The organism is Bacillus sp. ISL-7 (assembly GCF_018613065.1).
On record NZ_JAGGQW010000085.1, the window covers coordinates 1 to 53767 of the forward strand.

General features: G+C 35.3%; 61 protein-coding genes and 7 pseudogenes. 16 read left to right on the plus strand and 52 right to left on the minus strand.

Annotated elements, in window-relative coordinates; all coding sequences use genetic code 11:
- From J7E66_RS28470 to J7E66_RS28490, 5 genes are all read right to left on the minus strand, one after another.
- Positions 1 to 556 (minus strand): aldehyde dehydrogenase family protein (locus J7E66_RS28470; RefSeq protein ID WP_215006535.1); only part of this gene is annotated, 556 nt, incomplete at its 3' end.
- 711 nt (positions 557 to 1267) lie between these two features.
- Positions 1268 to 2962, minus strand: coding sequence for a sigma-54 interaction domain-containing protein (locus tag J7E66_RS28475; protein WP_215006538.1), 1695 nt, complete (start codon positions 2960 to 2962; stop codon positions 1268 to 1270).
- Between the two features lie 240 nt (positions 2963 to 3202).
- Positions 3203 to 4681: a sodium/proline symporter PutP gene (putP, locus tag J7E66_RS28480; protein WP_374103897.1), complete on the minus strand. Its 1479-nt coding sequence runs from the start codon at positions 4679 to 4681 to the stop codon at positions 3203 to 3205.
- 110 nt (positions 4682 to 4791) lie between these two features.
- A complete protein-coding gene (gene pruA, locus J7E66_RS28485) occupies positions 4792 to 6360 on the minus strand; it encodes an L-glutamate gamma-semialdehyde dehydrogenase (RefSeq protein WP_215006544.1) in 1569 nt (522 codons plus the stop codon).
- A gap of 30 nt (positions 6361 to 6390) precedes the next feature.
- Positions 6391 to 7305, minus strand: coding sequence for a proline dehydrogenase family protein (locus J7E66_RS28490; protein WP_215006547.1), 915 nt, complete (start codon positions 7303 to 7305; stop codon positions 6391 to 6393).
- Between the two features lie 375 nt (positions 7306 to 7680).
- On the opposite strand from J7E66_RS28490, the gene J7E66_RS28495 reads away from it, so the two are divergent.
- Both J7E66_RS28495 and J7E66_RS28500 read left to right on the plus strand, forming a co-directional pair.
- Positions 7681 to 8109, plus strand: coding sequence for a hypothetical protein (locus J7E66_RS28495; protein ID WP_215006550.1), 429 nt, complete (start codon positions 7681 to 7683; stop codon positions 8107 to 8109).
- 29 nt (positions 8110 to 8138) lie between these two features.
- Positions 8139 to 9014 (plus strand): nuclease-related domain-containing protein, encoded by an 876-nt coding sequence (locus J7E66_RS28500; protein ID WP_215006553.1) that lies wholly within the window; start codon positions 8139 to 8141, stop codon positions 9012 to 9014.
- Between the two features lie 447 nt (positions 9015 to 9461).
- Here J7E66_RS28500 and J7E66_RS33005 read toward each other — a convergent pair.
- The 4 genes and pseudogenes from J7E66_RS33005 to J7E66_RS28515 all read right to left on the minus strand — a co-directional run.
- Positions 9462 to 9608, minus strand: a pseudogene (locus J7E66_RS33005) (hypothetical protein); the annotation flags it as partial.
- Positions 9587 to 9715 carry a hypothetical protein gene (locus J7E66_RS32495; protein WP_285289267.1) on the minus strand — a complete coding sequence of 43 codons (129 nt, stop codon included), beginning with the start codon at positions 9713 to 9715 and terminating at the stop codon, positions 9587 to 9589. The pseudogene J7E66_RS33005 and the gene J7E66_RS32495, both read right to left, overlap by 22 nt.
- Positions 9716 to 9772: 57 nt before the next feature.
- Entirely contained in the window at positions 9773 to 10150 is a 378-nt protein-coding gene (locus tag J7E66_RS28510) for a hypothetical protein (protein ID WP_215006556.1), read from the minus strand.
- Positions 10151 to 10307: 157 nt separating this feature from the next.
- The gene (locus J7E66_RS28515; RefSeq protein ID WP_215006559.1) at positions 10308 to 11459 is read right to left on the minus strand and encodes a cation:proton antiporter; all 1152 of its coding nucleotides are present in this window, start codon (positions 11457 to 11459) and stop codon (positions 10308 to 10310) included.
- Positions 11460 to 12077: 618 nt separating this feature from the next.
- On the opposite strand from J7E66_RS28515, the gene J7E66_RS28520 reads away from it, so the two are divergent.
- On the plus strand, positions 12078 to 12398 hold the full coding sequence (locus tag J7E66_RS28520) for a hypothetical protein (protein ID WP_215006562.1): 321 nt from the start codon (positions 12078 to 12080) through the stop codon (positions 12396 to 12398).
- A 99-nt stretch (positions 12399 to 12497) separates the two neighbouring features.
- Here the strand turns inward: J7E66_RS28520 and J7E66_RS28525 are convergent.
- Both J7E66_RS28525 and J7E66_RS28530 read right to left on the minus strand, forming a co-directional pair.
- Positions 12498 to 12662, minus strand: a pseudogene (locus tag J7E66_RS28525) (DUF2935 domain-containing protein); the annotation flags it as partial.
- 271 nt (positions 12663 to 12933) lie between these two features.
- Complete coding sequence (locus J7E66_RS28530; RefSeq protein WP_215006565.1) at positions 12934 to 13272, minus strand: YmaF family protein; 339 nt, start codon at positions 13270 to 13272, stop codon at positions 12934 to 12936.
- 646 nt (positions 13273 to 13918) lie between these two features.
- On the opposite strand from J7E66_RS28530, the gene J7E66_RS28535 reads away from it, so the two are divergent.
- Entirely contained in the window at positions 13919 to 14215 is a 297-nt protein-coding gene (locus J7E66_RS28535) for a hypothetical protein (protein ID WP_215006568.1), read from the plus strand.
- Positions 14216 to 14524: 309 nt separating this feature from the next.
- On the opposite strand, the pseudogene J7E66_RS28540 reads toward J7E66_RS28535, so the two are convergent.
- Both J7E66_RS28540 and J7E66_RS28545 read right to left on the minus strand, forming a co-directional pair.
- Positions 14525 to 14914, minus strand: a pseudogene (locus J7E66_RS28540) (cell wall hydrolase).
- Positions 14912 to 15145, minus strand: a pseudogene (locus tag J7E66_RS28545) (IS110 family transposase); the annotation flags it as partial. The pseudogenes J7E66_RS28540 and J7E66_RS28545, both read right to left, overlap by 3 nt.
- Before the next feature lie 360 nt (positions 15146 to 15505).
- Between J7E66_RS28545 and J7E66_RS28550 the strand changes: the two are divergent.
- On the plus strand, positions 15506 to 15688 hold the full coding sequence (locus tag J7E66_RS28550; RefSeq protein WP_215006571.1) for a hypothetical protein: 183 nt from the start codon (positions 15506 to 15508) through the stop codon (positions 15686 to 15688).
- 78 nt (positions 15689 to 15766) lie between these two features.
- Here the strand turns inward: J7E66_RS28550 and J7E66_RS28555 are convergent, their stop codons facing one another.
- Complete coding sequence (locus J7E66_RS28555) at positions 15767 to 15934, minus strand: hypothetical protein (protein ID WP_215006574.1); 168 nt, start codon at positions 15932 to 15934, stop codon at positions 15767 to 15769.
- A gap of 201 nt (positions 15935 to 16135) precedes the next feature.
- A complete protein-coding gene (locus tag J7E66_RS28560) occupies positions 16136 to 16567 on the minus strand; it encodes a DUF192 domain-containing protein (protein ID WP_215006577.1) in 432 nt (143 codons plus the stop codon).
- Positions 16568 to 16727: 160 nt separating this feature from the next.
- Between J7E66_RS28560 and J7E66_RS28565 the strand changes: the two are divergent.
- Positions 16728 to 17290, plus strand: a pseudogene (locus tag J7E66_RS28565) (tyrosine-type recombinase/integrase); the annotation flags it as partial.
- A 286-nt stretch (positions 17291 to 17576) separates the two neighbouring features.
- On the opposite strand, the gene J7E66_RS28570 reads toward J7E66_RS28565, so the two are convergent.
- Both J7E66_RS28570 and J7E66_RS28575 read right to left on the minus strand, forming a co-directional pair.
- Entirely contained in the window at positions 17577 to 18020 is a 444-nt protein-coding gene (locus J7E66_RS28570; RefSeq protein WP_215006580.1) for a carboxymuconolactone decarboxylase family protein, read from the minus strand.
- A 255-nt stretch (positions 18021 to 18275) separates the two neighbouring features.
- Positions 18276 to 19256, minus strand: a complete 981-nt coding sequence (locus J7E66_RS28575) for an NADPH:quinone reductase (protein WP_215006583.1) — start codon at positions 19254 to 19256, stop codon at positions 18276 to 18278.
- A gap of 607 nt (positions 19257 to 19863) precedes the next feature.
- Between J7E66_RS28575 and J7E66_RS28580 the strand changes: the two genes are divergently transcribed.
- Positions 19864 to 20328, plus strand: a complete 465-nt coding sequence (locus tag J7E66_RS28580) for a low molecular weight protein-tyrosine-phosphatase (RefSeq protein ID WP_215006587.1) — start codon at positions 19864 to 19866, stop codon at positions 20326 to 20328.
- Positions 20329 to 20967: 639 nt separating this feature from the next.
- Here J7E66_RS28580 and J7E66_RS28585 read toward each other — a convergent pair.
- Positions 20968 to 21528 (minus strand): HPP family protein, encoded by a 561-nt coding sequence (locus J7E66_RS28585; protein ID WP_215006590.1) that lies wholly within the window; start codon positions 21526 to 21528, stop codon positions 20968 to 20970.
- Between the two features lie 468 nt (positions 21529 to 21996).
- On the opposite strand from J7E66_RS28585, the gene J7E66_RS32155 reads away from it, so the two are divergent.
- Genes J7E66_RS32155 through J7E66_RS32165 form a run of 3 tightly spaced genes read left to right on the plus strand, consistent with a single transcriptional unit; the run spans position 21997 to position 22621 of the window.
- Positions 21997 to 22140 carry a hypothetical protein gene (locus J7E66_RS32155; protein ID WP_251033183.1) on the plus strand — a complete coding sequence of 48 codons (144 nt, stop codon included), beginning with the start codon at positions 21997 to 21999 and terminating at the stop codon, positions 22138 to 22140.
- An 8-nt stretch (positions 22141 to 22148) separates the two neighbouring features.
- On the plus strand, positions 22149 to 22472 hold the full coding sequence (locus J7E66_RS32160) for an isochorismatase family protein (protein WP_251033184.1): 324 nt from the start codon (positions 22149 to 22151) through the stop codon (positions 22470 to 22472).
- Complete coding sequence (locus tag J7E66_RS32165; protein WP_251033185.1) at positions 22469 to 22621, plus strand: cysteine hydrolase family protein; 153 nt, start codon at positions 22469 to 22471, stop codon at positions 22619 to 22621. Before J7E66_RS32160 ends, J7E66_RS32165 begins: the two co-directional genes overlap by 4 nt.
- Before the next feature lie 104 nt (positions 22622 to 22725).
- Here J7E66_RS32165 and J7E66_RS28595 read toward each other — a convergent pair.
- The 17 genes and pseudogenes from J7E66_RS28595 to J7E66_RS28675 form a co-directional block, all read right to left on the minus strand.
- Positions 22726 to 23424 (minus strand): annotated as a pseudogene (locus J7E66_RS28595) (alpha/beta fold hydrolase); the annotation flags it as partial.
- Between the two features lie 140 nt (positions 23425 to 23564).
- Positions 23565 to 24005 (minus strand): hypothetical protein, encoded by a 441-nt coding sequence (locus J7E66_RS28600; protein WP_215006593.1) that lies wholly within the window; start codon positions 24003 to 24005, stop codon positions 23565 to 23567.
- A 178-nt stretch (positions 24006 to 24183) separates the two neighbouring features.
- A complete protein-coding gene (locus J7E66_RS28605; RefSeq protein ID WP_215006598.1) occupies positions 24184 to 24573 on the minus strand; it encodes a hypothetical protein in 390 nt (129 codons plus the stop codon).
- A 218-nt stretch (positions 24574 to 24791) separates the two neighbouring features.
- Complete coding sequence (locus J7E66_RS28610) at positions 24792 to 25085, minus strand: hypothetical protein (RefSeq protein ID WP_215006601.1); 294 nt, start codon at positions 25083 to 25085, stop codon at positions 24792 to 24794.
- A gap of 45 nt (positions 25086 to 25130) precedes the next feature.
- On the minus strand, positions 25131 to 25631 hold the full coding sequence (locus tag J7E66_RS28615; RefSeq protein WP_215006604.1) for an Imm26 family immunity protein: 501 nt from the start codon (positions 25629 to 25631) through the stop codon (positions 25131 to 25133).
- Positions 25632 to 25982: 351 nt separating this feature from the next.
- Positions 25983 to 26246, minus strand: a complete 264-nt coding sequence (locus J7E66_RS28620) for a hypothetical protein (RefSeq protein ID WP_215006607.1) — start codon at positions 26244 to 26246, stop codon at positions 25983 to 25985.
- Positions 26247 to 26520: 274 nt separating this feature from the next.
- A complete protein-coding gene (locus tag J7E66_RS28625; RefSeq protein WP_215006680.1) occupies positions 26521 to 26952 on the minus strand; it encodes a DUF4395 domain-containing protein in 432 nt (143 codons plus the stop codon).
- A gap of 649 nt (positions 26953 to 27601) precedes the next feature.
- The gene (locus J7E66_RS28630) at positions 27602 to 28105 is read right to left on the minus strand and encodes a DUF2716 domain-containing protein (RefSeq protein WP_215006684.1); all 504 of its coding nucleotides are present in this window, start codon (positions 28103 to 28105) and stop codon (positions 27602 to 27604) included.
- Positions 28106 to 28239: 134 nt separating this feature from the next.
- Entirely contained in the window at positions 28240 to 29103 is an 864-nt protein-coding gene (locus J7E66_RS28635) for a hypothetical protein (RefSeq protein WP_215006609.1), read from the minus strand.
- A 192-nt stretch (positions 29104 to 29295) separates the two neighbouring features.
- Positions 29296 to 29661, minus strand: a complete 366-nt coding sequence (locus J7E66_RS28640; protein WP_215006611.1) for a CPCC family cysteine-rich protein — start codon at positions 29659 to 29661, stop codon at positions 29296 to 29298.
- Positions 29662 to 29781: 120 nt separating this feature from the next.
- Positions 29782 to 30189: a DUF4304 domain-containing protein gene (locus tag J7E66_RS28645; protein WP_215006613.1), complete on the minus strand. Its 408-nt coding sequence runs from the start codon at positions 30187 to 30189 to the stop codon at positions 29782 to 29784.
- A 243-nt stretch (positions 30190 to 30432) separates the two neighbouring features.
- On the minus strand, positions 30433 to 30888 hold the full coding sequence (locus tag J7E66_RS28650) for a DUF2019 domain-containing protein (RefSeq protein WP_215006615.1): 456 nt from the start codon (positions 30886 to 30888) through the stop codon (positions 30433 to 30435).
- Between the two features lie 55 nt (positions 30889 to 30943).
- Positions 30944 to 31456, minus strand: a complete 513-nt coding sequence (locus J7E66_RS28655; protein ID WP_215006617.1) for a GNAT family N-acetyltransferase — start codon at positions 31454 to 31456, stop codon at positions 30944 to 30946.
- A gap of 573 nt (positions 31457 to 32029) precedes the next feature.
- The gene (locus tag J7E66_RS28660) at positions 32030 to 32227 is read right to left on the minus strand and encodes a DUF6366 family protein (protein WP_215006619.1); all 198 of its coding nucleotides are present in this window, start codon (positions 32225 to 32227) and stop codon (positions 32030 to 32032) included.
- A gap of 147 nt (positions 32228 to 32374) precedes the next feature.
- Positions 32375 to 32644: a DUF2333 family protein gene (locus tag J7E66_RS28665; protein WP_215006621.1), complete on the minus strand. Its 270-nt coding sequence runs from the start codon at positions 32642 to 32644 to the stop codon at positions 32375 to 32377.
- Positions 32645 to 32754: 110 nt separating this feature from the next.
- Entirely contained in the window at positions 32755 to 33003 is a 249-nt protein-coding gene (locus tag J7E66_RS28670) for a hypothetical protein (RefSeq protein WP_215006624.1), read from the minus strand.
- A gap of 450 nt (positions 33004 to 33453) precedes the next feature.
- A complete protein-coding gene (locus J7E66_RS28675) occupies positions 33454 to 35652 on the minus strand; it encodes an MMPL family transporter (RefSeq protein ID WP_215006627.1) in 2199 nt (732 codons plus the stop codon).
- Between the two features lie 515 nt (positions 35653 to 36167).
- Between J7E66_RS28675 and J7E66_RS28680 the strand changes: the two genes are divergently transcribed.
- Positions 36168 to 37049, plus strand: a complete 882-nt coding sequence (locus J7E66_RS28680) for a processed acidic surface protein (RefSeq protein WP_215006630.1) — start codon at positions 36168 to 36170, stop codon at positions 37047 to 37049.
- Here the strand turns inward: J7E66_RS28680 and J7E66_RS28685 are convergent.
- From J7E66_RS28685 to J7E66_RS28705, 6 genes are all read right to left on the minus strand, one after another.
- Positions 37041 to 37190, minus strand: a complete 150-nt coding sequence (locus J7E66_RS28685) for a hypothetical protein (protein ID WP_215006632.1) — start codon at positions 37188 to 37190, stop codon at positions 37041 to 37043. The genes J7E66_RS28680 and J7E66_RS28685 overlap by 9 nt on opposite strands.
- A gap of 483 nt (positions 37191 to 37673) precedes the next feature.
- Positions 37674 to 38096, minus strand: coding sequence for a VOC family protein (locus J7E66_RS28690; RefSeq protein WP_215006634.1), 423 nt, complete (start codon positions 38094 to 38096; stop codon positions 37674 to 37676).
- A gap of 221 nt (positions 38097 to 38317) precedes the next feature.
- Positions 38318 to 38497, minus strand: a complete 180-nt coding sequence (locus J7E66_RS32695) for a hypothetical protein (RefSeq protein WP_308162621.1) — start codon at positions 38495 to 38497, stop codon at positions 38318 to 38320.
- A 29-nt stretch (positions 38498 to 38526) separates the two neighbouring features.
- A complete protein-coding gene (locus tag J7E66_RS32700; RefSeq protein WP_308162622.1) occupies positions 38527 to 38685 on the minus strand; it encodes a hypothetical protein in 159 nt (52 codons plus the stop codon).
- A 121-nt stretch (positions 38686 to 38806) separates the two neighbouring features.
- Positions 38807 to 39280: a hypothetical protein gene (locus tag J7E66_RS28700; RefSeq protein WP_215006635.1), complete on the minus strand. Its 474-nt coding sequence runs from the start codon at positions 39278 to 39280 to the stop codon at positions 38807 to 38809.
- Positions 39281 to 40063 carry a hypothetical protein gene (locus J7E66_RS28705; RefSeq protein WP_215006636.1) on the minus strand — a complete coding sequence of 261 codons (783 nt, stop codon included), beginning with the start codon at positions 40061 to 40063 and terminating at the stop codon, positions 39281 to 39283. It lies immediately after the preceding gene.
- Between the two features lie 499 nt (positions 40064 to 40562).
- Between J7E66_RS28705 and J7E66_RS28710 the strand changes: the two genes are divergently transcribed.
- A complete protein-coding gene (locus tag J7E66_RS28710) occupies positions 40563 to 41360 on the plus strand; it encodes an HAD family hydrolase (protein ID WP_215006637.1) in 798 nt (265 codons plus the stop codon).
- A 464-nt stretch (positions 41361 to 41824) separates the two neighbouring features.
- On the plus strand, positions 41825 to 42457 hold the full coding sequence (locus J7E66_RS28715) for a LysE family translocator (RefSeq protein WP_215006638.1): 633 nt from the start codon (positions 41825 to 41827) through the stop codon (positions 42455 to 42457).
- Between the two features lie 274 nt (positions 42458 to 42731).
- Here J7E66_RS28715 and J7E66_RS28720 read toward each other — a convergent pair whose 3' ends face one another.
- The 3 genes from J7E66_RS28720 to J7E66_RS28730 all read right to left on the minus strand — a co-directional run bounded on the left by J7E66_RS28720 (position 42732) and on the right by J7E66_RS28730 (position 44087).
- Entirely contained in the window at positions 42732 to 42962 is a 231-nt protein-coding gene (locus J7E66_RS28720) for a DUF3986 family protein (protein WP_215006641.1), read from the minus strand.
- Between the two features lie 158 nt (positions 42963 to 43120).
- On the minus strand, positions 43121 to 43627 hold the full coding sequence (locus J7E66_RS28725; protein WP_215006644.1) for a hypothetical protein: 507 nt from the start codon (positions 43625 to 43627) through the stop codon (positions 43121 to 43123).
- 226 nt (positions 43628 to 43853) lie between these two features.
- Positions 43854 to 44087 (minus strand): hypothetical protein, encoded by a 234-nt coding sequence (locus tag J7E66_RS28730; protein ID WP_215006647.1) that lies wholly within the window; start codon positions 44085 to 44087, stop codon positions 43854 to 43856.
- A 660-nt stretch (positions 44088 to 44747) separates the two neighbouring features.
- Here J7E66_RS28730 and J7E66_RS28735 point away from each other — a divergent pair.
- Both J7E66_RS28735 and J7E66_RS28740 read left to right on the plus strand, forming a co-directional pair.
- The gene (locus J7E66_RS28735; RefSeq protein WP_215006650.1) at positions 44748 to 44930 is read left to right on the plus strand and encodes a hypothetical protein; all 183 of its coding nucleotides are present in this window, start codon (positions 44748 to 44750) and stop codon (positions 44928 to 44930) included.
- A gap of 141 nt (positions 44931 to 45071) precedes the next feature.
- Positions 45072 to 45281 carry a hypothetical protein gene (locus J7E66_RS28740; protein ID WP_215006653.1) on the plus strand — a complete coding sequence of 70 codons (210 nt, stop codon included), beginning with the start codon at positions 45072 to 45074 and terminating at the stop codon, positions 45279 to 45281.
- A 179-nt stretch (positions 45282 to 45460) separates the two neighbouring features.
- Here J7E66_RS28740 and J7E66_RS28745 read toward each other — a convergent pair whose 3' ends face one another.
- From J7E66_RS28745 to J7E66_RS28765, 5 genes and pseudogenes are all read right to left on the minus strand, one after another.
- On the minus strand, positions 45461 to 46054 hold the full coding sequence (locus J7E66_RS28745) for a hypothetical protein (protein ID WP_215006656.1): 594 nt from the start codon (positions 46052 to 46054) through the stop codon (positions 45461 to 45463).
- A gap of 213 nt (positions 46055 to 46267) precedes the next feature.
- Positions 46268 to 47260 (minus strand): annotated as a pseudogene (locus J7E66_RS28750) (zinc-dependent alcohol dehydrogenase family protein).
- A gap of 122 nt (positions 47261 to 47382) precedes the next feature.
- The gene (locus tag J7E66_RS28755; RefSeq protein WP_215006658.1) at positions 47383 to 48087 is read right to left on the minus strand and encodes a class I SAM-dependent methyltransferase; all 705 of its coding nucleotides are present in this window, start codon (positions 48085 to 48087) and stop codon (positions 47383 to 47385) included.
- 167 nt (positions 48088 to 48254) lie between these two features.
- A complete protein-coding gene (locus J7E66_RS28760; RefSeq protein ID WP_215006661.1) occupies positions 48255 to 48707 on the minus strand; it encodes a GNAT family N-acetyltransferase in 453 nt (150 codons plus the stop codon).
- 148 nt (positions 48708 to 48855) lie between these two features.
- Positions 48856 to 49743, minus strand: coding sequence for a LysR family transcriptional regulator (locus J7E66_RS28765; protein WP_215006664.1), 888 nt, complete (start codon positions 49741 to 49743; stop codon positions 48856 to 48858).
- Between the two features lie 162 nt (positions 49744 to 49905).
- Between J7E66_RS28765 and J7E66_RS28770 the strand changes: the two genes are divergently transcribed.
- Complete coding sequence (locus tag J7E66_RS28770) at positions 49906 to 50592, plus strand: class I SAM-dependent methyltransferase (protein WP_215006667.1); 687 nt, start codon at positions 49906 to 49908, stop codon at positions 50590 to 50592.
- Positions 50593 to 50841: 249 nt separating this feature from the next.
- On the opposite strand, the gene J7E66_RS28775 is transcribed toward J7E66_RS28770, so the two are convergent.
- The 3 genes from J7E66_RS28775 to J7E66_RS28785 form a co-directional block, all read right to left on the minus strand.
- Positions 50842 to 51192, minus strand: coding sequence for a VOC family protein (locus J7E66_RS28775; protein WP_215006670.1), 351 nt, complete (start codon positions 51190 to 51192; stop codon positions 50842 to 50844).
- 223 nt (positions 51193 to 51415) lie between these two features.
- Entirely contained in the window at positions 51416 to 51697 is a 282-nt protein-coding gene (locus J7E66_RS28780) for a hypothetical protein (RefSeq protein ID WP_251033186.1), read from the minus strand.
- A gap of 354 nt (positions 51698 to 52051) precedes the next feature.
- The gene (locus tag J7E66_RS28785) at positions 52052 to 53248 is read right to left on the minus strand and encodes an FAD-dependent monooxygenase (RefSeq protein WP_215006677.1); all 1197 of its coding nucleotides are present in this window, start codon (positions 53246 to 53248) and stop codon (positions 52052 to 52054) included.
- Positions 53249 to 53767: the final 519 nt, after the last annotated feature.

The window sequence follows — 53767 nt, forward strand, 5'->3', positions numbered from 1 at the left end:
GTTTAAAGATGACTGCATTCCCAGAAATAAGTGCAGGTGCCAGTTTAGCAGCAGCTAAATTGACCGGATAGTTAAATGGAGGGATGGCTAGGACTACTCCCAGTGGAACACGATCAACAATCGCAATCTTAGACTTAGAACCGCCCGGGAAGCTATCTCCCTTCAAACTCTCTCCATTCATATGCATCGCTTCTTCTACCGTGTATCGAATGAAACCGGCAGTACGTACGACTTCACTCTTTGCATCTTTAAAACTTTTCCCAACTTCTTTCATAATGATTTCAGCAATTTCCTCTTGCATGTTTTCTAATTCATCTGCCCATTGATACAAAAACTTTGCCCGTTCTTGAAGCGAAGTTTCTGCCCAATTTTTTTGGGCTATATGAGCATAATCAATTGCCTCATCTACCTCTTCAGTTGTAATCGCCTGTACTTCTCCAATCACTTCATAAAGATAAGGTGACGTGATTTTAATTGTTTCACCAGACTTACTTTCTCTCCATTCCCCATTTATATAAAAAGGATGAGCTGTTAAGGATAATACGTTTGTTGGCATAATAAATCCTCCTTGAATTTTTTAATATATTTTGAATATATTGCAACATAATGGATTGGGACTTGAACTGTCCTGCATAGACATAAAATGTCCCGATTTGAGTAAAAAAAATTTTTCTTGTTACTTTTTTATTCTTTCAAGATCCGTCACTCCTTCATTGGGACCACTTTAGATTATATTTTTTAATTCCACAAAAAATATTATGGATCATATTAAGAAAAATAAACATAGTTTCTACAAAAGATATCAAAACATTACAAAAATAGACAAAATTCATTCATTATAAATCCTAACCATTCATAGATCCTTAATTCATAAATATTCTTTCCCCTTTATCTCAGATAATTTATCTATGGTACGAATTTATATCGAAACGTAGCCATGTTTCTCAAAGTAGGGGGCCTTCAGGGTAGCGTCAGGAAAATGCGGATTTACAACGTTATGGGAATTCCGATATTAAAAAGCCCAATTCCTTTGCACTAAAATTGAGGAATTCTTCCAGTTAATGGCCTTTAGTGGAGTATCATACTGGAGTATTGCAACATCGACAAGAACATAAAAAGAAAAATCCTGTTTAAATTAATACAGGATTTTAATCAAACATATTTTAAATTCACACCACACTATTAGACATATCTAAAATGTGTGGTCCTATTAATTTCAAGTGGTTTACTTAATAACCTAAATATAATTTTTGGGTGTATTTTCCGTTTAATTTAATCCAAATTCTTTTATTTTGTTATATAATGTCCCTCTTGAAATCCCTAAAAGGTTGGCAGCTGCACTTTTATTTCCATACGTTTTTCGTAATGCTTCTTCAATCTCTAACACTTCAGAGTTTATTACAACATCTTCCTGTTGATTGCTTTCCCCTATTGGGCTGTTCGTTTGTTTCACTATCAACTTACTCTTCATAGTATCAGGCAAATGTTCATCGGTAATAACGGATTTGTCATTAAGGAGAACCAACCGTTCCATCGTGTTTCTAAGCTCACGGATGTTTCCTGGCCAATCATAGTTCACTAACTGGTTCATCGTTTCAGAAGTGATCTCCGGTACCGGCTTTTTATACTTAGAGCTGAATTCTTGTATATAATTCTGGGCATGAGCAATGATATCCTCTTTTCTGGTTCTTAATGGCGGGATATCGATGGTAATAACGGATAAATGAAAATACAGCTGCTCGTTAAAATTTCCTTGTTTCACGAGAACCTCAATCGATTCTGAGGTGGAGGTAATGATTCGTGTGGGCGAGGTAATTTTCTCAACCCCACCCACCCGGTAAAAACCTTGATCAACCATATAATTTAATAGTTTCCCTTGGACCTGAAGCGGCATCTTATCAATATCTTCTATGAATAACGTACCTTCTAATGCTTGCTCGATCCGGCCGATTTGTAAGGTTTGTTGTTCCGCTGTAAAGGTTTCCTTTTGAAATCCGAAAAGTTCCATTTCCAACAAGGCAGGAGGGATGACCGAACAATTGAGGGTGATAAAAGGACCTTCGGCTTTTGTGCCCCCATAATGAATCGCTTGTGCCAGCATTTCCTTTCCAGACCCAGGTTCCCCTGTTAAATGAATGGGGATATCGGCATGGGCGACCTTTTGCGCAATCTTCAAGGTTTCCTGAAATTTAGGACTCCCGCTTACCAGGGTTGAAAAGGGATTGGACTTTTGCACAAGTAAGGTTGAGTTTGAATCCAATTCTTCGTTAAGCCGGATAATATTCGTGATATTATGTTCGGTCGCGACGCCGCCAATAATCTTATTTTCGATCATGATGGGTGAAGCGTTAATGAGAACATGTGTATCCTTATCAGGCCGATGATATTGTCCTCTTACCGGGCGTCCTTCATTTAAAATTCGGTGAAGGACAATCGATTCATCACGAAAGTGTTCCCCTATTTTTTTTCCGAGAATGTACTCTTTTTTAATCTTGTAGGTTTCTTCCGCTGTCGTATTCCAATAGACGACATGTCCAGCATGATCGACTGCTGTAACCGATTCATTAATCGTCTCCGCTAATGTCTGAAAATAAGCTGAAACTTGGCGGTTTTCAACCTCTAGCATTTCAATCCGCTTTTCAGCTGAAAGAACACCGATCATTCCCTTTTCGTTTTTAACAAGAACCGGTCTGCGCCAATCAACAGCGGTATCGATTTCATTGACATCAGAAATGACAGTGGATTTCTGCCAATGGAGCTGTTCAAGCCAATCAATAATGGGTATGGAGTCGTCGCCTAAGGCCATCAAACTGTTTTCATCATGAGTAATGATAAAGTAGGTTCCACCAGACACAATAACAAAATTGTACTCGTTAAGTTTCTTTTTTATTTCTAGTAAGGGTATATGATAATTTACTATTGTAAAGGAGTCATCCAGTATAAATGATGCACTTTTGAACATACTAAAATCCTTTCATGCTTTTTCTTCACTTTAACATAAATTTAACGGCTATTCTAGCGAACCAGCCCTTTTAGGTGTGATATCGTAATAGCCCAACATTAGGACTAACCTAATATGAATGAACATTAATAAAAAAAGCTGAACCCGTATGATTATTCGGGTATCAGCATTTTCACAAAAATATTCTATAAACCTACTCTTTTGGTTCAACCACCTGTTTCAGGGTCAACAGGATTATGGTCATGCCGAGTGTTTATACTGATCAAATTCTTTTTGTAATTGCGCACTCGGTTCGGGTGTCATTAAGCTGACAATCCAGATGGCAGTCAAGCCTACGATGAATCCTGGAATGATTTCGTATAAACTATTTTTTAATACCGGTACACTAGCCCAAATGATGACCGTGACGGCACCGCCAGCCATTCCGGCAAGAGCGCCCCATCTGTTCATCCGTTTCCAGTAAAGGCTCAGCAGAATGACAGGCCCAAAAGAGGCTCCAAAGCCAGCCCACGCGTATCCGACCAGCGATAAAATGGTTCCATTTTTATCAAAGGCAATCACAACTGAAATAATGGCAACTACTAACACCGATAGTCTGCTGATAAACAGTAGTTCTTTATCTGATGCTGAGCGGCGGAAGAACGTCTTATACACATCTTCAGTCAGTGAGCTTGCTGTCACAAGCAGCTGGGAAGAGATCGTACTCATCACCGCTGCTAATAAAGCTGCCAGTAAAAATCCAGTAATTAATGGATGAAATAAAATTCTACTTAGTTCAATAAAGACAGTCTCAGGATCAGATAGTGTGAGACCTTGTTTCGAATAGAAGGCCAATCCGATGAAACCAGTAAACATCGCACCACAGACAGAAAAAATCATCCAGCCCATACCAATTTGTCTTGCTTTTTTAATTTCTTTAACGGACGAAATAGCCATAAAGCGGACAATGATATGCGGCTGGCCAAAGTACCCCAAGCCCCATGCCATCAACGAAACAATTCCTAAAAAAGTGGTCCCTTTAAAAATATCAAATAACTTAGGATCGATCCCCTTTATTTCTTGAAATGCGGACCCAAATCCACCTATTTCCATAATGGTCACAGCTGGAACTAATATAAGTGCAGTTACCATAATTATACCTTGTACAAAATCGGTCCAGCTCACCGCTAGAAATCCGCCAAATAAGGTATAGGCAATCACAACTGCAGCGATAATCCAAAGTCCTGCCTGGTAATGAAGATTAAAGGTGGTTTCAAAAAGGACCCCTCCTGAAACCATTCCCGACGAGACATAGAACGTAAAAAAGACAATAATAATGAGTCCAGAAGTCAAGCGCAGCATATTCGAACGATCACCAAAACGGTTCTCAAGGAACGCTGGAATGGTCATCGAATTGTTGGCGTTCTCTGTATAAGTTCTTAACTGCGGTGCTACATAAAGCCAGTTTAAATAGGCCCCTATGGTTAAACCAATCGCAATCCATGAGGCACTCACACCTTGAGAAAACATCGCCCCGGGAAGACCCATGAGCAGCCAGCCGCTCATATCAGATGCCCCAGCACTAAGTGCTGTCACAGCAGGTCCCAGCCCTCTTCCGCCTAACATATAATCTTCTAGATTAGACGTTCGCTTGTAAGCAAAATAACCAATGATCAGCATACCCACCATATAAATACCGATAGAAATAAGAATCTGTGTATTCAAAAGCACATCCCCCATTCTGTTTTTGATTCTAAAAATCATATGAAGCGCTTACAATAAAAGTTTAAACACAGTTGTTTTTTGGGGAATCCCCCCCCTGTAGAGGGGGTTCCCTGTTTAGGATGTGATTAACGTTTTCTAGATTTCAGTTTCGCTTGCGTAAACAACAGCAGGTAATCGTATCCGCCAGCTTTTGAATCGGTGCCTGACATGTTGAATCCGCCAAATGGATGAGCACCAACTAATGCACCCGTACACTTTTTATTAATATAAAGATTTCCGCAATACATGTTTTCTAGGGCATACTGAATGCGTTCTTCATCCTGGGAATGATAAGCGCCCGTCAAACCATAGTCCGTATCATTATAGATTTCAATCGCTTCCTGCCAGTCAGCTGCTTTTGCTAGGGCAAGGACCGGGCCAAAGATTTCCTCCTGCATGATCCGGGCTTTTGGTTGAACATCCGCAATCACGGTTGGCTCAATATAGAAGCCGTTCCCATCTGCTCTTGAGCCGCCTGTAAGCAATCGACCTTCTGTTTTGCCAATTTCGATATAGCCGATGATTTTATCCACTGATTTTTGGTCGATTACCGGTCCAATCGGATAATTCTCTTCAGGAAGACCAACCGTTAAATTTTTCGTTAACTCCGTTACTTTCTCAACCACTTCATCATAAACCGATTCCACAATAATCGCTCTAGAGCCCGCGGAACACTTTTGTCCTTGGAAGCCAAAAGCGGAAGCGACAATCGCCGCTGCTGCTGCATCTAAGTCGGCTGTTTCATCGACAACAACCCCGTCCTTGCCGCCCATCTCAGCAATGACACGCTTTAACCACAATTGGCCAGGCTGTACCTTTGATGCTCGTTCATAAATACGGCATCCTACTGCCCGTGAGCCTGTAAAAGAGATAAACCGAGTGCTTGGATGCTCGACCAAATACTCACCCACATCGATTCCATCCCCTGGCAAATAGTTGAGGACGCCTGAAGGAAGACCGACCTCTTCCATTAATTCCACAAATTTGGCGGCAACCACAGGAGTAGCATCAGCTGGTTTCAAAATAACCGTATTCCCTGAGACAATCGCTGCGACAGTGGTTCCTGCCATGATCGCTAGTGGGAAGTTAAACGGAGAAATGATAATCCCAACACCAAGAGGAATATAAGAAATTTGATTGTCTTCCCCTTCAATTTTTACAAGCGGCTGATGAATGCTTGTCTCGCTAAGGCGTATCATTTCTCTTGCATAGAATTCCATAAAATCGATGGCTTCTGCTGTATCAGCGTCAGCTTCAGCCCAGTTTTTCCCAGATTCATAGACAAGGTAAGAAGAAAACTCGTGCTTACGCTGTCTCATTAAATCTGCTGCTTTGAATAGATATTCCGCACGCTCAGCCGGAGCAACCTTTTTCCAGGTTTCAAAGGTTTTCAAGGCTTCCTGCATGGCTTTTTCAGCTAATTCCTTGTTCCCTTTACTAACGGACCCGATGACTTCATCTACATTTCCTGGATTAATGGAAATGGTTTGTTCTTCTGTAAATAACTTTTCATTGCCGATCACGAGCGGATACTTCCTGCCTAGCTCCGTTTTCACTTTTGCAAGAGCTGCAACCATCGATTGCATATTTTCTTCCAGAGAAAAATTTGTAAAAGGCTCATTTTTAAATGGTGTTTGTTGTGTTGCAGTTATCATAATCTTCCGACTCCTTTTTATGTGAAGTTGCTATTTTAATAGATTTTTTAGAACAAACCATACATTGGCTGGTCTTTCAGCCAACCGTCTCATAAAATAACCAAACCAGTCTACCCCGTAAGGCACATACACACGGACATTAAACCCTTCTTTTACTAGTTTTGCTTGAATATCCTCACAAATTCCATAGAGCATTTGAAACTCAAATTGTTCCTTTGGGATTCGGTGCTCCCTGACTAGCGTTTTTGTATAGTCAATCATCGCTGCATCATGGGTGGCCACCGCTGTATAGTTTCCGTTTAATAGATGCTGCTTAATAATTTTTTTAAAATTTTCATCTACATCCTTTTTCTCCGGAAAAGCAACGGTGGGAGACTCTTTGTATGCCCCTTTAACGAGACGCAGGTTTGCATTCAGTTGATTTAAGTCGTCGATATCCTGTTCTGTTCTAAAAAGGTAGGCTTGAATAACAAGTCCTACATTGTCATATTCCTTCCGAAGCTCTTTATAGATATCCAATGATACTTGACAGTGATCATAATCTTCCATATCGATTCTGACAAAATTCTGATGGAGTTTAGCCCGGTTAAGAATTTTACGCATATTCTTCATACATAACTCTCTGCTAATATCTAGGCCAAGCGAAGTCATTTTAAGAGAAAGATTGGAATTGACCCCTGCTTCGGCAATAGCATCGAGGGTTTGAACGCACATGGACGTTGATTCCTGTGCTTCTTCTTCTGTATAAACAAATTCCCCCAGGTGGTCTAAGGTGACCATTTTCCCATCACGATTCAATTTTTTCACGGAATCAATCGCTGTTTGGATGGATTCCCCTGCTACAAATCGCCCCGCTCCAAAACGCAAGCCGTATTTTTTTGCTAGTTTGTTAGCTGAGGTATTCTTCCCAAGCGATTGAAACATATTTCTCATTAATAATTCCATTGCCATCAAACCTCCTTCATAGAATGAACATTATTGTTTATTATGTAATGCCTTTACCCAATCTTATAACAGATTATACATAAGTGTCTATATATTTTTAAAATTTAAACATATTTGTTAACTTGTTAACCTGAATATACTCCTTGTTCAGTGAATTTTGAACACTATTGTAAGAAAATCAGACATAGTTTTTTATGAATGGTTTTACCTGCTATATATCAATTAGGACAATCTATGAAAAAGGCCCTGTAAGCGGCGATATCCCGCCACTCCATGCGATAGGAATAAAGTCTAAAGGAAAATAGATGGATTTACTTTCTCCTATCATTTCTTAAAAATAAGAGTAGTAGATTTTGAAAGGTAGCGATTGATAAAATGCTTTATATAAGAGATATTGAGGAAATAATTGAAAATACTTTGCAAGAGCACCAATTAACTATTGATTATGAAATGAACAATAAACTACTTTCACCTATGAGCTTTAATGTATCGACGAATACGATTAAGTTTAACTATTTACAAATTAATGGATATATTGCAAATATTAACTTTAAAATTAAAGAGACGGATGAAGATTGTGTTAAAATTATCCTATATCGCCAACTCGGTTATTACTTAGAATTTAAGAATAACAAACATGATTTAAGGGTATTAAAATATTTCGAGGATGAAGAAAAAGCACAGCTTCTAGCTAAAATAGAAACGAATGCTTGGGATTCTGGCAGAACATTGGTACCTGAAAAATTAGTAGATTCCTATGATAAAGTCCGAGAATTAGATAAAATGCTATTAAAAAACTATTAAATCTGATCTGGTAGACAAGGAGAAATGAAATGACCTGGTTAATTATTTCTACAGTACTAGCTGCATCTGTCGCTTGGCTTATTTTTATCGTAAAAAAGGAAAAGGCGAAACAAAAAGAAATGAGAAGCAACCATTTCCAAGAGGTAACAGCCATTAAAGAATGGCAAAAGGCTTCGATGGAAACAGCAGCAACTAAATTCGATGAGAAGGTCATGCTTTTGAACGAATCATTCCAACGTGAAATAGAAAAACTGTTGATCGAAAATGAAGTGATTCGGAAAAATTATCGAAATGGTGAGGAAATCATTACCCATCAGTTCCTTGAAAATTTCAAATCAGATCTAGTTAGAAAAACACTCATTTCACCAGATGAAATGATCATTATGCCGAACATTTTTATTCCTGAGATTAACGGTAATACGCGGCAGATCGATCACATCGTCCTTTTATCAACCGGTATATATGTAATAGAAACAAAACACTGGAAAGGCCACATCGTTTTGGGATTAAAAAGAATGGGCAGCCACAAGTTTTCGTTCTTAACAGAGATAGTAGACAGTGAAAAAGAGGAAACGCTCGTATTTGATAAGGATGAGTCAGGAGCATTAACTGTGAAGACGTATGAAAATCCAATTAGTCAGGTTCAGGAGACAGCCGTCATCCTATCCAATTATTTACAAGGTCAAGATATTACAACATGGATCAACACCTTGGTATTCTTTAATTACGATGAAAAAGAAAAAGAGGTTCACGATTGGTCGGATAACAGCATCGTAAAACGGGTTACTGATAAAGAACAGTTACAACAGTATTTTATCCATGAGCTTACCTCCAAAGATAGAATCTATGGGGCTTTTCAGCTTCAAAATATTAAACATCTGATCGAAAACGCTAATTACATTTAAGTTTGCAAGAATTTAAGAGGAGTCCAAGTGAGGAAATATAGTAATGGGGGTCAGACCCCCATTACTTTAAAATATTAAACCACTAAAATAACCTCCACTCCTTAGGTAATTCTAATTTGTGTAAGAGTAAGGGACACTGTCCCATACCCTTGCCAACTCAAATAATGGAATTTAATTTATCAGAGTACAATACTTGAAAATCTCAAACTTTTAATCACCCTTGTAATCTAAAATTGATATCTCATTAAACGAAGTCATTTTAATGTAGTGCAATTTTCATTGACTTCGCCACATGGACAAATCCAGGGGATTCTTTTTTAACCTTCATCAAAGTCGCCTTTCGGCCGGGGCTTCCAGGACTTACTACTTCTCCAGTTCATTACGACATGTAGTAAAAACCACATACCGCAGCCCAATCATAGGCACTACGCCACTGCCCTTTTAGCCTCATTGTGCGAGACAATGGGAGCTAAAAGGACTCGGCGATACTTTGTATCTTCTATTTTTTGGTAGTTCCCGATTTTTCGTTAGCTGTTTATTGACAGACTTGTCCAAAATATTCATGGCACCTACTACATCCCGATGTCCTTTCGCGCCACAATGACAGTCGAAGTTTCGATTCCTTTGTTTGCGGTATTCTCAACATGATGGGCACGTGCCTGAAGTATAGGACTCTTCCAAAAGTTGGACTTTGACTCCATTGTTTTTTTCCATTGCTAAACCTGAGCTTTTTACCAGTTAATTTAATCGCTGCTTTTTTATATTTGAAGGAAAAGATTTTTTGTATTTCCAAGGATAACGCCACTGTTTCTCACCTTTTGAGCGTAACTCCCTTGTTCTTTTGCATGTTCTTCATGTAACTCGATGATCGATTGAATCGTTTGCGAGTGTAATTTATGTGTGGTGGCATTGTACCATTGCTTTTTTTCAGATGCACTTGTCCAAACCTTATATGCATCATATAGCCACCAATGGAGATCTAAGCAGTCATTCCACAGATTTGCTGCTTCCAAACGTAGAGTATCGACTAATCTTCTCTCCTCCCCGGTTAAACGGAGCGGAAATTTCTGAATGACAATATCTCCTTTCGATTCTTTTTTCTTCTGTTCTTTCATGTTCTTTTTATGGGGCTCCATTTCTTATTTCACCTTATAGCAGAACATTCGTTCTGTATTGAATAAACTTATTTTCATGGTAGCTTAAGTACAATATTTCACAATCTGTAACGATTAATCAATCAAAAAAAGCCAATGCCCATTTCAAGAACTGTACCTTTTTTAGGAAATTAAATAGTCAATTTGTATTTGTTTGTTGTTGAGTATTTGATTTAAAAAATAATTTCATCATCGGAGGAGTAACGATAGTTGTCACAAGTACCACTACAACTATAACAGCGAATATATCTTGGCTAAGCAGATTGGATTCTAAACCAATAGCAGCAATAATTAATGCAACTTCACCACGAGAAACCATTGCTGAACCTATCCCTAACGAACTATTCCAACCAAAACCAGCAGCTTTTGCACCAATAGCAGAACCAATTAATTTAGTTAAAATTGCTAAAACACTAAGAATAGCTATAAGAACTATATTTTCAGTAATACCAGCGAACTCCGAAGTTACACCAATCGAGGTAAAGAATACAGGTACAAATATAGAATAGCTAATCGTTTCAACCTTCTCAAAAACTTCGTGTTTGAAGTCTGTTACGCTAATTACTACGCCCGCAATATAGGCACCAATGATTGCTGCAACCCCTGTATATTCTGCTAAGTAAGCATACACAAAACAAATAATTAGAGCAGAGGAAATAACTGTTTCTGTTACTCTTAATGATGAGAACTTCTTCAAAAACCAAGGAATTACCTTCCATCCAACAAGAATAGCGCCCGCAAAGAAAATCACTTTCTTTAAAATAACAGTGGTTAAATTTACATCTCCACCTGCAAAACTCATTAAGAATGCTAATGCAATGATTACTACCACATCATCGATTACGGCTGCTCCTAATATCGTGGATCCTTCAGGTGTTTTTAATCGGTTCATCTCTTTGAGTGCTTGAACCGATATACTTACACTTGTTGCAGAAAGTAGTAGTCCCAAAAACCAAGATTCCATCGAAGTTAAGTTTAATACGATCCCAGTAAAGTAACCTAATACAAGCGGAACAATAATGCCTCCAAAACCAACTAAGGTTGAGGCCTTACCCGTTCGTTTGAATTCATCTATATCTGTTTCCAATCCAGCAACAAACATTAATAATATAACTCCGATTTGACTAAATTCAGCTAATGTTTCTGTTTCATTCACTAATCCAAGAACCGATGGTCCAAGTACAATTCCAATGAGAAGTTTCCCAAGAACAGAAGGCTGACCTAATCTAACACTAAGGCTTCCTGCTATTTTTGATGCAATTAGAATAATGGCTAATTGTAGTATTAACATTTAAATTACCACCTTTCGTTATTATCATTTGACATTGTTTATTAAAAATACAAAAAGAGCCTATTACCAAAGGACATAATTATCCCTTGGTGACAGAATCCTCCAAATACACTCAGTTTTTTATTAGTTTTTCTATAACATAAATAGTATTAGAAATTTATTTTTTTATGTTTTTATTATTTAAACTATTCAATTCTTATTAAAATAAACTGATCCATTAGTAAAAAAGAGAATGCTTTATTGAATAATACTGCCCCGTTAGCCGTCTATGAAGCGCAAAAATCAGCGCTTCACCACAGAGAATGAAAATGGTTAGGAAGTGTCAATACTGATACTGACCTTAATCCAGTCAACCCTAATCCATAGACTTATTAATCATCGCTCTTCTCTTTTTTTTAACGATTGAGCAGGGTCTTCGTATTGTCATTTTTCTAAACTTGAAGAAACTTATTTTAATGGTAGTTTAAGTACAATGTTTCACAAACTTACTTTGAATTAAGAAAAAGGCTTTCGGAACAGTATTAACTAATTCGTTTGCGCTTTGTGACAGGCGAACTTGCACTTTCGTATAATGAAAATAGATGGAATACCGATAAAAAATAAGATGGTGAAGCTGGTATGAGAATAAATTTATCAGAGAAACAAATGGCGGAAATAAAACGAATAGTTCAAAAAGAACTTTTCATAAAAGGAATAGAACCAACAGATGAATATCTATTTATCCACTGTTTTTCGAAAATACAGAAAGAAACCGTCTATTATCATTTGTTAAGAGAAAATGATACGTTGATAATCCGCTGCTATGCACGCGTGTTTGACAACTTAGGTCTGAGCGTAATGATCAGAAGCGCAGCAAAAAATGTATTTGAATATCTGGTAAACCAAACTGGATTACAAAACACAATCTATATAGAAAACGGGATAGAGTTTAAATTTTAAAAAAGAAGGACCCTAAAGTTAAAAATATATGGACAATTAAAATTTGATAGATAAAGCCTGTATCAGTGATTACCAAGTAATCATTAATACAGGCTTTGATCGGTAAAATTGATTCGCCTCTTGAATTAGTTGAGTTTCCTCTGCTCTAAAACCCAATCGAAGAAATAAAGAATGTTCTTTCATGATCCTAGCCCAAAAACGTATTTCATTTAAAGAGCGTTCAACAAACAATCCAGATGTAACACCTGTATTAGCATGAAATATGGTTTTATCCCCGTTCTTTTGGAAGCCCCCTAATTACTGCACTTGTTCTATTCTTAGTAACAAAGTCATTTAAATATACTTAGAGCAAAAGCTCAGTTAAATTGTGCAATTTTTCATAATCTAAAAAAAACGATCTTCATCTGACATTGATATTACTGTTTAGAAAAATGAAGCCCGCCTACTTATTTTGTTAAGTAAAAATAAATAACCAACCTATCAAAGTTTAGGTTGGTTTACTGTTTTTTTGCTAAATATAGAATTATTTTATTTTCTACTTATTACCTGGAGCTGCCTGGTCAACACCTTTAATATGGTGTCTATGTCCATCGTCTTCCGTTGTATAAAAATCATAATAATGAACATGCATTCCATTTCCCACTGGAATAGCAGGTCCTGAATGAGCCTTATAATGATGGGTATGCCCGTTTTCAAAGACCACATATCCCTCCGTATAATGAATATGGCTACCGTCCTGAGTTGGAATCGCAGGAGAAGTAACATCTAAACACTGATGAACATGCCCTGCCTCCATCGAAGTATAATCAACAGAGCCATGATTATGGTGAGGTACCATCCCTTTTACAAAATCATCTTTTCCTACCTTAACCATTGCCTCCACCCCTTCTTTTCTACAACTATATTACTAAGGATATTTATTAATTAAACAAAATATGTTCGTGAAACAAGTTAAAATATTTGAATGATCTTATGTAGCTCTTTCTAAACCTCTAAAGAAATTTTGATTTCCGTCTTTATCAAGTTCTCTTCTGAACACTTAAACCATCTCCTTGTCCAATTTTCGTCGTTAACCTATTCCTGTCTAACCTCTCCGAAAAAACTATCTAATGATATTGGAACACCTATCAGGTATTCCTCAACGGTCCATTCTAAGTGATACTTCTTTTTTTAGTCGTACTCTAGGTCATAGATTTATTATTTCTGAAAAGGCAAAACCCCATTCTCGTTAATCTTTTTCCGCTCCTGAGCTTCTATATCTAAAACTAGCTGTGTGATGTCATTACCTCCATTCACAATAACTTGTTCCATTTCTAGGTCATAGGGCATTTCTATTTATTTGCTTCCACCACTGGTAAGCAACAAATTCAGACCGTTTACCTCTTGGTGGAAGGTTGTATATACACATTAGTGTCATACTGTTCATTTAAATATTTTGATTGGAATTAATGTACACTTGTCCAAAACTTGTCCCTCTTTTAAACTAAATATATTCAGAACCATTAAAGGGAGAAAACAACGTGAACAAAATACTTGCATTTTTAGCAACCTTTTCGATTCTTATGGCTCTAAATTTCGGTGCAGCATATCTTTTTCAAGTAAATATTGTTGATTTAACATTTCCAGTTGGAATACTTGGAATCCTAATTACCGCACAGAATAATCCAATGACCGACTTATTTAACAGCCAAACCTACATGGAGGTTGAGCGAAAAAGAGGAGCTAAATTTGGTAGAATTCCAATCTTAGCTTCCGTTGCTTATACTTTATTTTCGATTATCATTACATTCTTTTATTACAAAAGCTATTTCATTTAGTTTGAAATAAACCGTTCGTGTTGCCAACTGTTGGCAGCACTTTTGTTTAAGTATGCATTTTAGGTGAACTCCTTCTTAATTAACCTGCATCCGTTAACACAATAAAACAATGAGTAGCCAAAGCAACTCATTGTTTAACTCATGAACCCTTTAGTTTAAGTACAATATTTCACAATCTTGCTTTCTAGGATAAATACTATTACTCAATGTTTGATATATATATAAAGGGAATACCTGCTAACCAGGAAGCTCCCTTTTTATTTCGTGAGATAAAAATACACCAAAACAACGATTGAAAAAAGAGTAAGCTTAACTTCCGATATAAACACTAGCACAAGTACCAGCAATCGGTTCATAAAAACAATGTTCTTTATACTGACCAGCAAAAGGTTGATTATATTATGTTGGAGGACATGGACCTTCACCAACTGGATTAAAATACCAAAGAGAATACTTAGCTGGATTTACTCTCCAATAATTTAAATTTTGTTTTGCTAATCTTTTTTCAGAAGTTCTAGCTCTTTGATAAAAAACATTTCCTTTTTGTACTGCTTCAAAAGAATAATTTCCTCCTTGTATTTGAAATATTACATCATGAATGGTTCTTACATCTTTAAAATCTAAACAATCTGCTTTAGCACGATTTACAATTACATTCCCAACATATAACATTCCTTGTTTTCCTTCACCTTCTGCTATCCAGTTGTGAACCTGCGCTTGGACAGTTTGAAGATCATCAGTTAAAAGATTGCGAATTTTCTTTGCCACTCGGAGCTCGGCATAAACTCCTTGTGGGACAGTAGGTTCGGCGTATCTTCCGTCTTTGACCAGCTGAGCTATTACTTTGGCGTCCTTTACATCGTTTTTAGTTGGCGAATTATCATCGAGTTCCTTGCTTTTCTTAACGTGCAATGGGTTTACTGCCACAAACTTAATCCTCAATATAAAAAGTCATTTATAGTATCGGATAAACCAATTAAAGATTTATTAGTCGTATCCTCAATAAGAAAAGAAAAATAACGGTACATATTATGATTTCGTTGAAGAAGTGGTCAGTTTTTCGAATTACAAACATGATGATATAGTGGATGGTATGTCGCAAGCCTTGTTCCGTTTCGAAAAGACAGGGACAAGTACTTTTATTGGTCGTGCGTAAACTAGATTTATACTTCAATCCCTTATGGATCAAGGGTTCTCCTAATTTCCGCGAATGTAACCTTATATCTAGATTGTTACATTCATAATAGAAAATAATTTAAAAGTGCAAACTATTTTACAGGAGGTGAAAACATGCCAGACATGAAAAATATAACAGGTTTAAAAACAGCAGCTCAACCGACTAAAAACGGGGAAGGTATGCCATCTTTTGCAGGCTCCATTTCAGGCGGTGGTGAATCACCAGGAGCAACCGCTCGTGTTTCAACAAACTCAAATGCCCCCAATAACCCGGTTATTGCTCCACCAGAACATTAAGACAAAACAGAAGAAGCGATTGAATGATGTCCTCTAAGTCTTAAAAAAACGCCATTATTTGGCGTTTTAGTTTAAATATTAACGATTGTTGTTATTGTTACGACCTTTTTGTTGATTATTTTGACTATCACCAGTAACTGCGTCAACAACATTTTCAATTGCCTTGCCAATATTGTTCATAACTCCGCCGTTGTTATTGTTATTTTCACGATTATTATTTCCTTGACGATTATTTTGGTTTTCCATTTTGCTCACCTCCGATTTATAGAGTGTGCAAATTTTTAAAAAATTAACCCCTTAGACTTAAATAACATAAAAAATCCATTCTAACGAAGGGTCCTAGGGAGGGTTATCTCGAAAGAATGGACTAGCTAATCCTTAGGGGGAATTAGCCTCCATAAAAAAATCATCTCACCTCTACGAACTCATAGAGGTGAGATGATTTTTTTAAAACTTTACAAAATCCCCTTCTTTGATTTGATTCTTTTCAAACCATCCAAGATTGACTTCGAGAGCATAATGATAAGAAAGTTTCGGATCATAATTAGGACAATCATCCTCTTTACAAGGCACCATATCTAGTATTTTTAGAATTTTCCCATCTAAATCAAGAAATGCAATTGATAAAGGAATTAAGGTGTTTTTCATCCAAAAACCGCCATATGTTTTTCCTGAAAACACAAATAGCATCCCCTCGTTTTTGGGTAATTTTTCAACAAACATTAAGCCCTTATCTCTTTTTTCTTGAGTATCTGCAACTTGAACGGTTAATTTGGTTGTCCTTTCTCCACTAGATACTTTAATCATTTTTGTTTGAAGACCTCTTTCTTTTTCTTGACCAAAAAGAAAACCGATTAATTTTATTCTTTTTTTCAACATAGTCACTCACCTTGTATTTTCCCTTTATAATAAAAAGGAAGAAAGTTGGAGATAAAACGAAAACAAGAAGAAAAAAACCGAGAAAAACTCCTTTTCATTTCCAATACTTATAAAATGGTTTTACATTTAATACTTTATTTTCAATAACCACATCTACAATGCTAAAATAAAAGAACCTAAACCCGGGAAACGAATCCCTAAATTTTTGACCGAAGTGGAAATTGAGCATTTACGGGAAGCCTGCTGCTTCCCAATGGAAAAGGCTCTTTTTGAATTCATGTTCTCCACCAGGATACCTATTAGGAGAAATTGTTTCCTTAGATAGAAGCAGAATTAATGGGTCAAAACGTTCCGCTGTTATAAGAAGTAAAGGCGATAAGGAACGGGAGGTCTATTTTAATATCCGCTGTGAAATTTGGTTAAAACGATATGTGGATAATCGTGAAGACAGAGAATCCTTCTATTTTTGTCACAGAACGCGATCCTCATCGAATGAGCATTGTCCAGATGCGATACATTATTAAGAGGATTTCCAACCGCGCCGGCATCAACAAAGACATTCATCCACACCAACTAAGGCGCAGCTATGCAACTCTCCTATTGAATAATGGAGCACCTTTAGATGTTTTTCAAAGCTTATTAGGTCATGAAAAGAGTGAAACCACCTGGATATATGCCCAGCTAAGCGGAAGCATTAGACAGGGATTTTATAGGAGTTATTTTAACAATAAAAACAGCAACGCATCTCTACTGCGTTGCTGTTTTCACTATTGCCCCCGCAAGTTTAATTTCAATATTTCACAATCTTTCCTGTGTAATAAGAATAAAGGCGACCATCATACTGGAAAACTATAAAAAATTTTGAAATGGCATAAGGAAGACCAAGTAAGGGGGGATTTTTATACTCTATATAAGTATAAAGTGAAAAAATGCTTCCAACTTGGTTCATTTGGATGCCCTTTGTCTACATCCTGTAACGAACACCCAAATGATGATCGCCCGAGAATAATTATTTTTCAGTTGCTGTATTCCCCATTGCAATAGAAATTCTATTCCAACTATTAATTTGATTAATAATTAGAACAAGGTCAACATACTGTTTCTCGTCATAGTGTTCACGTACTCGTTGATAAAGCTCATCTGGAACACGTTTTGTCGGTATTAATGTCACATGTTCAGTTAACTCTAAAGCTACTTTTTCTTCATCTGTGTAAAATGTGCACTCTTTCCAAGCACTAATACAATATAAACGTTGTTCCGTTTCTCCCATTTTTCTAGCATCTGCTGTGTGCATATTCAAACAATATGCACACCCATTTATTTGGGAAGCCCGAATTTTTATAAGTTCACGAAGTTTACGGTCTATACCTGTAGTTTTTGTAAACTTCTCCATTTCCATCATTATATTAAGTGCCTCTGGTGCTACCTTGTAATAATCAATTCGTTGTTCCAATTTAATTACCTCCTAAAAAAGTTTATTCAATAAATAATTGAATTAAAAATAGAACTTTTAACTTAAATTTGATTAATAGCTATTTCATCAGTTGTTCCTCTTCAATTAAACTGCCCCGATAGCACAATAAGAAAACGGGATCGCCGCAGCCATCCCATCTTTAACATATGCACCCTTTAAATTTTTCACAATGTTTCAAAATAGTTGCCTTTTAATAAAAATTATTGAGTGAGTACTTTTAATTATGTAGAATAATTAGTCAATTATCAAAACAAGTTTACCATTCCCTATACCTTTTGCTAGCTGTTCAAAGCCCTGCGACGCTTGCTGGAGCGGAAAAGTTGTGCCAATAATTGGACGAAGTGCACCACTTGTTAGCATGCCAATTACACCATGAATGCTTTGTTCATATTCATCTTTTGGTGCGTTCCAAAGAGATGTTGCTAAAATATCACATTCCTTTTGCATTGCAAGTCGTGGATTTATTTCTATTGAACCACGATTTCCAATAATTACTATTTTACCAAATGGTGCAATCAGCTTAAAATCTGTTTCTAAATTCTTATTTGCTAAAAACTCAATAATTACATCAGGTCTATTGCCATCTGTTAAGTCTAGCACATCTTCAATCGTTGCTTCTGTCACATGATCAATGACAAAATCTGCACCAGCTTGCTGAACCATTTTTTTACCCTCTGGCTTACTTGCTGTTCCAATTACTTTAGCACCGTGAGATTTCGCCATTTGCACAACCTGTAATCCAACCCCACCACTGGCTCCATGAATAAACACGGTTTGACCAGGCTTCAGACAGGCACGTTGAAATAGTGCACGATATGCTGTTAATGCAGGTACCCCTAATGCTGCACCTTGTTCAAAAGATAGATGGTCTGGTAATGGATGAACCAATGTTGCATCACATACTACTTTTTGTGCAAATGTGCCTGTACTATAACTTCGCATTAAGGACGCAATAAATACACGATCACCAACATGAACATTTGTGACTTCTTCTCCAATTGCCTCCACAATCCCAGCACCGTCTAAGCCTGGGGTATAAGGCAACTGAGGTATACAAAACGCATATGTACCTGTTAATGTGTAAGTATCACTCGGATTGAAGCCCGCCGCATATAATCGAACACATACCTCTCCCTTTCCTGCTACTACATCCCCAACTTCTGTATAAACTAATTTCTCAGGTCCTCCAAATTGTGTAACTTGAATTGCTTTCATGTTACCAACCTCCTCGTAGTTATTATATATCGAAAGATTAGAATTCACAGTAATATATAGGTTTGAATTATTAGTTCCCACAAATTCGTACATTAAATTACTACTTCCTACTCTTAAAAAACGATAACTTATTCAGCTAACCTGCCACTTTAGTTCATTAAGAAAAGGCTGCCGTAATTAGCAGCCAGATTTTAAGGAAAGCCCCCTTCATCTTAAGTGAAGTTCTTAGCAATTCAGCTGTTACACAAAAAAGAGTTATTTTAACACTAAATAAATAAAGACAAAACACAAGGATTTCTTGGGAAACAGTCTCTAAAAATAGCACTAGCGCCGTTCCATTTTTCTGTTTTGTACATACTTTGTGATTACGAACGAAAAGAAGGCCCTGTACATGGCAGATGGTGCTTATGAAGCTGGTTTGCTCTAATCTTTGTATGTTTATATTTCTTATCATCGCTGGAGCAGCTTGGTATTAAAAGACCTCAATAACGGCTGGAGGTGTGCAAAACAACACACCTGTCCAATCCACTATTTTGTAAATACATAATTCATTTCAAAAAAGACTATTAAAATGAAAAAAATAAGATCAATTAAAGGGGTTAAGTACATGATCAACGTTTTATTTGTATGCCTGGGGAATATTTGCCGTTCACCGATGGCTGAAGCTTTGTTTCGCAACTTAGTCAAAAAAGAAAATTTGACAAACAAAATCGCAGTTGATTCCGCTGCAACCAGTTCATGGCAAATCGGCTTCCCTCCGCACGAAGGAACTCTTGATATTCTGAAGAAATACAATATCTCTTCTAATGGGCTTGTTGGACGCCGACTAAAGAAAGAAGACTTTTGGAAATTCGACTATATTATCGGTATGGACGAAAGCAACATAAAAAATATTTACAGGATAACCGGCAAGCCTAATCATCCAAAGATCATTAGGCTGCTCGACTTGACCAAATACAGGAAAGATGTCCCCGATCCATTTTATACAGGTGATTTTGATGAAACCTATCGTCTTGTTTCAGCTGGCTGCCAGGTATTACTCAATAAAATACGCAGCGAACAAAACTTATAACAACAAGGCATCCATCTTAATCAGACGATCAAAACAATTTCTATTTCACTGAACCAATTTTTTGAAATTGTAAATTCAGTTTACTTAACAAAAATTCCAACACAACACCGGCTTCGAGCCGAATATTGTTTGTAAATGCTTTAATGTTCGATCATTATCGCGTTAGTAGTCCCGGGGATGGGAGCTACTATTCTGCCAAAGTCAGTGATGTCTTCCTTTCCTAATTCGGAGATTAATATTAGTTATACTTGATGCAACTTTTCAATCTGTTATTGGTATAGTATGGCTAAGGGAACGTCATCTTCCCAAGAGTGCAAGGGCTTTATCGATACTTTTAAGGAAGATCATCATTTATATTGTAGTTTATAACCATGTTGGCTGAACGGTGACTTAATCAATTTATTCACCACTATTGAAGTAAACTGCCCTGTTAGTGGAACAAGAAAAAGCTGCCTAAATGACAGCTATGTTCTTAAACTCTAGCACCCGTTATCTTAAGGAAAAAGAGCTACCTAGTATTCCTTTCTTTATCAAGGTTTCACAATTCCTTTTTTTTTGCAGACTTTGTCTCATTTAACAAACTATTTTAATGATCAAGGAGACTAATCCGAAACTCATTAGATATTTCATTTCCTAATGCTATAACCAGTGCTTTGGATATTGCCTTGTTTGAAATAAGTTATTAAAGATGGTTGATAAAAGAACTAACAGTACAGTACAAATCACAACTGAAATAAGGAGTCCCCATCCTGCTTGAGAATTGACAGCAACAAAAGCACTAGCTGCTGCGGGAGGATGAACAGTTTTTGTAATGGTCATTATAATTAATACAATAGCTAATACAAGACCAATAGTGAATAAACTATTACCTAGTAAACTCCAAATTATAAGTGCTGAAGTGGTAGAGAATAAATGTCCTCCAATCACAGGTCGAGGCTGGGACAAGGGTCCTTTATGGGCGCCAAATACAAGTACACAACTTGCACCAAGAGGAGCTAGTACCATGGGATATCCTGAATAAACAGCTACAAAACCAATCGCAATAATAGCAATGAGTCCACCTAAAGCTGAAATAATAGAATCAATATAATCAATGTTTGATTCTTTTCTAGCCTCCCCCTTCATTTTCTTCAAATACGCAGCTATACCTATCATTATTGGATTATTCCAATTTTTCCTAAGACTTCTTTCAAGAACCATAACTAATTCTTTCCTCCAGCTTTCTAACTATTTGACAAGGAATGTCAGGATTTCTACCATACCAAATTATTTTATAGGAAAATCATGAAAATTTAAAGATATATCCGAATTTTCATTAAATAATTTCGATTCAACTCAACAAATTTCTTTGGCGTGTCTGTAGACTTTGAAGAGACTCATACTCCACTAACCTACTTCTTTAGTTCAATAAGAAAAAGCCTCCAAATGGCAGCTGGATCTTCAACATTAGCACCCTTTAGTTGAACAAGCGTTTCACTTACTATTGCATATATTTACGAACTTTACGTTATGCCTAGACCGATCATTGAAGGGAACTGTATTAATATAATACCAAAGCTACATTAAAACCAGAATGTGTCCAAGCCTCCATCAATATATATTCATGAAAGAACAATAGTTGAATATAAAAGACAGGATATTTACTTATGTGAATTGGAGGAAAAAAGAATGTTTATACCTAATCCCGGTAATACAGCAATTGTCATAACGGACCCACAAAATGACTTTCTGTCCCCTGGAGGTAAAGGATACCATTTAACAAAAAAAATTATTGAGCAGTACAACACACTTGGTAACCTTGAACTTCTATAAGTACAGCTATGAGTAAAGGATATCAACTTTTTATTTCCCCCCATTATATTTATCCGCATGATTATAGTTGGCAATTTACTGGAACTGAACAAAAAATGTTATTAAAGCTTCAGGTATATCAAAAACAAAATGCTTATACTCCTCCTACTGTAGGAGCTGACTGGGTTCCATCACTTAAGCCTTACATTTTAGATAAGCGAACAATCATTTCGACCGCCCATAAAATTGCTAGCCCACAGACAAATGATTTAGTTTACCAATTACGTCAGCAAAGGAAAGAAAAGGTTATTTTGGCAGGCACCCTATCAAACGTTTGTGTGGAATCGATATGAGAGACTTAATCGAAAATGGATTCCAAACAGCTGTTGTTTATGATGCCACCGCTACTATAAGTGATAAAGACTTTCAAGCAGCAATTACAAATTATCAGGCATTTAGCAGTGCTATGTGGTCCACTCAACATGCGATCTCTCAATTATAATTCTATCCAGTAACTCTTCCGAGGAAATTTTATATTTTCCTTGAATGAAAAAGAGGAGCCAAAATGGCTCCTCAACTTTTGAATCCCTTTAAAGCTAAGTTGAGCTATAAGCCAATAAATTGTGTCAAAAGCAGGTTAAAATTGTCACGTTCTTCCCAGAAAGAGCCATGGCCACTATATTGAAACGGGACGAGCTGTGAATTTCTTATTTTTTGATTTAATTCCTGAGCTTGTAGAAATGGTATAACTTTGTCATGAATGCCGTGAATAATTAAAGTGGGGGCAACTATTTTTGGAAGATCTTCATGTAACTTCTCATCTCTTAATAAAACAATAACTGCCGCAGTCGACCAACCTGCAGCCTGTAATCCCATTTGGAAAAACCAGTCCGAAAAGGGACGAGTTATATACTGAAAGAAAAATCTATCTGTTACTTCCTGCATCATCTTAGGGCGGTCATTAAACGTTTCCTTAAGGAATTTATTAGCCGTTTCTGTTGAAAAGCCTGTGGTAGCTACAGCATCAATAAGGACAAGTTTGGATACCCCGTAACCGTTGTATCTAGCCATATATCGAATCGCAATCGCTCCACCCGTAGAGTGACCCGCGAGCGTAAAATTGTCTAATTGAAGTGTACCAACTAGAGTGCGGATATCATCTGCCAGTCTGTTAAAGGTTTAGCCACTCAATGGTATATCTGAATTACCAAAGCCCCTCCAGTCTATGCCGATACAACGGTAACCCATTGCAGGAAGAACATCAAACTGATATTCGAACTGTTTATGGCTCAACGGCCAGCCATTAGTACCTATCCCAGTTGTGGGTCAGATGAGTGTAAAAGGATATGGCTTTTTGAACTATCCTGCCACGTTAGCTGAATAAGAAACAGGCTGACCCTTTGCCAGCCTGTTCTTCAAGGAAAGCACCCGTTAGCTGAATAAGATTATTCCTCATATAACCAATCAAAATCATCATGAAGGACATACTCTTGTTCCTCTAAAGTTAAATAATAGTTCGAACAAACAATATCTAATTCTTTATAATCAACACCGTAGTCAATGCCTAAGAATATATGCTTTAAAGATTTATTTTCCTTTGCTATTTTAGGTATCCTATCAATCACTTTCGAACTATCTAATACGGCTGAACGATAAAATTCACTCCATTCTTCCCACTCAAAACTATAAGGAAAGTTTGCATGAATAACATTTTCAAACTTCAAAATGCCTTTCTTAACACGATAGGTAAACCCGCCCGTCCTATCTGTGCGAGATATAGGCTTTAAAATTTGAAAAGAAATGCTTTTTTCTCGGTGACTAATAACTAATTCTTCAATTACGGTATCGTATAATTCTAGGTCATCTTTATCCTTATAATCTTCCATCGGTATCACCATTTTCGTTCTTTTTATCCCTTATTCGATAAAGAAATTAATTATTCCTTCTTTCACTAAACTGCCCCTTTAGTTAAATAAGAGTAATGAAAAAGGACTGGTCAAAACAGTCCAGTTGTTGTCAAAATAAAAATAATCCGTTGAATAAAGGAAAGCGAGTAAATGAAGATCAATGAAGTATCTTCTCATTATTTTTTAAATTTACGGTTTCAGTTTTATCATTCCAAGTTATGGTTGCTGATATTTTTTCATTTTCTTGGGTAATTGAACAACCACTGCAAGAATCTTCACCTGTTACCAATACCCCATTCTCGATAGTAGTTTCACCGCCCGTTTTTCCAGTAGCAGTTTCAACAGTATATTTTATCTTTTTAGGAACTGGCTTTTCCCCGATATATCTTATTGTAACTTTTGATGATTCACTTTTCTCGTCAAACACATTTACTGAATATTTAACTTGCCAATTTTTACTTACTCCAACGAAATTCATCAATTTATCCTCTGAACAAGCAGTTAATAAAACGGAAATAAGAGAAAACATTAAAAGCTTTTTTATCATACAAAACCCCCTCCCTGTTATTAATTATATATGAAGGAAATGGATTTTTCTTCCTTTTTCTTATTCAACTAACCTGACCGTTAGCACAAGAAGAAAAAGGACCCCAAAGCGAGATCCCCCATTCAACTCTTGCACCCGTTAGTCTAAGTACAATGTTTCACAAACTTTCATAAAAAACCTCATTAGTATTGTTTCTGAACTCCCTATCTCTCGTTAGTTTAGTATAATTTCTTTTGTTCTTTTGTCAGGAGAATAGCATTACCAGGTCGGACCACATTTGGCAAAAGAAGTGAATCCATAAAGCTATCTTTAAATGTTAAATGGTTCCACGGTTTTATTGCAAAATATCCTTCAATAAAACTTTCTAAAATATATTCTTGGTAAATCTTTGAACCTACTCCAGGCTTACCACTATGTTCCAAAGGAACATTTGATTCTTCAATTACAAATGAATGCTTACCTATTACTTTCCATTTGCCATTTTTTAAATCGTATAAATTTTTTACTGTCATAACCGATAAAACGGTTGATTGAACTATATCCTCTATTGGTTTAAGTTACCTGCTGCGGCAATCAAATATAGCACAAGTAACAGATGATTTTTTATTTTGATGCCATAATACCTGTCCATATCCAAATGTCCTATCCGATAACGGAATAGCAAAAATATCACCTTCTTGCCATTTTTGTGGTTTAGGACGTTTCCAGGTTGTCAAAACTTTTCTTGCTTCTTCAATATAATCAGAAGTTAGTTCTTGCCGAATTGGTTGTACGGCTAATTCATTTATAATAATAGCCACTTCAAGTATACTATTACCCTGTTTTGAATTTGCATTTATAAAAACACAGCCACCTTCAGCGTCGATATTTACTTTTTTATAGGTGTCTTTATCTTTGCTTTTTAAAGTATTACGTAATTTTTCTTCAGCTTCATAATTAGTTTCTAGACCGAATTCCTCACCTAGACTTTGTGTAATCATAAAACAGGGATTAATTGCGTCAGGAAGATGAATTTTAACTATTCCAATATCTAAAGACAAATTTTCATTATCAACCATATTAAGCCTCCCAACACACATATACATTAAATTCTAAACATAAATAAGATGTCAAACAACAGTAGTGGTTGTTAAACTAACCTTCTTCGTTAGTGCAATAAAAAAAGGATTGCCGCAGCTATCCCAAACTTTAACTCTTGCACCAATTACTTTAAGTAAATTATTTCGCATTAAGAATTTATTCACAGTTTCTTTTCCGCTTAAAATTATAATAAAAACGTAAAAAGCTTATTAATAATAAACCTATTCCGAAATAAATTATTTTTTCTTGGAAAAGACCTAAAGCTAAAAAAACTATGAAGACAACCATTTCAATTAACTTTTCCTTCTTCGGTTTTTTCATATTAATAATCACCATTCACCGTGCTCAGTAATAATAGGAATCTTAATCGTTTTAATATTAAAATCTATTTTGGGATTTAAGTCATATGAAGTTTTTTTAAATTCAATTATCCCTACATTGGTAATGCTAAAACGAGCTATATATTCATCATTATTATCAATAATTACAAATTCATCTTTGTTTGTAAATAAGGCAAAATTGAATTGCATTATGAGCTTCCAATCGTGGATTAAATTGTAGTTTTTATAAGGATTTATTTGTTCTTCCCCCATTTTGTTTCCTACTTAAATAAACAGAACCTACGGTATCTGGCATTAAATCTTTGTATTAGTTTACCATATATGCTTGTTCAGCAAACTGCTCCGTTAGTGTAAAAAAAAAGGGATAGACAAAGCCATCCCAATCTTTAACTCTTGCACCCGTTAGTTGAAAAACAAAAAAACTGCAAGCACCTAGTGATCTTTAACAATTGCACCTTTTTGTATTTCTAATTATTAAAAAAGACAGAAAATGAACAATATTTCCTGCCTCAACCATAACATTTATTTATTGTTTATTTAAAGATTTTCTGTATTGGTATTGTTTCCAATGAAATCTTATATAACAACCAACACAAAAACCTAAAATTGCAATAAATGCGGCTGCAGCAACCATAATGGTGAAGACATAACCTAAAATGGTCCAATTCATTAGAAAACTTATTAATCCCCCTGCTAGACAAATGACCGCAATTGTCTGATTGACTTGCTGCTGATCCCATTCCTCAGGAATATATTGTGAAGGGTGCTTTCTAAAAAACAGCTTAGCTAAACGCATTACAGGATTAAATTCAAAAAATAAGCCCATTAAACCTGCTAAGATAGGAATAGCAAGGATCCATTCTTGCTTAGTTATCCATGTAAACAATACAGACCCCACTATAAACCACTGATTTGTTCGCACAAGCGGACGAGGAACTGAACGTACTTGACTTCCCATCAAATCCAACCTTCCTTATCGATTTTTTTAATTTACTTTGATTTTTCTCTTTTTTCTATTTTATTATGAAAAAAAGAAAAAATGATTGAACTCCAACTGGTTTCTTCATTTTTAAGACCTCCAACAGGGTAAAATTTAACCTTATTTTAGCACTACTTCTTCGATTAACCTGCCCCGTTAGCACAATAAGAAAAGGCCGCCGCAATGACAGCCCTGATCTTTAACTCTTGCACCCGTTAATGGAACAAGTCCTTTTTTATAAAACAATAACTACTCCCAGCACTATAAAGGTAACACCAGTTAATATTACAAAACTTTTATATACTCTTGGTGGAAGTCTACTTAATAATTTAAATAATAAATCCCATTCTATATATCCACTTATACCAATGTCTTTGTAATCCTTACTTTTTATTCTGAATAAAGTGGAAAAGAGAATAAATCCCCCCCCATACAATAAGCGTTAATCCTATGAATAATGCCACTATGTTTCACCTAACCTTTTTCTTTTATCTCTATGGTTAGTTCTTTCTTGAATAAGTAAATTCCTTCTTGTTACACTTACCAGCCCGTCAGCTTAACAAGAAAAGTTCCTCCTGATTTAGTTGGATCTTCAACTCTTGCAGCCGTTATTTCAATAAGGTAAAGATTAACCTATCCGTAAAATAGTATTAAACATTTTAGGATTGTATTTTTCAAATGCTTGGATTAGTTCCTTACCGAATACAGTAATAGTCTCTTCCCAAGGATGACCTAAAAATCCCCAGTCAAATTCCTCTTGTATAAAGAAGTAATAATCCCCATCAGGGAAAATAGGTATTATCCACTCATTAAATTCGTCCTTGGGAAACTCTAAAAAGGGATTAGCCCAATAACAAGGATGTTGCCAATCTAAAGCATAAAAATATTCATTCTCATTCATTATTTCTTGAAAAGCAAACAATGATTTCTTTTCAAGGTCTTTATAAATTTCTTCATATTCCTCTAAATCTCCTGACCAATTTCGATAAGTTGAAATATCATATGTAATTAATGGGCTTGGTACAACAAACGACGGAAATTTTGAGATGCTTGGTTTAAATTTAAATTCTTTATAAACCTTTTTCCATACGGTTTTTTCTTCAGGTTTTGTAAGTTCAATCCAATTATTAATTGTTATATCCCCCCAATAAAACTCGTTCTATATAAGATTAATTATATATTATATTCTTCAACTATCCTGCTTCGTTAGTGCAATAAGAAACGCCACAAAGCTTTCTTCAAAGAATGTCCTTTATTTTCTGAAAGCTAAATATCTTGTTCCGATTTTTCTCCAAAAATATAAATTGCTCTGACACTGTCATCTGCAATATTAACCAAAAGTACCATTTGTTCAGCAATTTTCCAAAAAGAACGAATAGTGATGGAATTTTTTAAGTTATCTTGTAATTTCCAGCCAACAGGCTCTAGAACCAATGGTTTATTATTTTGAAAACTAGATTTCTGAATGAATTGATGAATACGATTGTCCTCATTTAGTACCAACGGGTCAACAAAATCCTTATTGATTGAATATAACTTAAGACTCCCTGTTGTTAATTCGGTGGTAGTCTTCACCCTATATAAATCAGATACAACAGGATAAAGCCCTTTGGAAAGCAAATCATTTATTAATTCTTTTGATTCTTCTTTTAGCTCGGATAATTGTATTTCCCTAAGTTTCCCCTTATCCAAAAATTGTTTTACAACCATATAGTGGGGTACCATTTCCTTCATTATCACTTCAAGTACCCACGGGTTTACATCTTGAAACACAAGAACACGATTATGCTCCAATATCATATCAGGGGCGGCATAAAAGAAACAGATTTCGCTTATTTCATTTAAACACTCTTCTGACTTAATGTATCTCACACTCTGGATTCTAATCCGACTTTCAAAATCCTCCTCATCGTCCTCATTCTCAAAAAGACTATCAAAGTACCCTTCATCTATCTCTTTGATCCAATCAAAAGAATACTCCTTTTGTTCGCCTTCATAGACTTCCTCCACCGAGGCATATAATGTCCAACCAGATTGCCCTCGCCTTTTATAACGATTAAATTTGTTTAATAGGGAAATACCAAATCTGCCTGTTATTGATATGAAAAGGTCAATCCATTTCTCAGCCATAAAATATCACCATTTTTCGCATTTTAGTTTTTGCTTAAGCAAATGTAACGATTTAATGATACTAAAAATAGCCACAAATTCCTTAAGGAATATTATTGAATTTTTACTAAGCCTAATTTTTTACCTGTCCCTTTAGCACAAGAAAAAAGGATTGCCAAGCAATCCCACTGTTCAACTCTTGCACCCGTTAGCTCAATAAGAGGTTTCTGATAAAATCTTCTCGTAAGACCTTATTTTGTTCCAAATTGCCTTATATTCCAACGAATCAGCTTCACGTTTTCTTAATTCATCGAATGTACTTATTAAAGCTTTTTTTGTTTCGATTTCTTTATCGGTTTGGCTAAGTATATTTCTTTTATCTCCATACATAATGAGATTTTCTTTGAAATTTTTTCTTGCCTCTGTTAGAGAGTAATCCCCGTTTGGTCCGCCCCAAACTTCGTCTGCATATGGGTCATCTTGTCCATCATCTTCCCAATGACAAAGTATACATATCTCAAACATCCCACGTTCTTCTAATGTTGGATAACCACAGCTCGGACATTTTTCACGTTGCACGTAAATCCCACCCTAATTGTTTTAATCAACTTCAGCTATATAGAAATCCTCGATTACAGGTTAAACATTCTTATTGAACTATTCTCCCCGTTAGCTGAAGAAGAAACTATGCGTTTCACCTTAATCATTCCACCAATTCGGATATTCTTTCCACCAATCCTCAGCTTCATCTAAAGACTTTTGAATATTTTTTGCGACCTCATCAGTATTACTAATACTGAATTCGAAGCCTAAGTCTGGTCCAATACGATTCCTATCATTAAAAGAATTACCTACAACCTGGTACACCTTTATTTTATTTACAGGGATTTGTTGTTCTTGAAAACCTGTACTGCCGTTTAGTGGACACTTCGAGATTTCAACGTAAAGTGTACCTCCCCACTGACTAAATTGAAACATTAACAAGTCCGTTTGATTTTCCAATTTTCTATAAAAGTGAGGAAATGAACCTTTAAAGCCTCCTTCTTTTAATGTCGGGATAACTAATTTTTTCAATGAATTAACCATTGTTTCTCGTTCTGCTGACAAGTACATAACCTCCGAATATTAATGCTTTAAATACACAAATTTGAAGTAGTTACACCAATTCCTTCTTTCACTAAACTGCACCGTTAGCTCAATAAGAAAATAGATGCTGCCGCAGCAACACCTTTATTTAACACAAGCACCCGTTAGCCATCCATGCAGCAGAGCTACACCACAGAGAATGGGATTTAATCTCGTTCTCCCATGGTAGTTCAATAACACCTAGCTAAGATAATCCTTTAAATTTCATTTATCCCACTCAATTATTAACATTTCAACATCAAAGCCAAAAAGTTGAGGTTTACTGACTAATCGTTTTAGTACATCTTTCGCCTTTACTTCTTTTACCGAAAGTAAATGTGTGGCAGAACAATATTTAACATAGTCATTTGAGTGTTCAAGCAACTTTTCTAATTCAACAATCCCATTGCTTCCAAGACTTTTTAATGTTTTAAAGGTTTTGAAATTCTTATCGTATAAACGATTTGTCTTTCTTGAATTTTCGACAACCTCAAATGCAGCTACACCATATTCAATTGCTGATTTTATACATTTTTCTACCAAGGTATTAATTTCCACAGATACACTCTCCAACGAACTTAATTCTATTTTCTTTTTACCTAATTCACTATCCTTATTAAACAATCCTGCCACGTTAGTGGAACAAGAAAAAGGACCGCCGCAGCAATCCCCGTAGTTCAACTCAAGCACCCATTAGCTTAAGTACATTTCTTCACAAACTTTTTTGAAAAATCAGCTATTGTCCAATTAAGTTATAACGCCAATTATTGCACCGCATAAAGCTTCCTGGGGGATATTCAAATTCGTAATCAGAGATAAACTGAAAATCAAGCTTCCGACAAATTGCATTAGAGGAAGGATTATCAATTGATGGGAATGCGTGAATGTATTTATATTTGTTCTCACTAGATGCTTCTTCTATTGCTAACTTTACTGCTTTTGTAGCTATTCCTTTCCCTTGATATGAGGGTAGAACGCTCCATCCAGTTTCATATACACCTTCATTATTCCAAGTAGTTTGCCAATAACCCACAGAACCTACTGGTTCTAATTCTGGTAACAATATAATGCCGAACATACGTCCTCTATTACCAAGCTCAAGATATTGTTTATGTCGTTTTAAAATCTGCTCTTTACTCTCTGGACCACCAAGATGCTGCATCATTTCTGGAGCGTTTATACGAAAAAGTAAATCAAGGTTATTATCCTCCCAAGGTTTTATCTGAATGATATGGTTACTTGCTTCCAAATTTTTTTCATCCCCTCACCAAGGGTTATTTACTAGCACCAAGTTATCAATAAGAACCCTCTAATTTGTTTCTTTTTAATCCCCAAATGATTCTTTATCTAATTCCTTTACCAGCTGCGTTATTCCTCACAAGCAGAATATATCAAATTTCGACATTTTGACACAGACAAATGTAATCGATTCCATTATAATTATGGTAAAAAAGTAGGATGTGGTTATCCTGGGTAAAATTTCTGTAATTTTTGAAGGAAAAGTTCATATGATTCTTCACCAATATGCATCTGGTTACTGTGAAATTATTGAAGAAGGTTCACCTTATCAAGAAATTAAACTTGTTCATTTCTCCGAATTGGCTGTTAAAAATTAAGGTGAATAAATTCTGTTTCTTTGGAGACATAAAATAAATACCCTGTATTACCCGTTTCGCTCCACAACAAAAGCCCTTCTCAATCTGGGTGAGGGGCTTTTTCAAATTCCTTCACTAGCTGCACTATTTCCTCACCATCACAAAATAACTACCATCGTTTGAAGAACAAAAAGGTTTTTCTTCTTGAAGTTAAGCACCTTGTTAGATTAATTAGAACATCTTGAAAGGATAAGTAGCCCTCCAATAATGATAACTACAGTGATAATCTTAGTAAGACACCCTCCATTTGCTAAAGCCCCCAAGTTTCCGACCATTGAACGGTTTATAGCTTCCCCTAAATTACCCATTGGATTTTCTTTATTAACTTGGTTTTGATTTTTCTCTTGTTCGTCTTCCGTATTCATCCATTTACCCCCTATAATTTTCCATAAGGGATTTTATTCTCCAAGATTCAAAATTAATCCTTCTTACACTAAACTGACCGTTAGCACAATAAGAAAATGAGTCGCTACCGCAACTCATTTTAATCTTGAACTCTTGCACCCGTTAGTTTAGGAACTCTTTTTCTTTAAACTCCAGTAAATCACAAGAACTAATGGAATAATAAGCGGAATAACAATAAAAAATGAAAATGTCCAAGCTGTATTCAAAAAAAATACTGCATCACTACAACCCTGCGTCCCACATTCCGTAACTCGTAGCCCTCTTTCATTTATGGCTGAAAAATAACCGATTAGTCGTACTCCAAATAAAAAAAACCATACTACCACAATTATTATTGAAATTAAAATTAATTTAGACCAAGCTCCTACTCGATCCATTTAAAATCCTCCCAAACTACTCAGTAACATAATCCCCCAATGAAAAGAATTATATCATTTTGAAATGGTTTCTTCTTAAACTAAACTGCCACTTTAGTTGAAGAAACAATTTAAAAAATCAGAACTCCGATAATCAGAAAAGCAAGACCAACAATAATGACAAATCCTTTTACAATCCACCAAGGAAAGAAAGTTACCAAACTAAATAGAATTTCAAATATTGAAGATACCGCAGAACCGTCCCCAGCCCCCAAAAAATCAAACTTTTCTTTAAAATTCTCTCTTTTTAATTTGAAAATGGAGTTAAATATAACGAAAATTCCCCAAAGAATACATAATACTGAAAAGAATAAATTCATATCCTTTCACCCCATTTAATTAATAAGCAATGCATTAGTATTCTATGGATGATAGTAGTATTCCTTCTTCCACTAACCTGCTCCGTTAGTTTAAGTACAGTCCTTCACAATACTGCTATGTTATCATAATAAAAGGATGAAACCATTTCGATTCCATCCTGATATTTTTTTAATTCCATTGTACAAATGAAGGGATCCGGAGGAACCCAGCTTTAGTTAGGTTCCTATACTTTACACGGCACTTAATGGGTTCATAAATATGAATTTATCATCCTCTGAAAACGACTTTCTTCATTCGGTAGAGGTTTTTACGTTCAGCAGGAGGCATAAATTCAATAAGTCCTGCCGCAAAAGGTTGCGTACCGATACGAAGCTAACCTTTGTATCGCTTAGTTCGTTACCTGAATGCTCAGCGATATAATAAATCTACTTTTTTAACTACTCCAAAAATCATTTTCCTAGAATCCATCTAGGAACCCACCAGTTCGCAGGACCGAGCAGTTTCATTAATGCGGGAACCACGATAATTCTAATCAGGGTAGCATCAATAAAAATAGCACAAAATAAACCAACACCAAGTGCTTTTGTAATCTCAATATTGGTAAAAATGAATGAACCAACAACTACTAGTAAAATTAATGCAGCACTACTGATAAGACGACCCGTTTTCTGGAGTCCTGCGGCTGTGCTTTTTTCATTATCACCTGACCTATCGTATTCTTCCTTTATCCTTGATATTAAAAAGACTTCATAATCCATTGAAATACCAAACACAATACAAAAGATTGTAACAGGCATAATGATACTAACATAGCCAGTAGATGTAATATTTAGTAAATTAGTGAGCCATCCATACTGAAAAATAATTACCACTATTCCTAGACTTGCTCCAAGGCTTAAGACATTCATCATGACCGCTTTAAGCGGAATTAGAACCGACTTAAAAGCATACAACAATATCAAGTAAGTCACAGATATAATAAATAACATCATCAACGGTAAACCTGAATTTATTCGATCCACCATATCCACAAGCAAAGCGGTTTGCCCAGTAACATACGTTTCCAATTCATTTGTTGATACATTTCTTATCTGGTGAACAAGATTGGAAGCTTCGACCGAATCTGGCGTTGACCGTGGTACAACTGTAAGCAAAGCAAAATTCCCTTTCAATAAACTTTCATTTAACATTCGGTCATATGTACCCTTTAACTTAAGTAGTTGAAAGGTTTCTTCTGGTGTACGGTTTCCAAGAACATCGATAAAACTTTGAACCGAAAGCACACCAGGTAATTGGTGAATCTTATCCTCATATTTCTTTATGCTCCTAGTGGATGATACTTCTGTGACATTTTCCTTTGCCTTCACAATAATAAAAATCGGGCTTGATTTCCGTACGTCATAATTTTTTTTTAGCAATTCCGCCCCTATCCTTGATTCATAGGACGGAGGCAATACTTCCGCAGTAGGAACCCCTACTTTCATACGAACGATAGGGAGCATAAGAGATATTAACAAGGTGCTTATTAAAATGGCAAATATCGCTGGCCGTTTCATTACGGACAGTGCGATTCGCTCCCACATGATTGAATTCTCCATTCTCTTTTGAGTGCCCGCAAAAACCTTAAGAGAATTGATACGGTGGCCCAAAATACCTAGTAATGAGGGTAAAAGTGTGCATGATAGGATCATTGCTGAAAAGACCACCAGCACACCACCTAAACAAAGAGAGTAAATAATAGGGAGTTTTATAAACAGCATGCCGAACATACCAATTAAAACAGCAAATCCAGAAAAGAAAACAGATTGTCCTGCTGTTTGTGTAGCCATGGCCACAGCTTCCTTTACTGATTCCTGTCTCTTTAATTCCTCTCGAAAACGGCTGACAAGAAACAGTGCATAATCAACTCCGATCGCAAGACCCAGCATCATAACTATATTTGGAAGAAAATTTGAGAACGAGTAATAATCAGTAAGATAATAAATTATTCCAAGTGCCAGTGATACACTCATTATCCCAACTAATAGTGGCAGAATGGCTGCCCACACTGTCCCAAAAATAAATAATAGGACAAGTAATGCAATTGGAAGGCCAATCTTTTCAGAATGTGCCATGTCTTGTTTTGTTGCCTGCTGTACTTCATGAGTTGTCGCAATTTCCCCATCAACATATGTATCCATTCCCTGAGGCTTCCCTATTAGCCTTTTCATCTCTGGAAAATGGTTAAGAGCCTCTTGATTCTTTAGTTTTAGTTCAACAACAACAGACTGAATTCCCTTATCCTCTATTAAACGAGGTGTTGAATTGATGTGAATTTTTTCAACATAGTTTCGTTTTTTTAATTTATCTAATGAATGCAGTATGTCCTTCTTCGCTTGTTCACTTGTTAAGTCAGTATCATGACTTGTATAAACAATAGTGACTGTAGAAGGTGACGTCCCAAGTTCCTTTTTCATTAATGAAAATCCGAGGTCCGATTCGCTTCCCTTCGAATTGAATCCACTTTCCTTAAGCCTATCAGGTAGTTTTTGGACAAAATATGCAGAAACTATAAATAACAATATCCAAAAAAGTGTTACTGCCCAGCGCAATCTGTACATCCTTATTCCCCAATGCCAGAATAGACCTTTTTCTTGAATCTCTCTCATTTATAACATCCTCCATTTTGTTCCAGTGATAATAGGATTTCACATTACACACGTTTTTATGAAAGTGAACGATTGGAAGAATAGCGATGAAATTTTTCCTATCCTCTACGTCAGGAACTATTAAATGGTTTTAGAGTTTATCCTATAAGAGGGCATACACTTTCTTGTAAGACACCTTGTGCCCTTTGAAAGTCTTTACATTTATTTTAGGTTCCAATAATTATGCTAACGATTTTTTAGGAGAAATTCTATAAAAATAAAAAATAAAATATTGCTTAAGGACATATTTTCCACATTTATTTGGCCCTATTAGTGAGTTTATAACAAAATTCCTTGGCTAATCATATTCACTAAAAAAAGCGAGCTCGTCCACTACGGTATGTATAACTTTCCATTCATCTGCCTCAGTTCTGTGTAATCTTGGTGTTACTTCCAATAGAATTAGGTAAGTTTATACTTCTAAGTATCCCTTATCAGGGTAAATTATAATTGCATCAAATTAAAGGAGGGTACCAATGGTCCGTATTAAGGTTTTGTTAGTGCTCATGCTCATGCTGCCATTCCTATTGAATGTTCCTTCAGCGAATGCTGCTCCACCAGAAAATGAATTGAACCAATATTTAGCGGAAATAGGATGGACTAAACAAGAGTTATTTGACTATCTTTCCTACTATGAAATTCCATTAGATGATTTTAACACAGTGGAAGAACTTAAAGATGTTATGGGTACCCCAATTAACTCGAAAAATTTTCAGGAGTTATTAACTAAATATGGTCTTACCGAGAAAGAATTTAATGATTTAATGGACCATTTTGGTGATAACTTGAATGACTATAAATTTATAGAGGATTTGGATGCATCAGTTGAATTCTATGTAAACAACGATGAGTATATGGCGGAAACCGAAAAAGCATTAGGGGAATTTGGCATTACTGAAGAAGAAGCAGAAAGATTTTTTAACTACTTAGCTGAAGTAGAAGAAAAAAATAAAGATCAACTTGACCAAATAGCAACAAACGATACCCTTTGGGAAAAATTCACTAATGTAGAAGATCCTAGTCAATTAAGCGATGAAGAACTTAATGAAATGGTTCAAATTTTAGAACAAACAATTGCGTTGTATGAAATTAAAATGAACTTTAAGGTTAACGGCCAACCAGTAACCTTAAATGATTTATTAAAAATGCAAGAACCTCCAAAAGGTAGTTTATCTGGCAGTGTTTACAGTACTTCAGGGGAACTTCTGATTGACTTTAATATACCTCAAGAGTTTTTTGAATCACTGGAAGTTGTAGAAAACGGGGAGGATTTACTTCATTTAGGTGAAATATCAGATGATTATGTTGATCATATGCATGAGGAGAAATATGAACAAGGACGAAAAAATTTAAAATAAAACAATAGCCCTTCTCCATTGGGGAAGGGCCTTTGTAAAAGGCACCGATATGATTGGAACAGGATTTAGAAATGAACGTGATTCTTCAAACTGTATTTCCATTTGCTCAATAATATATTTCAATTTGACTTGTATACTCATTATTAGATCACCTTTCGATATTTTTACTAATGCACCCATTAGATTAAGTACATTCCTTCACAAAAGGATTATATTCCAAAGTGTATCATATATTTATTTTCCTCTTTAGCCTTAATTATTAATAATTGTCTGTACAAAGAATTTTCTTACCGAATTCGGTACCTTTGAAGTACCACCAAAGAATTTATGGAAGTTAAGTCCAAGATGTGAACCACCTATGGTAATCAAAGATTCTGTATGTTCATAAATATATCTCGAAAAGGTACGGCATCTTCTTCTTAAACCTCTAGCTTTCTGTTTTGAATAGTTATAAACATTCCATTATTTCATCTTAAAAATTCCTCCAGGGGATTTGGAAATGGTTTAGTACAATATTTCTTTCCTAAGGGGACTAATCCCTTCTTTAACTAAACTGACGGTTAGTACAACAAGCAAAAAGATCGCCGCAGCGATCTCCTTCTTTAACTATTGCACCAGATAGTTTTAAAAAAAATCTTTAAAGTTTGTGAGACCACGAACGTAGCATAACTTATAACTTTCTTCATATTGCTGTATCTCACTAAAGATTTCCGTGCCCCTCTTTTTCAATTTTGCAACAACAGCTTCAATATCTTCAACGGCAAAGCAAATATGTCGGATACCCAGCGTATTTGCAAAAGGTTGCTGAATATCTTTTTCATCTGATGGCGTATAAAATTTGACTAGTTCTATCCATGCCTGACCATCTGGCATCCCCAATCCTACACATGCCGTTTTAACATCATTAAGCCCAACTATTCTGTCCAACTGTTCTCCATCCAATTCCCATTCCGCTTGCACTTCAAGTCCTAAATCAAGAAAAAACGCTTTAGCCTCTGAAAGATCATTTACGTTTATACTCACATGATCTATTCTATTGATCTTCATATCTCATACCTCCTATGTTCCTGTTATTTTCAATACCTGTATTCGTGTAAGGTTTGTTTAAATTCTAATTCGCTTAAAACAGGAAATATCCTTCTTCAACAAACCTGCTAACGTTAGTGCAATAAAAAAGGGTCGCCGCAGCATCCCCATACTTAAACTCTTACACCCGATAGTTGAATACGGAAGAAAGTAGATTTAAATGTTTTTTATTAAGCAAGTTTTTAATCAAAGAATTCTTCTGGATATAAATGCTCTTCTTCAGTTTCAACATCTGGGTATTGAGTAAAAACAGACTCAAATTCGTCATTTTCAATAAGGTAATCAATAACCTCCAAAATCCGTTCTCGACTAGCAATATCAATCAGCACCATATCACTTGACCAAAGATATGCTCCGTTCATACTTTCACCTATCTGTTTATTTTTTTCACTCAGAGTCTTATGTTTTTATATGTAAAAAAACTTGCAATCCATACAGTACGGTCAGAGGAAGTAACTTTCACATCAAGATTGTCATCTTCAATATTCCATTCACCTTCTGCCCATTCCTCTGCTTCTATCCAAATATGTTTATTTCGATTTTCCTTCAAAAGAAATCCCCCTATATGCCATATAAATAAAGCACCCGTTACTTTAAGTACAATTCTTCACAATCTCCTTCGTTAATGGGCGATGCTTTTTATAGCATCACACCGATAATAAAAAATTTTGTTATTCTTTAGAATTAATAACTTTCGCCAACCCTAACGCTAAATTTCGTGTGAGTATATCTGAAACTAATTTTTCATCCTTCAGCTGACAATTAATAATTAGTATAACTTCTCCGTGTTTTTCATTCCGTACCAGTTTTATTTGCTTTTTTTTATTCTTCCATTTATACAATATTATTTCGATTACTAAACCAATAATAATGCCGCTGGCTGCACCAATTAGTCCCCAGTATATAGGTCCCCATTCTAATTCAAATCCCTTGCTGGCTAAAATAGTTGATAATACAACTGCTAAAGCAAATCCCTTATCTAAAAACGAACGACCGTCAGAATGATTAAGGGAGTCAATGATTGAAGCTCTAACATTTACTTTCTTTAATGGAACTGCAAAAATATCCGTTATGCCATTCTCCTGTAACTCTGTTATCCCAAGCTCAAGATACTTTGTATGTTCAAAGGTCGCAAAAATTTGCATTTATTCCACCAGTCCTCCCTTATGAATGTGGAAATTCGAAGGCTGGAAATTTTCCTCTAAAAAGCGTGCTTGTTCTTTTGCAAACAATTTATTTAGTTCAATAGTATCTGTATAAGATTGATACAATGTGAAGAAATAAAAAGACGGTATAAATAGCAACCATTGCATATTTAATACTTGTGTGGATTTTTGTATATCTCCCTGTATTAAATAAATTATTGCTTCAGCGAAGTGCGAGTAAAATACAAAGATAACTGCCCAAAAAAGTGTAAAAAAACTTGCTAAGATTCTTTGTTGATAAAATTGACCTAGACTTGGAATGAAAATTGCCCAAATAAGAGCTAGGATAGGATTTCTCTTATCCAGATAATTAACACCCGCTGCGTTCATAGCATATTTCTTGATGGGAGAGTTGGCACTTTCGCTAAGTTTATACTCTTTGTTCAAATCAACTGCTCCACGGTAACTGTCCCATATACCGAATAAATATATAGGTATATATAAAAGCAATAATCTGGTATTTAATATACCTTTAGCTGATGGTATATCGCCTATAAAAGAATACACCATAGCAGCGTTTAGATTTGAATATGAATTAATACAAATTTCCCAAACAATTAGACCAGTACCACGAAAAAAATGTCCTAGTAGAATATGACCAAGTCCAGGGAAAGCTACTGACCACCAAGCAATTATTGAAGGTTTTCTTAAATGAAGAATGGTTGTATCAAAAATTCCTAAAACGCTTCTAGGAAGACTTTCTCTTCTCATAGCCCTACTCATATAAAATGCTCCTTTGATCCAAGTTTGTAATTTCTGTGTACAGGTTAAATTCAGTTATATAATCCTTTTTCCTTAATCTCTCCAAAAAATTTTTTAAATAAAAATAATATCAATAATTAAGTTTTCTTTCTTATGATAACCTGCCACGTTACTTGAAGAAGAAAAATGCCTTGCTCCCTTATAGAAACAAAGCACTCCGTTAGCTAAATAAAAGGATTTTATTTTTTACTCTTTTTTAGATGGCATTTGTCAGCCAACTTCTATGCAAGTTGAGTTGGAGCTTCCTACTACTTTATTTAATTCAGTTATCAATACTTGAAGAATGTTGTCGTTTACTAATACTTGTAATGTCTTCTCTGTAATTGGAACATTGTATTTTTGAAAAGCCTTTAATGTTTTTTCCCATACTGAAACTTTATTTAATCTATACACTGAGTTTACAAGGCTTTAATATTCAGATGATAGGATTGGTTTATCAACGAATGAGGAGGCAGTATAAATGAATGTTCGTGCAATATTTATTGATATGGATGGTACACTACTAAAAGCCTCAAACAACATTTCCCGCCGAAATATGGAAGCCATTTATAAGCTCATTAATCAGGGAGTCAAGGTTTTTCTAGCTACTGGTCGACACTATGAAGTAACCGCTCCTTACCATAAAGAAATTGGATTACGAACTCCTATGATCTGTTTGAATGGTGCCGCTATTCACGATGCAGAGACAGGAAGAGCTATGCAAATGAAAACCGTCCGACTGAACGAAGAACGATTCCACCGTCTGACCGCTGAAAATCCTTGTAATGTTATTATCCATACAGCAAATGGGCTTTATTGTAAGGAAACAAATGAAGAAATCGATTATTGGACAACAGTTGGGCAAATTCCGCCACGGTATATTGGAGATTTAAGACTGGCAAATTATCAAGATGTTCTTAAATATAGTGTTCGAACAGGTGGACCAAGTTCTGAATTATCCGCTTTGTTTAAAAAGGAAGCAGAAGTCATCAATTGGAATGACGGGTTTGAAATGGTTGCTCCTAATGTTTCCAAATGGTCTGCTATAAAAAGCTTACTTCGCGCATTTCGAATTAGTCCAAATGAAGTCGTAGCCATTGGAGACGGACCCAATGATATAGAGATGCTTCGTCATGTCGGTACTGGTGTGGCAATGGGAAACGCTAGCGAAGAGGTTAAAGCAGCAGCTGATTTTGTTACAGGACACCACGAAAATGATGGATTAGCTGAGTTTATAGAACGTTATCTTCATAAATCATATGAATCATATGTGATTTAAGGTTATTTAAAATAACTTTTTGTAATAAAAAATGACAGGTGTAATCTATTTCGTTAGATTCATACCTGTCATTTTTTGTCATCAATATTTTATAATTAGATAGTGTATCTTCATTTGAACAATTTCATTCATGTATTGGTTTCTAACTCAGAATTACCAATTACTCCTAATTTTCAATATTCACACCCTTTAATGAAATAAAAAAATAGCTTCTAGGTGAAAATGGAAGGGCCTAATCATCTGTAAGAAATTATACAAACTACAAAACGGGGACAAAGGTTACTGTACTAAACGGGGTTAAATCAACTTGTTTAGGCTGATTCTTCAACTCAAGCACCCATTAGTTCAACAAGGAAATCAATCAATAAATAAGGTTTATGTTCAATTAATAACACGATTTATATATAATACAATGTAAGAATCACATGATCAATACTTATCATAATCAGAAAGGTGATATTAAAATGGAAAATTTTTATCTGTTTGTCCTAATGTGTATTTTACTAATTATTTTACCCGGTCCTGATACTGCAATTGCTACAAAAAATACTGTCACCGTTGGGAGAATCGGAGGTCTTAAAACAGCTCTAGGTACTTGTTGTGCCCTTCTTATCCATACTTCTGCTGCTGTATTAGGACTTTCAGCCATCATTGTGAAATCAGCAATATTATTTTCTGTCTTCAAATACGTTGGCGCTGTTTATTTAATTTATCTGGGTGTTAAGACCTTATGGTCAATGAAGAAAAAGGAAGAAACAGCAAGCGTTGAGATGAACACAAAAAGCCAGTTTGTAAACACATCTTGTTTTAAACAAGGGTTTATTACAAATATCCTAAATCCCAAAGTTGCTGTCTTTTTCTTAACCTTTTTGCCTCAATTCGTGGACTCTGGAAGCAATACCTTTATACCGTTTCTTATAATGGGTATAACTTATACTGTATTGACTGCCGTATGGTTTTTACTTTATGTCTATTTAATTAATCAGATTAGTTCTTTTATGAAAAAACCTAAAACACAAGATATTATTGAAGGTATCACAGGTACTATACTGATAGGTTTTGGTATAAAACTAGCTCTTGAAAAGACTCATAATTAGCTTATTTTTATTTATAAGGTACGACCCTTGATTTCCCTAAATCAAAGGGTCTTATTTTTTGCCGAAATAAAGTATCTTAATCAATCTTGCTAAACTAGTCGAGTAGAAGGGAGCCTTTCTACCTTGCGGTAAATTGTACTCCACCCTCCGGGTAGAAAGGTCGCCCAATTGGTGACTCAAATCCCCACAGAACCCGGCGTGCGGATTTCCCGCACCGGGCTCTTCAGAAATTGCTTCACAGTCAGTACACTAATTGAACCACCTTGCGGTGTTCCTATTTCACTGAAGTGTCTTCTTTATTGGTGATTGAAAAAATTCTTGTTCCAAATGGTTCAAATGTTGTTTCGTTTTCTGAGGTAATATTTTCAAGCCCATACCCTTTAAAATCAAAGAAAATATCCCAAATGTCCTCAGATTTTCTTTTAAAAGCAATCGACTCATAATCACAATTATCCTCGTAATAACCTAAATGCAGATGATATTTATCATCATACAAAATATCCATTAAGCACCTCTATTTTTATCATTTATATTAACCAATTCGGTAGAGGAATCAATAAACCTTTTTAAAGTAAACTGCCCCGTTAGCACAATAAGAAAACGGGATCGCCGCAGCCATCCCATCTTTAACATAGGCACCCGTTAGTTGAACAAGAACTCTCTTTAATAAGTTCCCTCCCATTCTTCTTTTGTATATTTAATCATAGGGAAATTTACCCTAATATAAGTCAAAATTGCCGTTGTTTCCTCCCTCAAAGTATAAGGAGTTACTGTTGATTTAAAAGCAGGACTTATAAGGACAGGAACAGACATGTCCTTTACATAAAAATGTAAACAATCCTTATACGATGTTTGCTTTGAACGTATTTCTTTTTTAAAATATCTAATCTCAATTACATCGTTAAATATTACTTCTCTTTTATGTTTCTTATTTTCAACAATTTTATTTGAATATACAGCAACATACCCTCGAATATCTCCACTATAATAGCGGAAAAGCAGATAAAACGTGATAAAAAATACAATTCCATAAATACACAAAAACCAATCTTTTTCAATTACGCCCCTTATAATAATCACCCAAAAAAACAATATAGATATTAGGCGAGATATTTCAAATACAATCAATATCCATTTGGGATTTTTATAAAACAATATAGGATTTTCCAAAATCATTTCCTCCAGAGACTAAAAAAAGTTAGTGCTTTCCTTAATCTTAAAAAGTAGGATTTTCAACATACTTATATTATATACCCTTCTTTCACTATCCTGCCCGTTAGCACAATATGAAAAAAGCCACCAACTGGCAGCTCGATCTTCAACTCTTGCTACCCGTTAGCATAAGTACAATACTTCACATTATTAGTTTTTATTGAATTAACAGAGAGGTCTGAAATCATTTAATCATTTGCGTGAGTCCAAAAATTAACCAATAAGCTATTGTCCCAACCACCCTCCAGGGGGATTTTCTAATGATAATACCGATACATATACATAGCAAAGTAAATACAGAGAAACCTAGCATACGTAATTGCCCTTGAAATGGACCAACCTTATTCAAAGCGAGTACAAAAGTAGAAACGATAAGAAATGTAATTATAGCGAAATTTGTGGTTTTTGAATATTTCATATGAAGTTCCTCCATCCCAGATTTTTTAATAATTAGAAAATATTCTTTTTATCCTTATTCCACAAATATCCTAAATTTTCCTTCTTTAATTAAACTGCCACGTCAGTTCAACAAGCAAAAAGATAGCCGCAGCGATCTCCTCCATCTTTAACTCTTGCACCCAGAGGAAATTCAAGTTTTTAGTATCTTTGGCTAATTCTTCACTTAATTTTTTTTATCTCTTCAGTTTGGTCTAAGATATTATTATTCACTTTCCTTAAAGCATCATAAACCGCAAAAATCCCCGCCAATACTAAGAATCCAACCAGTAAATCCATTTTCACACCCACATCATTCAATATATTAAATAAATAATAAACCAATTTGGGTAATTCTGTAATATCAAAATGGTCTTTGTTAAGCTAACCTGCGACGTTAGTGAAACAAGAAAAAAGGCTGCCGCAGCAACCTCTTGTTTAACTCAAGCACCCGTTAGCTGAATAAGGAAAAGTTCCGTTGCCCGCACTTCTTCCTATACACAACTATCCATCCTCTGTCCCTTCAGCCTGTTTTTCACTTCTTTCCCCGTATATCCAGGATTTTTGGACTGTATATGTCTAATGGCTCCAGGTCAGTATCTTGGGCATAATACAGTTTATATACATTTGAGAGGGGGATAGTATGAGGCTAAGAAATGGAGATTTTTATACAAATGTTTTTACCAATAAGTTATATAGGTTAAATGAAGATAACGATAGCAGCTGGTACTTGAGTTTGCGTGATGAAGAAGGTGATCATGAAACAGAAAAGATATCAGGGCGTGATATGATTAGATTGGTAGAAGGTAGTTATAAAAAAAGCTAATAAAAAAGCTACCCCATTCCTGTCATAGTACCTGTAATCAGATTTTTTTAGTGGAAAGTAGGTAAAACATGAAACAATATAAGATGTTCCAAGGAAAAAGTCGCCTTTATGTCGAATATAGTAGATAAAGGGGATTATCCAATGAATAAAGTTGAGTTATTAAAAAAATTACTAAATAGTAGTCGAGGTAATTTGTTTTCATTAGAGATTCCTACTACAAAAGAAAATGAAAAAAAGATTCAAGAATTGGTTAGAGTATTAGAAACAGAACAAAGAATTAAATTAAGAGAATATGTACAGAGAGAATACTCAGTTTACTTACATGGAATAATTAAGTATGCATCCGAATAATTAAGTAGTTCAGTTATTGTGGAGAAAACTTAAAATAACAAGCTGAATAACATTTGAATTCGCAGATTAAATCACACAGCATATAGCACGCAAAAAAGCTCAGAGTTTATTGCTCTGAGCTTTTCTTTTTTTAGGGAGTTTATTCCATTAAAGCCCCCTTTAATGGAATAACTGAATGTTTACTTCTTAATAAATAGTGCTTTTAAAATTGTTTTTGCCATCGACTCTGTTTCTCTATGGATACTGACCTTTTCTAAAAAAGGGAAATCATTTGGAGTAACTGATAACTTTGCAAGTGGTCTTATTTTTTCTTCACATACCCACTCATCCCTAATTCCACCTTTTTTGAAAAGGTGCTTTGAGAAAAAATAAATCGTACCACTTGTCCAAATATCTCTTATATCATCATTATTCGTCGAAAAATAATAATAACGTTTTATTCCTTTGTTAGTAGGTACAGTTAAACAAAGGTTTCTTATAGAACCTACATACCCTTTTCTATTTTTTACTGCAAAAAATAATGACCATACGCCGTCAGATGCAGCAAAAATAGCATTAATCGGTTTACCATTAAAGAGGGAACTTTTTCTTGGTTCAAAATTATCTATTAAATAACTATTAGAGCCGTGTACTAATACACTTTTATTCTCAATTACGTAATTCAAAAACAAATATAATGGGTATTTACTATTATAAAATATATAATTTCCATCACCTGTTGATATGTATCTTTTATACATTACATCAAACTCTTTAATCGCTTGCTCAGGCAATTTTAACTCTTCTATTTTTAATAGTTGGGTTTTATCTAGAATGAACTTTTTAATAAGGTTTCGTATTCTTTTTATTATAATATACCCCCTCCCACATACTTCGAAAGATTCCGCTTTATTCCATTAAACTGCCCAGTTAGCACAATAAGAAAACGGGATCGCCGCAGCCATCCCTTCTTTAACATAAGCACCGTTTGTTGAAGAAGAATTAACTCAATAACTTGTTAAAAATACTTTCCCGATTGTTTTTTTAGAAGATTCTACAGCGTCAATCGCCTTTTTTATATCCGACAAGTCATACTTAGAATCGACCATCATCAACCGTAATTTTTTATCATCTATTAGCCTTATCAAATGATTAAAAGTTTCTTTCCATTTATTTGCTGAGACATTTTTATTCCAATTCCGTAAATGAAACATATTCGCATTCACTTTTGCTTGATTTACAATATCTGCCCAATTTACTTGTACCCCTGATAAAAGACCGATTGTTAAAAAATGTCCATTAGGGCGGACACTAAAAGCTAATTCATTACCATCCGAACCACCAATAGAATCAATGGCAGCATCTGCACCCATTCAACTTGTTAATTCCATAACGGTTTCATTTAGACGATTTAAAGAGGTATCTATCACATTAGAAGCACCGAGATGAAGTAATTCCTCTGTATACTTATTATTTCTAGTCACTGCAATCAATTGAAAACCTAAAATCTTTGATAATTGAACAAAAATATGCCCAATAGAAGAACCACATGCGTTAACCAATAAAACATCATTTGGTTTTAATTTTAAAACTTCCGTACAAACCACCCAGGCTGTAACGGGATTAATATACATTTGTGATGCCGTAAAATCATCAATAGAATCAGGTATAGGAACGGCAAATTCTGCTGATGTCTTAACAAGCTCTTGCCATGTACCTTCCCCACGCAAAGGTAAAACCCGTTTACCAATAAGGTTTTTTTTAACAAAAGGACCTACATCCTCTACAATCCCAACTCCTTCATAACCAGGAATATTAGGTAAAGAAGTTCGATGAGAATACGCCCCTCTAATTGGAATTAAATCAGAAGGATTGATAGGTCTTGCCAACATTCGAACTAGAACTTCATTATCTTTAGGTGGTTTAATGGTTTTATATTCAATTTTCAACACATCTTTAGGACTGCCAAATTCGTAGAAATTAATATATTTTGCATCCAAAACAATAAAGGCTCCTTAATAAAAATTAGAATAATTTAATTATAGCATTTTCAACTAAACTGCCCGTTAGTGAAAGAAGGTTTTATAACAAGTGACAACGTTGAACGTCGCCCCTTTCATTGTTACCCTTTTATTATTTTTAACATCGAGTTAGCATTTGTCTGAAATTCATATGGTACTTTAACTTCTTCAACTGTACATCCATTTTCAGCGATATATTTTATTAATTTATCTAAATGTTCATATCGTTTTCCTTCCAAATCAACTAAAGGGAAAATACGAATTTCCTCCTTAGTAACTCTCAATAACTCATTTAGAGTTTTAATATGAAATTGGTAATCTAATCGGTCAGCATACATAAATAGAAAATGTGCAGAAAGAAGTATATCAAATTCTGAATCCTTAAACGGCAATGAAGGTAAAGTAACGGGAATGTATCTTTCATTCCATTCCATCATATCGTTAGCACAATCCTTTAAGGCACTTAAACGATGTTTTCTAAGACCTTCTACATCTTTGAAATAATCCCATATATAATTGCTCTTGGCTTTTTGCATATGCTCCATAGCGTGTTCAATGTCCTGAAGACCTTTATTTTTCAAGTCTTCACCAGAATGATAATACGCAATATCACAAGCTTTTACATCTAAACCAGATTTGTTACCAACAGCAGTAAACGAACAAGCTCCTGCTGGACAATCGAGTATTTTCTTTCCCTCTAATTCTTCTTTTGAAAGTGAAAACATATCAAAATACTCTTCAAAAGTTCTCCCGATAAAAACAATTCTTTCTAAATCTAACTTTGTACTCTGCTCAACTCTACTCAACTAAACTCACCTCTTCTAATAGAATTAAATTAATATTATTACAATTCATTGGAAAAGTTAACCTTTTTTCACTATTCCACTTTATCTAATCTGCCCTTTAGTTGAACAAGAAAAGCTTTACTCCTTCTTGAAGGAACGTTAGTAATATAAGGCTTTTTTCTTTTTATTTACAAATCTTGAGATAAACGAATCATATCCCTACACTGAATACCGTTTTCAAAAATCTCTTCTGAGTAGTGCCTAATGAAATAATCTATATCAACACCTCTAATTCTAAAACCACATTTTTGATAAAGAGTTAATTGTCCTATGCTTGAATTTCCGGTACCGACTTCTATCGTTTTGTATCCTCTTGACTTAGCTTTTTGAATTGCATTAATTACTAACTGTTTCCCAATGCCTCTACTATGCAGGGTTTCTACAACTGCAATACTAACCAACTCCACAGTTTCAGGTCTTGTTGGGAGTAGTACATAAACCCCGATAATTTGTTTATCATTTTCAGCTACAAAGCATTCTCCCCTTTGCGTATATTCCTCAACAAGTATTTGAGAAGGGTCAGCTAATAACAACAATTCTATTGGAGGTTCTTCATCTACATTTAGTTTTCGAATATCCATAATGCTCTCCCTTAAAAAGCTATATTTCCTTTCATTTTACCATTCCTTCTTGAACTAAACTGCCCCGTTAGTTCAACAAGGAACAAGATAATGTTTGTAATGAAGATATTAATATAGAATTTTGAGGTTATATAGCTTAATAATTCATTTATCTTTTTTCAGCGAAGACTGATGCTATGGAAGTGATAAATTCCTTTGCTTCCGGTGTTTCTATTTTTGTAATCATATAAGTAAAGGAAGCAGGAGGTACAATTTTATCAGGTTTTATTTCAACCATCCTCCTACTCTTTAATTCTTCCTGTACAATGGATAGTGGTAAATATGAAATACCTAATCCCGTTTCAATAAACCGTTTTGTAATTTCCATTTGTGTAACGGGAATTGTACGAATCCGTGGATAGTATTTTTTAATCTCAGATAATAGTTGATTCCAATATGAAGGATGATTATTGGTTAAAAGCCGGTATTGTTCAAGCATTTCCCTCTCATTGATAGCCGTTTTATGTTGCTCTCTTTCTTCAGGAAACGGTGCAACCAATACAACTGGATCCTGATGAATGATCTTACAGGACAGATCCGATTGGACAGGCTTCATTCTTGTTAAGCCGATGTCTGCTTTGCCAAGGCTAATTTCTTCACCTATCTCAAAAGATCGTACAACATTTATAATCACCTCAATATCTGGATGTTCATCAATAAAGAAACGCAAAAAAGGTGGAAGTAAAGAGGCTGCAATTTGTGGAGCTACAGCAATGATAAGTTTACGTTTATACCCTTGCTTCCACCCTTCGAATTCCTCCAACTCCTCTTCATATTTTTGAATAATCTCTATGGCTGCCGGAAGAAACTTGTAGCCGGCAGGGGTAAGGGAAACATTTTTGCCTACCCGTTCAAATAATTGAATGTGAAGGTGATGTTCTAACCTTTTTATGTGTTTAGTAACAGCCGGTTGTGTTAAATAAAGCTTTTCAGAAGCTCTTCGAAAATTTTCATATCTAGCCGCGATGATAAATGTTTTTAACCACTTTATATCCATTTCTAATACATTCCTTTTTTTAATAACTAACTGTTATTGATTGTGCTTAAATTTGTTATTTTTCATTATATACCGAATTCCTTATAATTCATATTAAGTTAAATATTTACTAAATAGAATATATCGGTCTACAATATACTTAATCTAAGGAGAGGTTTCAGAATGAGCACAACCAAACAAAGGATAAAAGAAAAATTCAATGAAAATGCAGGTGCTTACGATCGTCAAAGAAAACTACTAATTCCTTGCTTTGATGATTTTTACTCCATACCCATTTCTATCATTGAAACTAAAAATGATTCTCCAGCTGTACTGGATATTGGTGCAGGCACCGGACTATTTTCTTTCTTCATTAAAGAAAAGTTTCCAAACGCCCACATTACCTTAATTGATCTTTCTGAAAAAATGATGGATGTTTCAAGGAAGCGGTTTGCAAATTATAATGATATTCATTATGTGGTTGCTGATTATACAGAGTATAAATTCAATGAAAAGTTTGACCTTATCATTTCTTCCCTTTCCATTCACCACCTATCTGACGAAGAAAAAAGAAAGTTGTACAAGAGAATGTTTTCTTTATTAAACCAAGATGGAGCATTTATAAATGCTGACCAAGTCCTTGGTTCTACACCATTGTTAGAATCGCTATATAAAAATGATTGGAAAAACAAAGTTGAAAAGAGCGGATTAACAAAGCAGGAAATTGAAGCTGCTAACGAACGTATGGAACTTGATAAAATGGCAACGCTGAAGGACCAAATTGCTTGGCTGAAAGAAAGTGGATTTCAAGATGTTGATTGTATTTATAAATACTTTAATTTTGTTGTCCTTTTTGGGAGAAAAAGTTAAGACAAGTTCGATCATCGCGGCAACTGGTGTTTTGTTTCCTAAAAAACTTTTTTATAACTCTTAGAAATAACAACAATTCGGTGGAACTTTTCGTTATACAAAAATGCCCGCTAGAATTATTTTCTAGCGGGTTTTTTATGTAAAAAGTCCCTCGATTCTTGAACAAATCTGCTTCGTTAGTGAAATAAGAAAACGGATCGCCGCAGCCATCCCATCTTTAACATAAGCATCCGTTAGCTTAAGAAGGTTTTAACACATACACACCATCAAATGATTGCCATCAGGGTCTTTAAAATTAAACCATTGGTTTTGCTCTATTCCTGTTGTTATTTCTACCTTCTTTTCCCTCATATAATCGTAAGCATTTTCTATATTATTAGTATTGAAATGAAATAGTGGGGCTTTGAATATATTTTCAACTGAAAAAATTTTGCTATCTAATACAATCCCTGTTCCATTCATAGGTACTATAAACAAATGACCAAATAATATTTTGCCTTCTGCTGCTAAACCAAGTATGTCACAATACCAATTACGAGCCTCTTCAATATTACTTACAGGAATAAAAACTGTACCGATTTGATTTAATATAGGATTCATAAATACCTCCAATAAATAACATTAATTTACTATAAGAATCAATTCGTCGTAAGGTCTCTTTTTCCCTTTTATTATTGAGCTAACCTGCACGTTAGCTTAATAATAAAAACGATACTTCTTTGAAAAGTATCGTATTGTTCAACCAGCCCCTTAATAAAAAAGCGCCTATATTAATAGAAACGCACAATCTAAACAGAAATAATTATGTTTAAACTTCTCAATATTATTGAAGAGCAATATCTTTAAATTCTTTAAAAATTGCTATTTCCTTAGTTAAGGTGTCCTTCATTTTTTTTCCGCAATTCTCACTACATAAAGCAAATATACCATCAGTTCCTTGTAATTTGGCTTCTGATTCTCTAGCTGTTACAATCAAAGGAACACTAGTGTTTCGTGTACGGAGACCTATTTGTATTATTTTCCCTTCACTTTCGGTGTAATCTAAACCTTCTACAAACTTAACACTTAACCCAAATACTGCCTTGTTATTACTAATTTTTTTCATACACCAGGCACATCTCAGCATATAGACCACTCCCATTACCTGAAAATTTTGTAATAAATATACCTCATTAATTTATAAGGTTCAAACTATTAATTGCTCAATAGATTTTTTACCAATTAATCAGCAACTGCTCTACAATAAACTGCCACGATAGATCAATAAAGAAAACGATCCTTGCTAAAGAATCGCGCTGGCTTGCGGAAGACTAAAAATATTTTTAAAGGGCTTAAGGGCATGTTTGCGCTTTGCTGGATAAACAGAAATTTGTTCGGATTTTATATGGTTACTGAAAATAGACAGCCTTTTTTGATCGTGTCACTTGTTGATAGTAACCCTCCAACCAATAAATCCATATCAATAATCTTTCAGCTCGATCCCGTTAGCAGCTTTGGCTATCATTTTTGAAATCATCTTAAATTGTACGAGCATAATCGGGGGTATGTGCAACATTAAATTGCGTAGAAAGATTTTGAAGTTTGATTTTTCAATCATACTCCCGGCAGCTATTAGTCCTATTTTTTGATTTTTCTCAACAAACTTTCTCATTTTTTGTTCGTAGGTAATAAATGCACGGGCGAAGTTGCCATCTGCAGCTTTAAGTTCACCAGCTAATACATAAGCCCCGACAAGCGCCAGGCTAGATCCTTGACCTGATAGAGGAGATGGACCATATGCCGCATCGCCTACCAATGTAATCCGCCCTTTTGACCATGTCGGCATGTGAATCTGGCAAACCTCGTCAAAATAAAAGTCTTTCGCATCTTTCATGGTTTTGAGTAGATGCGAAGTTTCCCAACCTGAATCGCCTAAGAAGGCATTTTCTACTAGTTTCTTTTGAGATTCTGTATCATTGCGGTCGTGCTTCAATGCCTCTGATTGGAACAAGAACATACCCCTTGCTTCGGTATTGTCACGAGCGCTACACATACCTACAGTTTTGCCTGGTATCGTATATAACAGTTGGCGGTGGTCGAGGTTGAGGTAATTCTCGAGAGTGAAAATCGAGATATAACAGCCAAGCGTCCGTTTAAACTGTGCTTCATCTCCAAAAGTTAAGGTGCGTACATTAGAATGAAGCCCGTCTGCACCGATGACAAGGTCAAATGTCTGTGGCTTGTCATCAATAAATTGAACTTCTGCACCAGCTTCAGTCTCATTTATAGCGGTAATCGAATCGCCCCAAATGTAATCAACAGTATCCTTGGTTAAATCGTACAAAATGTTACTTAGATCGTCTCGCATGACTTCGATGTCCAGACCCTGCTGGTTCCCCATACTTGCTTCGCTTATTTGACCTTGGATCTTGCACTTGCTGTTCACAAAGTAAACACCAGTCAAGTTCGTGTCAGCTACACGAACTTGATCGAGTATACCCATCCCCTTAAGCACGGAAATGGCTGCACCACGGATATCAACCCCGTAACCACCCGCGCGCAATGCTGGAGCACGTTCTATTACTGTCACGTCGAATCCATGACGATGAAGCCAGTAAGCGAGTGCCGGACCGGCAATGCTTGCACCAGAAATAAGGACGCGCATCGTTTGTTTCATAATTGCCTATTCACTCCTATCCTAATTAAAGTCTTAACATATCCACAGTATATTTACGGACGATTTTACTTATTTAGGACAACAAAATAATAGGAATTTAATTTTTAAAAGCTTAGACTAATGTTCATCTATCCTGCCCGTTAGTAAAAAAGCGTCTCCACTTAATGTAGAAACGCACTGGTTATTTGAAAATCTGTTATCCCATAAGGTTAGATATAAAATATTGAAAACCAAAAGCTCCTAAAGAACTAATACTTGCCACTATAACTGCTATTGATAATAAAGGATTATAGGCAGATTGCTTTCTTGAACGAAACAAAAAAAGAATGGATAAACCAAAACTTATGATAAAAAAGACAATCCATAGATTGTTTAATGCAAAAGTTTCAAAATTGATAAGGTAATTCGCTATGTAAAAAACATTAATCAAAAGCAATAAGATTAAAATAAATCTTCTCACAATATCACCTTCCCTTAATTTTATAATTTATCCCTTCTTGAACTCCCTCAGCTTGATAC

Excerpts from the sequence above, each read along its gene's own strand:
- J7E66_RS28530 (WP_215006565.1), bottom strand. The coding sequence starts at position 13,272 with ATGGTTAAGGTAGGAAAAGATGATTTTGTAAAAGGGATGGTACCTCAC.
- J7E66_RS32495 (WP_285289267.1), bottom strand. The coding sequence starts at position 9,715 with ATGGAGTCAAAGTCCAACTTTTGGAAGAGTCCTATACTTCAGGCACGT.
- J7E66_RS28625 (WP_215006680.1), bottom strand. The coding sequence starts at position 26,952 with ATGGGAAGTCAAGTACGTTCAGTTCCTCGTCCGCTTGTGCGAACAAAT.
- J7E66_RS32155 (WP_251033183.1), top strand. The coding sequence starts at position 21,997 with ATGTTTATACCTAATCCCGGTAATACAGCAATTGTCATAACGGACCCA.
- J7E66_RS28600 (WP_215006593.1), bottom strand. The coding sequence starts at position 24,005 with ATGGAAGATTATAAGGATAAAGATGACCTAGAATTATACGATACCGTA.
- J7E66_RS28500 (WP_215006553.1), top strand. The coding sequence starts at position 8,139 with ATGACCTGGTTAATTATTTCTACAGTACTAGCTGCATCTGTCGCTTGG.
- J7E66_RS28685 (WP_215006632.1), bottom strand. The coding sequence starts at position 37,190 with ATGAGTATACAAGTCAAATTGAAATATATTATTGAGCAAATGGAAATA.
- J7E66_RS28705 (WP_215006636.1), bottom strand. The coding sequence starts at position 40,063 with ATGAGTAGGGCTATGAGAAGAGAAAGTCTTCCTAGAAGCGTTTTAGGA.
- J7E66_RS28775 (WP_215006670.1), bottom strand. The coding sequence starts at position 51,192 with ATGAATCCTATATTAAATCAAATCGGTACAGTTTTTATTCCTGTAAGT.
- J7E66_RS28710 (WP_215006637.1), top strand. The coding sequence starts at position 40,563 with ATGAATGTTCGTGCAATATTTATTGATATGGATGGTACACTACTAAAA.
- putP (WP_374103897.1), bottom strand. The coding sequence starts at position 4,681 with ATGGGGGATGTGCTTTTGAATACACAGATTCTTATTTCTATCGGTATT.
- J7E66_RS28690 (WP_215006634.1), bottom strand. The coding sequence starts at position 38,096 with ATGAAGATCAATAGAATAGATCATGTGAGTATAAACGTAAATGATCTT.
- J7E66_RS28735 (WP_215006650.1), top strand. The coding sequence starts at position 44,748 with ATGAGGCTAAGAAATGGAGATTTTTATACAAATGTTTTTACCAATAAG.
- J7E66_RS28670 (WP_215006624.1), bottom strand. The coding sequence starts at position 33,003 with ATGAATTTATTCTTTTCAGTATTATGTATTCTTTGGGGAATTTTCGTT.
- J7E66_RS28760 (WP_215006661.1), bottom strand. The coding sequence starts at position 48,707 with ATGGATATTCGAAAACTAAATGTAGATGAAGAACCTCCAATAGAATTG.
- J7E66_RS28580 (WP_215006587.1), top strand. The coding sequence starts at position 19,864 with ATGATCAACGTTTTATTTGTATGCCTGGGGAATATTTGCCGTTCACCG.
- J7E66_RS28560 (WP_215006577.1), bottom strand. The coding sequence starts at position 16,567 with ATGTTGAAAAAAAGAATAAAATTAATCGGTTTTCTTTTTGGTCAAGAA.
- J7E66_RS28715 (WP_215006638.1), top strand. The coding sequence starts at position 41,825 with ATGGAAAATTTTTATCTGTTTGTCCTAATGTGTATTTTACTAATTATT.
- J7E66_RS28770 (WP_215006667.1), top strand. The coding sequence starts at position 49,906 with ATGAGCACAACCAAACAAAGGATAAAAGAAAAATTCAATGAAAATGCA.
- J7E66_RS28585 (WP_215006590.1), bottom strand. The coding sequence starts at position 21,528 with ATGGTTCTTGAAAGAAGTCTTAGGAAAAATTGGAATAATCCAATAATG.
- J7E66_RS28620 (WP_215006607.1), bottom strand. The coding sequence starts at position 26,246 with ATGGGGGAAGAACAAATAAATCCTTATAAAAACTACAATTTAATCCAC.
- J7E66_RS28740 (WP_215006653.1), top strand. The coding sequence starts at position 45,072 with ATGAATAAAGTTGAGTTATTAAAAAAATTACTAAATAGTAGTCGAGGT.
- J7E66_RS28515 (WP_215006559.1), bottom strand. The coding sequence starts at position 11,459 with ATGTTAATACTACAATTAGCCATTATTCTAATTGCATCAAAAATAGCA.
- J7E66_RS28510 (WP_215006556.1), bottom strand. The coding sequence starts at position 10,150 with ATGGAGCCCCATAAAAAGAACATGAAAGAACAGAAGAAAAAAGAATCG.
- J7E66_RS28635 (WP_215006609.1), bottom strand. The coding sequence starts at position 29,103 with ATGGCTGAGAAATGGATTGACCTTTTCATATCAATAACAGGCAGATTT.
- J7E66_RS28700 (WP_215006635.1), bottom strand. The coding sequence starts at position 39,280 with ATGCAAATTTTTGCGACCTTTGAACATACAAAGTATCTTGAGCTTGGG.
- J7E66_RS28675 (WP_215006627.1), bottom strand. The coding sequence starts at position 35,652 with ATGAGAGAGATTCAAGAAAAAGGTCTATTCTGGCATTGGGGAATAAGG.
- J7E66_RS28475 (WP_215006538.1), bottom strand. The coding sequence starts at position 2,962 with ATGTTCAAAAGTGCATCATTTATACTGGATGACTCCTTTACAATAGTA.
- J7E66_RS28765 (WP_215006664.1), bottom strand. The coding sequence starts at position 49,743 with ATGGATATAAAGTGGTTAAAAACATTTATCATCGCGGCTAGATATGAA.
- J7E66_RS28495 (WP_215006550.1), top strand. The coding sequence starts at position 7,681 with ATGCTTTATATAAGAGATATTGAGGAAATAATTGAAAATACTTTGCAA.
- J7E66_RS28785 (WP_215006677.1), bottom strand. The coding sequence starts at position 53,248 with ATGAAACAAACGATGCGCGTCCTTATTTCTGGTGCAAGCATTGCCGGT.
- J7E66_RS32160 (WP_251033184.1), top strand. The coding sequence starts at position 22,149 with ATGAGTAAAGGATATCAACTTTTTATTTCCCCCCATTATATTTATCCG.
- J7E66_RS28520 (WP_215006562.1), top strand. The coding sequence starts at position 12,078 with ATGAGAATAAATTTATCAGAGAAACAAATGGCGGAAATAAAACGAATA.
- J7E66_RS28665 (WP_215006621.1), bottom strand. The coding sequence starts at position 32,644 with ATGGATCGAGTAGGAGCTTGGTCTAAATTAATTTTAATTTCAATAATA.
- J7E66_RS28610 (WP_215006601.1), bottom strand. The coding sequence starts at position 25,085 with ATGACAGTAAAAAATTTATACGATTTAAAAAATGGCAAATGGAAAGTA.
- J7E66_RS28490 (WP_215006547.1), bottom strand. The coding sequence starts at position 7,305 with ATGGAATTATTAATGAGAAATATGTTTCAATCGCTTGGGAAGAATACC.
- J7E66_RS28550 (WP_215006571.1), top strand. The coding sequence starts at position 15,506 with ATGCCAGACATGAAAAATATAACAGGTTTAAAAACAGCAGCTCAACCG.
- J7E66_RS28730 (WP_215006647.1), bottom strand. The coding sequence starts at position 44,087 with ATGAAATATTCAAAAACCACAAATTTCGCTATAATTACATTTCTTATC.
- J7E66_RS32695 (WP_308162621.1), bottom strand. The coding sequence starts at position 38,497 with ATGAACGGAGCATATCTTTGGTCAAGTGATATGGTGCTGATTGATATT.
- J7E66_RS32165 (WP_251033185.1), top strand. The coding sequence starts at position 22,469 with ATGAGAGACTTAATCGAAAATGGATTCCAAACAGCTGTTGTTTATGAT.
- J7E66_RS28660 (WP_215006619.1), bottom strand. The coding sequence starts at position 32,227 with ATGAATACGGAAGACGAACAAGAGAAAAATCAAAACCAAGTTAATAAA.
- J7E66_RS28605 (WP_215006598.1), bottom strand. The coding sequence starts at position 24,573 with ATGATAAAAAAGCTTTTAATGTTTTCTCTTATTTCCGTTTTATTAACT.
- J7E66_RS28615 (WP_215006604.1), bottom strand. The coding sequence starts at position 25,631 with ATGGTTGATAATGAAAATTTGTCTTTAGATATTGGAATAGTTAAAATT.
- J7E66_RS28680 (WP_215006630.1), top strand. The coding sequence starts at position 36,168 with ATGGTCCGTATTAAGGTTTTGTTAGTGCTCATGCTCATGCTGCCATTC.
- J7E66_RS28575 (WP_215006583.1), bottom strand. The coding sequence starts at position 19,256 with ATGAAAGCAATTCAAGTTACACAATTTGGAGGACCTGAGAAATTAGTT.
- J7E66_RS28780 (WP_251033186.1), bottom strand. The coding sequence starts at position 51,697 with ATGAAAAAAATTAGTAATAACAAGGCAGTATTTGGGTTAAGTGTTAAG.
- pruA (WP_215006544.1), bottom strand. The coding sequence starts at position 6,360 with ATGATAACTGCAACACAACAAACACCATTTAAAAATGAGCCTTTTACA.
- J7E66_RS28555 (WP_215006574.1), bottom strand. The coding sequence starts at position 15,934 with ATGGAAAACCAAAATAATCGTCAAGGAAATAATAATCGTGAAAATAAC.
- J7E66_RS28720 (WP_215006641.1), bottom strand. The coding sequence starts at position 42,962 with ATGGATATTTTGTATGATGATAAATATCATCTGCATTTAGGTTATTAC.